This is a genomic window from Mesorhizobium sp. B2-9-1, from assembly GCF_006439455.1.
In the GTDB taxonomy this organism is placed as follows: Bacteria; Pseudomonadota; Alphaproteobacteria; order Rhizobiales; family Rhizobiaceae; genus Mesorhizobium.
In genome coordinates this window covers 56,412-111,272 of sequence record NZ_VFTP01000006.1, presented here as the reverse complement: position 1 = coordinate 111,272, position 54,861 = coordinate 56,412, and the positions used below count along the sequence as shown (strand labels likewise).

Below are 54,861 nucleotides of genomic sequence, written 5' to 3'. Positions count from 1 at the left end.
GCGCCGGCGGGGGAGATATGGGGCGCGCAACACTGATCGGGTTTTCGGCGGTCGCCATGTGGGCGCTGCTGGCGCTGCTCACCAACGCTTCCGGACAGGTGCCGCCCTTCCTGTTGTCGGCCATCACCTTCGCCATCGGCACCTGCGTCGGCCTTGCGGCGCGGCTGGTGATGCCGGCTCCCGACCGGGGCCGGAAGATCCCGCCGCAGGTCTGGGTGATCGGCATAGCCGGGCTGTTCGGCTATCATTTCTTCTACTTCACGGCGCTGCGCAACGCGCCGGCGGTCGAGGCGAGCCTGATCGCCTATCTGTGGCCGCTGCTGATCGTGCTCGGCTCCGCGCTGATGCCGGGCGAGCGGCTTGCCTGGAACCACGTCGTCGGCGCGCTGCTCGGCCTTGCCGGCACCTTCCTGATCGTCACCAAGGGGGGCGGGCTGGCCTTCGACGCGCGCTACGCCTTCGGCTATGCGATGGCGGCCGTCTGCGCGCTGTTGTGGTCGTCCTATTCACTCTTGTCGCGGCGTTTTCCGTCGGTACCGACCTCGATCGTCACTTGGTTCTGCGCGGCGACGTCGGCGCTGTCGCTGGCCTGCCATCTGCTGCTTGAGAAGACGGTGCTGCCGGACAGCCTCGGACAATGGCTGGCCGTCATCGGGCTCGGCCTGATGCCGGTGGGCGCGGCCTTCTATGCCTGGGATATCGGCGTCAAGCGCGGCAACATCCAGGTGCTGGGCGCCGCGAGCTACGCCGCGCCGCTTCTGTCGACGCTGGTGCTGATCGCCGCTGGCGTCGCCGAGCCGTCGCTGCGCATCCTCGCGGCCTGCGTGCTCATCACCGGAGGCGCCGCGCTCGCGGCGAAGTCGCTGCTGATGCGCAAGCCGGCGGCCAAGGAGGTCAACGCATGATGCCGTTTTCCGGCGGCATCGAGGCCAACGCCAACGCGACGCTGCTGTTCTCGTTCGTCGCGGCCGTGATCTACGCCTTTGCGCTCGACATGCCGCCGAAATGGACGCGCACGGCGGCAAAGACGCTTGCCGTGGCTTTGCTGGCCGTGCTTGCCGCCATGCAGGGCGGTCCGCTGCTGCTGGTCGCGGCGCTGGCACTCAGCGCCGTCGGCGACGCCTTCCTGTCGCGCGACGGCGAAAGGGCCTTTCTCGGCGGGCTGGCGAGCTTTCTCGCCGGTCACATCGCCTATGTCGCGCTGTTTTCGCAGGCAGGCGGCGGGCTCAGCCTGTTGAGGGCCGAATCCTGGCGCGGCGCGATCGCCTTAGCCATGGCCGCATTCAGCATCGTCATGCTTGCCGCGCTCTGGCGCCGCGTCGGCCCCCAACTGCGCGCGCCGGTTGCCGTCTATGTCGCGGCGATCCTCGCCATGGGCATTTCGGCGCTCACCACGGACTATCCCTGGGTGATTGCCGGCGCGGTGCTGTTCATCGCCTCGGACGGGCTGCTGGCGGCCGAGCGCTTCCTGCTCGCGGCGATCTCGCCGCATCGCCTGTGGATGCGCCATGCGGTCTGGGTGCTTTACTATGCCGCCCAGTTGGCGATCACGCTGGGGTTTCTACTCGCCTAGTGCGTTTCACCGTTTCACGGAAACGACGAAACGCCCTATCTCCTTGTTTTTTTACGCAATTCCGGACGGAAAACCGCTCACACTTTTCCTGGAATTGCTCTAGACCGGCTGCCAGCCCGGCTCGGCCAGCTCGAAAGCGGCGAAATCGAAACCGGGCGCCACGGTGCAGCCGACCAGCGTCCATTCGCCGAGGCTGCGCGCTGACTGCCACCAGCCGGCCGGCACCACGATCTGCGGCCGCTCGCCGGCGGTAAGGATCGTGCCAAGCACCTGCTCGATGACGGCGCCTGCGCCTTCCTCATGCATCGACAGCGCCAGCGGCGCTCCGGCATAAAAATGCCAGACCTCGGCCGCGTCCTTCACCCGATGCCAGGCCGAAAGCTGGCCTTGCTCGAGCAGGAAGTAGATCGCGGTCGAATGACCGCGCGGGCCACCCGCGGCGTCGCGAAAGGTCTCGGCGTACCAGCCGCCCTCGGGATGCGGCTTGAGGCCTAGCGTTGCGATGATCTCGGCGGCGCTGGTCATTGGCGGTCTTTGCTGCGACGAACGTCGAGCCTTTTGGTCGACAGGCGGTGGAACTAAAAATTGTCCTTGCGCTTGCGGATCTCGGCAAAGACCTCCGCATCCGAGGCTTTCTCCATGCCGAGATGCTTGCGGATCGCCGGGTCGTGCCAACGCAGGAACGGGTTGGTCGACAACTCCTCGCCGATGGTCGTCGGCAATGTCGGCTTGTTGTCGGCGCGCAGCGCTTCGATCCTCGCCGCGCGCTGCTTCAGCGCCGGGTTGCTCGGGTCGACCGTCACCGCGAAACGGGCATTGGCCAAGGTGTATTCGTGACCGCAATAGATGGCGGTTTGCGCCGGCAGCGCCGCCAGCTTCTTCAAAGAGTCATACATAACCGGCGACTTGCATTCGAACAGGCGGCCGCAACCCAGCGCAAACAGCGTGTCGGCGGTGAAGGCCACTTTCGAAGCCGGCAGATAGTAGGAGACGTGGCCGGCGGTATGGCCGGGCGTCTCGATGACCTCGATGCGTTCCTCGCCAAGGAGCACGACCGAGCCTTGGCTGACCGTCTCGTCGATGCCCGGGATCTTCGCCTTCTCGGCTTCCGGGCCGACGATGCGCAATTTGAAGCGTTCCTTCAGCGCCAGATTGGCTTCGACATGGTCGGCATGGTGGTGCGTGGTGAGGATCAATGTCGGCGTCCACCCGGTGCGCTTGATCGCCGCCAGGATCGGCGCTTCTTCCGGCGCGTCGATGATTGCCGTTTGTCCGCTTTTCGGATCGTGGACCAGCACGCCGAAATTGTCGGTGCGGCACATGAACTGCTCGATTTCGACCGGCATCGCATGTCTCCCTTTGTCGTCGCAGACATAGGGCGGCCGGCAGCCGATGTCATCCGGGTTTGTTGCACTCGGCGCCTTTGTTGAACTTTCCGCCTTTGTTGAACTTGGGCCCCTTCGCGGCTACCGTCGCGCGCATGCATTCGGATATCGTCGACCTGCGTTCCTTCTATTCGACCACGCTCGGGCGCCTGGCCGAGCATTCGATCACCATGGCGCTGTCGTCCGTATGGGCGACCGTTCCCAATGAGCGGCTGGTCGGCCTCGGCTATGCGCTGCCATGGCTGGAACGCTTCGGCACCGATGCCGAGCGCGTCTTCGCCTTCATGCCGGCAACGCAAGGCGCGGTGGTGTGGCCGGTGTCGGGGCCGACGGCGACGGCGCTGGTCTTCGACGAGGAGCTGCCGCTGGTCGATTCCTGCATCGACCGCGTGCTGCTGGTGCATTCGCTCGAACATGCCGAAAACCCGCGCGAGACGCTGAACGAGATCTGGCGGGTGCTGTCGCCGGCGGGCAGAGTGGTCATCGTCGTGCCCAACCGGCGCGGCGTCTGGGCGCGGTTCGAGCACACACCCTTCGGCAATGGCCGGCCGTTCTCGCGCGGCCAGTTGACCGAGCTGCTGCGCGAGGCGAATTTCACCCCGGCGACATGGAGCGATGCGCTGTTCTTCCCGCCGTCGCCGCGGCGTTTCATGATGCGCTTCCACAATGTGCTGGAGAAGGCCGGCCGGCGATTCTGGCCGATCTTTTCCGGTGTCATCGTCGTCGAGGCGCAGAAGCGGCTCTACCAAGGTGTGCCGGTCGCGCAGCGCGCCTCTCGCCGCGTCTTCGTGCCGGTCTTCTCGCCGCAGGGCGCAACGCGGCTTGGCCGGCGTGCGGCTGACGCCGCGCCTGGCCAAGTGACGCGTTCGTGATCGCCGCGCCTTGCATCGCGCGGCAATCGTCACCCTATCTGAGGCATGCCCGATCTAAGGCATGCTCGCTCGGCGCGGTATTCATGACCGAAGCGGAAACCAGGAATATCCTTCATGGACGACCAGACCGATAGAAGGCCGGGCCCACAAAAATCCGCCGTCTCGGTGGAGGCGAGCAGCCTCGCCGACCAGGTGGCGACGATCAAGCTGGGGCTGAAGTCCTCGCCGGTGCGCAGGCAACTTGCCTGGGTCTCCATCGGCATTGTCGCAGTCATCGTCGCAACCTCGATCGGACAAGTCCTTCTCAATCGCTGGAACCAGCCTTTCTACGATGCGCTGGCTCGGCGCGACATGACGGCCTTCCTGCACCAGCTTCTGGTCTTTGCGATGATCGCCGGGGGCCTTCTGGTGCTCAATATCGGCCAGACCTGGCTCAACCAGATGATCCGTCTGAGGCTGCGCGAGGCGCTGACGCTCGACCTGATCGATCAATGGATGCGCCCGGCGCGGGCCTTCCGGCTGGCCAATGCCGGCGCCATCGGCGTCAATCCCGACCAGCGCATGCAGCAGGACGCCGCTCACTTGTCGGATCTGTCGACGGATCTTGGCGTCGGCCTGCTGCAGTCCTTCATCCTGCTGGTCTCCTTCATCGGCGTGCTGTGGGAGCTGTCTTCCGGCTTCATGTTCCATGTCGGCGGCTATTCGCTGGAGATACCGGGCTACATGGTCTGGGCCGCGTTCCTCTATGCCGGCATCGCGTCGTGGCTGAGCTGGCTGGTCGGGCGTCCGCTGATCGGCCTCAACAGCGAGCGCTACACCCGCGAGGCGGAGCTGCGCTCCTCCATGGTGCGGGTCAACGAGAATGTCGATGCGATCGCGCTCTATCATGGCGAGCCCGACGCAAGGCGCCGGCTCGAGCTCGATCTCGGCACGGTTCTGGGCGCCATGCGGCGCATCTTCGCCGCGCAGATCAATCTCGCCTGGGTGACCGACACCTATGGCTGGATAACGGTGGTGGCGCCCATCCTGGTGGCGTCGCCGGTCTATTTCTCGGGCGACATCTCGTTCGGCGGGTTGATGATGGCGGTCGGCGCCTTCAACCAGGTTCATTCGTCCCTGCGCTGGTTCATCAACAACATCGGCAGCATAGCCGACTGGCGCGCGACGCTGATGCGCGTGGCCGATTTCCGCATCGCGCTCACCGAAACCGACGCGCTGCATGACACGGAAAAACACATCCAGTTCGGCGAAAACGCCAATGGCAGCCTGACTTTCGACACGCTTCAGGTGGCTTCGCCGGAAGGCTGCACCAAGCTTGCCCAGACGGATGTCGAAATTCACGCCGGCGAGCGCGTCATGATCACCGGCGAGCCGGGCGCCGGCAAGACATTGTTCTTCCGCGCCCTTGCCGGCCTGTGGCCATGGGGGAGCGGGCGGATCGGCCTGCCGGCCGGCGAGACCCCCATCTTCGTGCCGCGCGTGCCCTATTTCCCGGCCGGCACGCTGCGCGAGGTGCTCGATCATCCGAACGGCGAGGCCCCGGCCAGCGATGCCGAGATCGCGGCCGTGCTTGGCGAGGTCGGCCTCGATCCACTGGCAACCACCCTTGACCGTTCCAGGCGGTGGGAACGCGAGCTCGGCGATGACGAACAACGGGCGCTGGCTTTCGCCAGACTTGCCTTGCGCAAGCCAAAATGGGTTATCATCGACGAAGCCCTGGATGCGTTCGACGGGCCGACGTTGCGGCGGGTGCTGGCCATGCTGCAGAAGCGCCTGCCCGAAACCGCGATCATCAATATCGGGCGGGGCCAGCACAACACTCAGTTCTTCCCGCGCGCGCTGAATATCGTGAAGGATACCGGCGCACCGGCTTTGAAGCCGGTCCGTGTCCGCGCCGGCGCGATCGAGCCGCCACCCATCGCTGCCCGTCACGGGAAGAAATAGCTTTATTTTCGCCGCGATCGCCGGGAAAATCCGCCGGGTCGTTCGAGGCTGCCATGCTTGCGATGCTCGGCCTGCTTGTGTGCCTTGCCTGCGCCGAGGCGGCGCCATTGCCCATGCCGGGCAAAGGCGCGCCGGTGGACGTGGAACTTGTGCTTGCCGTCGACATCTCGCAGTCGATGGACCAGCGTGAACTCGCCCTGCAGCGCGCCGGCTATGTCGACGCGCTGCGCCACCCCGACTTCATCAACGCCGTACGCTCGGGTCCACATGGCCGCATTGCGCTCGCCTATTTCGAATGGGCGGGCGTCGTGCGCGAGGACGGGGCCATCGCCTGGCAGATCATCGACGGGGAGGACAGCGCCCATGCCTTCGCCGACAAGATCGCCACGCGGCCGTTCCGCAGCTTCCGCGGCACCTCGATCTCGGGCGCCCTCGGCTTCGGCGCGGGGCTCCTGGAGAGAACCGGCTTTTCGGCGCCACGCCGCGTCATCGACATATCGGGAGACGGGCCCAACAATACCGGGCTGCCCGTCACGGCAGTCCGCGATGCCGCCGTTGCCAGCGGTATCGTCATCAACGGCCTACCCATACTCATCAGTCCGTCGCCGAGTGTCGCCCGTCTCGACCGCTACTACGCCGACTGCGTGACCGGGGGAGCCGGTTCGTTCGTGCTGCCGATCTACGCGGCGTCCGAATTCTCGACCGCCGTCCGCCGCAAGCTGGTCCAGGAAGTCAGCGGCCTGACGGACGCCAGATCCTTCCATGTCGAGGATGCGACGCCGGTCGATTGCCTGCTGGGCGAGCGCTTGCGGCAGCGGTTTTCCGATCCTTATTTTCCGGAACTCGACAGATAGCCGTCTTGCGGTTTTCTCAGACCGCCCGGGCGCCGTATTTGGCACGGAACTCGTCGTAGCAGTCGCGCCGCCAGCGGCGGCCGACGACATAGCCGCGCAAGAGTTCGGCGGACGAGTAGCCGAGCGACTTGGACGATCGGTTGGCATGATAGCCCGAAAACGCCTGCGGCAACCTGCCCTTGAGGATATCGGCGATGATCTGGCGCGCAATCATGTAAGGCGGAACGTCGGGATAGCGGTCGGCGATATAGGGATGCTTGTCGATCAGACTGGCATAGGCCTCGACATAGCCATCGCGGCGGCCGGAGATCGAATTCTCCGAATTGTACTTCTTCCAGTCGATGTCCTCGGACAGCAAGGCGCCGCCGCGTTGGGCAAAGCGCAGCAGCAATTCGCGATCCTGCATGCGCGTGATGTCGCTGTCATAGCCGCCGATCGCGAGCAGCGACTCGTGTCTTGCGGTGATCGCCGAGCCGGCAATGAAGATGGTCTGCGAGACCAGGGCGCGCTGCAGCGTGCTCTTGTCGAGGAAGGCGTCGCGATTGATGCATTTGGTGCTGCGGCCGCCCTTCAGCGATACGAACGAGCTGATGAGGACTTCGAGCGAGGGGTTCCCGTCGAAGCGCGCCAGTGTTCGTTCCAGCCGGTCGGGCAGATAGACGTCGTCCGAATCGAGGAACGTCACGACCGGCGCCCGCGCGCGCTCGATGCCCGCATTGCGCGCGGCATTGGCGCCGCGCCATTTGGCGCCGACATAAATCAGCCTCGGGTCGCGGATTTCGGCGAGCGCGGCGGCCGTCCCGTCGGTCGAACCGTCGTCGACCACAATGTGCTCGAAGCGGGTAAGTGTCTGCGCCAGAACGCTTTCCACCGCGCGCACGACCTGGCTGCGGCGGTTGTGGGTCGGCGTGATCACTGAGATCAGCGGAACCTCTTGGTTCGGCATCGAGCTGCCACCACCGGTCGGATCTGGCGTTTGTCGGATAGGTCTGACGGCTATCTTCGTGTCCACCTCTGATTTGCGGCCGACGCTACAGAAAAGCCACCTTTGTGTCACGCCAGGCCGGCCCAGAAATGCCGAAATTGGCGGTTTTTCCGCAACATTGCGGTCTGATGGCAACACAACTGGGCTTCCTGTTAATTCGGCGGTTCCGCCAACAGGAACCAACGGGCGGCTTTGTCCCGATGACGTCTGAGGTAATCGACCGAACTACCTGGTTCCCGCATGGTGATCTCCAAGAAGCCGACCGATCGGCTTTGTTTCATCAAGGAGCAGGATCATGACCGCTTACGCCGTTGCCCATATGCGCCAAGTCACCCCGGGTCCCTGGATAGTCGAATATCTCGAGAAGATAGACGCCACCCTGGCGCCGTTCGGCGGGCGGTTCGTCGTCCATGGCGGCGACGTCGAGGTCGTCGAGAACAGCTGGCCCGGGCACCTGATCGTCATCGAATTCCCCGGCAGGCGGCATGTGCGGGACTGGTACAATTCACCGGCCTATCAGGCGATCCTTTCGCTGCGCACCGAGAACTCGCAGTCCGACGTGATCTTCGTCGACGGCGTCGAGCATCCGCACAATGCTACGGATGTGCTTGGCCAGCGGGAAAAGATTGACGTTAGCTGTGCCCGATATGGTCCGGCACCATTTCGACCTCGTCGCGAACAAGGCCGGCCGCCAGGCTGAAATGGCCGAAAAACGCCAGCGTATAGAACGCCAGTCCGACAATGACAGCAAACGGGATTTGCCAGAACGGCATGCCGGTCTGCCGCGCATGGCCTGTCACTCGCCGGATCGTGCGCCAAGACATAGTCCCCCAGCGCGTGAAGGATTTGACGATACGCTGAGCTCTGCCAGGTGCATGAAGCTCGACGAATTTTCGATCGGCGTCCCTGCCGGTTACCAGCGCGCGCCAAAAGAAGAACCCCCAGCCCCGCGGCGAGTAGTGGTGAACGCGTGCGTCCACGTTGACTATCTTGTGGCCTTCGCTCCAAAGCTGGTGCATCAGCAACGTGCACGAGACCTTAAAGCCGTTGTGGGCTGGAAATGGGTGACTGGATATCCAGTCGTGCCGGAAGGCGATGTTGTTGGCGTTGAGAGCACGCTTCGAGGCGAATCTCTCGTCTCCCTCAGCCATCGGGAAAAACCAGATCAACGCGAAAGTTCGCGAGAAGAAGTCGTCGTATGAAAGATAGGTGTGTCCATTCACACAGATGGTTTCAGGCTGGTCGACGAAGGGTTTCAGTAGAGTTGAGAGCCAGTTCCTTTCCGGAACTGTATCGGAATCGAGAAAAACAAGGACGCTCCCTTCGCACGAGGGAATGCCGTTGTTCTTGAGGTCGTAATATCTGCCGCCAGGGCACGACGCGAAGGCCAGATCGGCAACCTGCTCCAGTTGTGGCGCTTCAGCTCCAATGCTGCTTCGCAGTGAGACTGCGTCAGTTTCGACGCCGCCATGCGAGATTATGACCTTCGGCTTCGAAAATCCGGTAGCGGAAGCCTGGGCGATCTCGCGCGCCAAGGCCTTCAGGCCAAGGCCAATCTCGTCCCAGTCGATGGATTTGGCATTCTCCATCTCCAAGACGATAGAATAGGTGGGATGTCCAGCCATCGCGGCACACCGGTTAATCAAACCAGTGGCTATAGCCGTGACGGCATGCTGTCAAACGATCGGGATGCAATTATGCGCTGCGAATTTGTCAGTTAAGCTATCTTATCATTCGGTATCGGAAGCTGGACGGGTCGGCATATTCGGACAGGAAACGCTTTCGCCATTCTTTATTGATTGCATCGCGCTGGATTTCGAGACCCGATCGCAGGTCGGTTTCCCAGTTGGGTTCCACATCCACCAGCTGCGCGAGTTTCGTCAGGCTGTCTGCCGGATCGCGCTGAATCTGCTCGTAGGTCAGGGAAAGGCAGAGCAGGCCGTTCTTCGCGAACCAAGCATCCCATGCGAGGTTCTCCATCAGAATTTTATCCAGAGACTCCACGATTGCCCGGCCGTTATAGCGTGGCGGCAGATGACTGATCTCGGTGGATCGGAATTCGCGGGTTTGACGCGCACGTGCCCATGAGATCGCCTGGCCGAGCAGATCGTCACGTGTTAACCGCACATAACTCAAATTCGGAAGGCTGGCTGGCAGCTTCACCTTCTTGGCAAGTTGTGCGAACTGGCTCGCAAAGAGCTTGATTGCGTAGACGCCGGTAGAGGACCGCCCCTGTGTCAGCGCACGCAGAAGCTGGGCGCGGGGATCTCGCGGATAATCCGGCAGCTCCAGCAGACGTCGCCCGCCGAACCATTCCAGCGGATGGCCCAGCCCGGCGGAAGCCATCAAACCTGCAAGATGATTGCTACCGCTGCGCGGCGATGTGCAAACGAGAATTCCCGCCCGTATTTCAGAACGAATGTTCGGAGGGATTTCCACCACTGCCGGCGACCGACGAAAGAAACGCATTTCCGTCATCGCCTCAACAAAAACACCGCTTGCTGACCAAAAAAATTCCAGAACCACCAAGGCATCGACAGGCCGATCTTCTGGCCGTTGGCGTCGAGCGCGGTCGCCTTCTCGACAGTCGCGCCGAGTTCCTCGCACAGGTTGACGAAGTCGCGGATGGTGCAGAAATGGATGTTGGGCGTGTCGTACCAGGAGTAGGGCAGGTCCTTGGTGACCGGCATCCTGCCCTTGACCAGCAGCGAGAAGCGCACGCGCCAGTGGCCGAAATTGGGGAAGGAGACAATGGCGCGGTTGCCGATCCGAAGCAACTCGTCGAGCACCAGCTTCGGGTTGCGGGTCGCCTGCAGGGTCTGTGAGAGCACGACGAAATCGAAGCCCTTGTCGGGATAGAATTCGAGGTCCTTGTCGGCATCGCCCTGGACGACGGAAAGGCCGCGCGCCACGCATTCGTTGACGCCGCGCTGAGACAGTTCCAGCCCGCGGCCGTCGACCTGCTTGGTCTCCTGCAGGAGCTCCAGAAGCAGTCCGTCGCCCGAGCCGACATCGAGGACACGCGAATTGGCCGGGATGAGATCGGTGACGACCTCGAGGTCGACACGCTGGGCGCGATTGACGCTCATGGCTTCGCCTCCTGCATGGCGCATGATCCCGGTCCAAAAGGTCCGCGACTTGTCGGGGTCATAGGCTGAGCCCCCTGGCGCGGGCGGCGGAGGCGATGAAGCCGTTGATGGCCGCGAACAGTTCCGGCTCGTCGAGCAGGAAGGCATCGTGGCCGCGATCGGTCTCGATCTCGACGAAGGAGACGGAAGCGCCCGCCGCGTTCAAGGCATGCACGATCGATCGGCTCTCCTCGGTCGGGAACAGCCAGTCGCTGGTGAAGGAGACCAGGCAAAAACGCGTCTTGGTGCCGGCGAAGGCGTCGGCGAGGCGCCCACCGTGATCGGCGGCAAGGTCGAAATAGTCCATCGCGCGGGTCAGATAGAGGTAGGAATTGGCGTCGAAGCGGTCGACGAAAGTCATGCCCTGATGGCGCAGATAGCTTTCGATCTGGAAATCGGCGTCGAAGCCGAAGGTGAGCGCCTCGCGGTCCTGCAGGTTGCGGCCGAACTTGCGGTGGAGCGCGGCTTCCGAAAGGTAGGTGATGTGAGCGGCCATGCGCGCGACGGCGAGCCCTTTTTCCGGCCGCTTGCCGAAATCGAGATATTTGCCGCCATGCCACTCCGGATCGGCCATGACGGCCTGTCGGCCGACTTCATGGAAGGCGATGTTCTGCGAGGAATGGCGGGCGCCGGTGGCGATAGGCAGGACGCAGAACACGCGCTCCGAATGGCTCGCCGCCCATTCCAGAACCTGCATGCCGCCCATCGAGCCGCCAAGCACGCAAAACAGCTTCTCGATGCCGAAATGATCGATGAGCATCGTCTGCGCGCGCACCATGTCGCGGATGGTGATGATCGGCAGGTCGAGCCCGTAAGGCTTGCCGGTCGTCGGATTGGTGGAGGCCGGACCAGTCGAGCCGAGGCAGCCGCCGACGACGTTGGAGCAGATGACGAAGAAACGGTTGGTGTCGATGATCTTGCCGGGACCGATCAGCACCTCCCACCAGCCCGGCTTGCCTGTCACCGGATTGGTGTTGGCAACATGCTGGTCGCCGGTCAGCGCGTGGCAGACGAGGATGGCGTTGGAGCGCGCGTCGTTGAGCGTGCCGTAGGTCTGGTAGGCGATCTGGAAAGGCGCAAGAAAGGTGCCGGCGTCGAGCTTCAGCGGCTTGTCGGGGCCGAACTGCAGCACTGGGCTCGACGGATGGTCGGCCTCGTCGTTGGTTCTTGCAGCGCGCTGAGCGGCCATGTCCGTCCTCATCCTGTCCCGCATCGGTCTCGTCCCGACGCGGTGTCCGGCCGGCAGCGGACAACAAAAAACCGGCATTGCCGTCGCAAAGCCGGTTACAGGTTGCAAACGGCCCTTTAGCGAGTTGTTTAACGTGGCTGCAAGCCGACCGGCCAAATCACCACGGGAGTCTGGCAATCCTTCTAGGACCAGCGCCGCGCTTCGTCAACGGGTGGCCTCCTCGCGACCGGATGCGGGTGCCGGGCGCCGGTACTCGACATTCCAGCCCGTGGCCTGTATTTCCGCTGCGGCCTTGAAGGCCTTCTCGACGGATTTGTGACATGAAGCAGGATCAGCCCCGTCCGACGCCCCGCGCGGGCATCATGGACATCGAGGCCTATGTGCCGGGAAAAAGCACCGCGCCGGCCGGCGTGACGAAAGTCTACAAGCTGTCGGCGAACGAAAACCCGCTTGGGCCCTCGCCGAAGGCGATCGAGGCGGCACGCGAAGTGGCGGCGAAGCTCGATGCCTATCCGGACGGCTCTGCCCGCCGGCTGCGCGAGGCGATCGCCGAGGTGCATGGGCTGAATCCGGCCAACATCATCTGCTCCAACGGCTCCGACGAGATCCTGGGGCTGCTGGCGCAGAGCTATCTCGCGCCGGGCGACGAGGCCGTGTTCACCGAGCACGCCTTCATGGTCTACAAGATCTATATCCAGGCGGCGGGCGCCAAGCCGGTAGCGGTGAAGGAGACCGACGAGCGCGCCGACATCGACGCGATTTTGGCCGCGGTGACGCCGGCGACGCGGATCGTGTTCCTCGCCAATCCCAACAATCCGACGGGCACCTATGTGCCGTTCCAGGAAGTGCGCCGGCTGCACGCTGCATTGCCGAAGAACGTGCTCCTGGTGCTCGACGCGGCCTATGCCGAATATGTGCGGCGCAACGACTACGAGGCCGGCATCGAGCTCGCAGGCAGTTCTGAAAACGTGGTGATGACCCGCACCTTCTCCAAGCTCGGGCTCGGCGGCGCGCGCGTCGGCTGGATGTACGGGCCGGCGCATATCGTCGATGCGATCAACCGCATTCGCGGCCCCTTCAACGTCAACGCCACCGCGATCGAGGCCGGCATCGCCGCGATCCGCGACCGCGCCCATATCGAGCGCAGCGTGGCGCATAACGAGAAATGGCTGGCCTGGCTCAGCGGGGAGCTGACCGGGCTCGGCCTGCGCGTCACGCCCAGCGTCGGCAATTTCGTGCTGATCCATTTCCCCGACGGTAAGAAACATTCAGCGGCGGCGGCGGACGATTATCTGAGCGCGCGCGGCTACATCCTGCGCCGCGTCACCGGCTACGGCTTCCCCAACGCGCTGCGCATGAGCGTCGGCACCGAGGAAGCCAATCGCGGCGTCATCGATGCGCTCAAGACCTTCCTGAAAAGCTAGAACACCATGGCGTCACCGATGTTCGAGAAAATAGCGCTGGTCGGCATCGGCCTTATCGGCTCGTCGCTCGCCCGCGTCATCCGCCGCGAGGGCCTGGCGCGCCATATCGCCATAGCGACGCGCAGCGCTTCGACGCTCAAACGCGCCGAGGAGCTTGGCCTTGGCGATTCTTACAGCACCGACGCCAGCCAAGCGGTGCGTGACGCCGATCTCGTCATCGTTTCGGTTCCCGTCGGCTCGTCCGGCGAGGTCGCGGCCGAGATCGCGCCAGCGCTGAAGAAGGGCGCCATCCTCACCGATGTCGGCTCGACCAAAGCCTCCGTCATCGCGCAAATGCAGCCGCATGTGCCGGAAGGCGTGCACTTCATCCCCGGACATCCGCTGGCCGGCACGGAAAAGTCCGGACCCGATGCCGGCTTTGCCGATCTCTTCGAGAATCGCTGGTGCATCTTCACGCCGCTGCCGGGCACCGATCCCGCCGCGCTCGATACGCTTTCGGAATTCTGGCGGCGCTGCGGCTCCAACATCGACACGATGGACCCGCAGCACCACGACATGACGCTCGCGATCGTGTCGCATCTGCCGCATATCATCGCCTACAACATCGTCGGCACGGCGGACGATCTGGAAGCGGTGACCAAGAGCGAAGTCATCAAATATTCCGCTTCCGGTTTCCGCGACTTCACCCGTCTTGCCGCCTCCGACCCGACCATGTGGCGCGACGTGTGCCTGCACAACAAGGATGCGATCCTGGAGATGCTGGCGCGGTTCTCGGAGGATCTGGCCTCGCTGCAGCGGGCGATCCGCTGGGGCGACGGCGAGAAGCTGTTCGACCTCTTCACCCGCACCCGCGCCATCCGCCGCTCGATCATCGAGGCCGGCCAGGATATTGATGTGCCGGATTTTGGTCGCCAGGCGGTCGAGCACCCAGCCAAGACCTAGGCTTTTCCCTGGTTCGCCGGCGTGGATTTGACCTGCCGCTCGGCCAGCCTTGGCAGGTGCAGGCGCTGAAGATTGGCCGAAACGCGCATCGCCATCGTCATCCACGGGCGGAGCAAGGAGCGAAGCGACGCGCGCAGACCCGAGGATCCATTCCGTGACTTCCGAGCGCTGCTGCGGTGCAGAATTCTGCTCCGTTGCATCCACGGCTCAGGTCGCGGAATGGATTCCAGGGTCTCCGCGACGCCGCTTCGCGGCTGCTCCGCCCTGGAATGACGAGGTTGAGGGGCTTTAGCCAATCCCCGGCGTTTGTGCCGATTTCGCGGAAATAGTCGAGATAATCTTGCGTTCTAGCCCTGGGCTGGCGGCCAGTGCGCCGCCATCATCGCCAGCGTCTCGGCCCGATCCGGCGCGCCGAGGCGGCCGCCGAAGCGCAGGCATTTGAGCGCCGCGGCGGCGCTGGCAAAGCGCAGGGCCTCTTCCACGGGCATGGCTTCGGCGAGGCCGACGGCGAAGGCGCCGTGGAAGACGTCGCCGGCGGCGAGCGTATCAATCGCCTTGACCTTCGGCGTCTCGACATGGCGCACGCGCCCGGTCGCCCGATCATGCCACCAGGTTCCGGCGGCGCCGCCGGTCACCGCGACAAAGGCGTCGGTGCGCGAGGCGAGGTCGGCGCAGGCGCTTTCGGGGTCGAGCGCGTGGCCGCAGACGATGCGCGCAGCCGGTTCGGAAGCGACGATGTGCGAGGCCAAGGGCAAGAGCCGCTCCAGCACCTCGACCGGCGCGGTGTCGGCATCCAGGATCGCCGGACGGCCGACCGATCTGGCCGCGCCCAAAGCCAGCGCCGCGGCGCCCGGCCAGCGGACATCCACCAGCACGGCGCCAAAGCCGGAGAGGTCGGCAAGCGGCAGGGCCTCGGGATCGGCTTGCGCCTTTTTATCGTAGAAGGGGACGATGACGCGCTCGCCATGCGCATCCACCAGGATCGCGGCCAGCGCCGATCGCGCGCCGGCGACGCGACGGATGAGGCTGCAGTCGATACCTTCGGCCTGAATGTCGGCGATAAGCTGGTCGCCGACCGGATCGTCGCCCGCGCTCGCCCATAGCGAGACTTCGGCGCCCAGACGCCGAGCGGCGCAGGCGGCGCTTGTCGCCATGCCGGAAGCGATCTGGACGCCGTCGCTGGCGATGAACTTGCCTTGATGCGCGGGCAGCGTTTCGACGCGAAGGATCGTGTCGAGGGTGAAGGCGCCGACGCTGAGCAGTCTGACCGGCGGCGGCATCGTTGCGTTACTCGTCTCAGTCAGCATGGTCTCACCCGAAAACCGGTTCCCACCTTTTGCTACGCTGACCTTCGGTTCGGGACCATGCTCTATTCAAGCGGCTTGATCTTGCCGAGCGGGATGAAGCCCAGCGAGGCCTTGCCCTTGACGATCTTGAGCGGCAAGGAGGGTTCCTTGCCAAACATGGCAATGGCAGAAAAACCCTGCTCGATTTCGCTTTTATGCTCGGGAATCGCGCCGGCAAGGATAGATGCCACCGCTTTCGGGTCCTTGAGCTTGATTGTCAGGTCGCCGTTGACCAGCCCTTCCGCGTCGACGGAGACCGGTCCGGACACGGTGATACGCGCCGTACCCGACGACAGGTCGAGCTTAGCGATCTCGATCGACTGGCCGCGCAGGCTCTTCGGGGGCACTGCGATCAGCGCCACGCCGTTCTTCAGCGTCACGTCGCCGCTGCCGTCAAGCGCCGGCAGCACGCGTCCGTCGATGGCATCCGCGTTGATCTCCAGGTCGCCGAAGCCGCCGACATAGTTGATGTCCTGGCCGGCCGGCTGCAATTGGCCGGCCGCCTTGCCGGCGCTGAACAATTGCATCGGATCCGTGTCGTCCTGCGGATCGGTCTGACCGTTCAGGCCTTCAGCCTGCAGGGAAACGCTCCTTGGCAACGGCCACCACACTTTGACATTGGCCTGCAACCGGTCCCAGTCGATCCAGAGCGGCGGCATGCCGGGCGCCATCGTTCTCAGCGGCCCGCGCAGGTCGGCGACCGGCGACAAGGGTCCGGCGATCCCGGCGACGGCGTTGAAGCTTCCGGTGGAGGCGGCGACCTTCCGGGCGTCGTCTTCATAGGCGATGTTGTCGCAGGAGACCGTGAAGCTCATTGGATAGCCACTGACGGCGAGGTTGGCGCAGCCGGCTGCGATCCCTTTGCTGCCCAGTCTCGCCACCGCCTGATCGGCCTCGGTCTTGAGCCTGTCGGCGAGATAGAACCAGCCGCCGCTGTAAATGGCGAACAGCACGAGGATGAACGCCGCAAGCCAGAACAGCCGGCGGCGAAGTTTGGGCGATCGCTCGTCACTTGACGTCATGCTGCGGCTCTCGTTAACCCGGCGAGCGGGCATTTACCAATACGCAAACAGCGGGGGCCAGAAGAAGCACCTTGGCGGTGCGGTGTCGTTCACTCGAATGCGATCAGGCTTGGCGATATGGGCGATTTTTGGGTTTTTGGCTATGGGTCGCTGATCTGGCGGCCCGGATTTGCCCATGTCGAGACGCGCCGCGCCCGGCTTTACGGCTATCGCCGCTCGCTTTGCGTCTATTCCTTCGTGCATCGCGGCACGCGCGGACGGCCGGGCCTGGTGCTCGGCCTCGACCGGGGAGGCTCCTGCGTCGGCCTCGCTTACCGTGTCCCCGGCAATCTGCGCGACGAGGTGCTTTCCTATCTGCGCGAGCGCGAGCTGGTCACCAGCGTCTATCTCGAACGCATTCTCGATGTCCGGCTGGATGGCGGCGGCTCGGTCGAGGCGGTCGCCTACATCGTCGACCGCCGGCACGAGCAATATGCCGGCGCGCTCGATGCCGATCATGCGGCAAGGATCGTTCGCGGCGCGGTCGGCCAATCCGGCCGAAACGAGGACTATGTCTTGAGCACGCTCAAGCACCTCGATGCGCTCGGCATCCGCGATCACTGGCTGGAGGAGGTGGGCCGTCGAGTCGCGTCTTCGTGAAGCGCATTTTCGGCGAAATAATTTCGCCTCCAATGCTCTATCTCACGCAATTCCAGACGCAAAACCGCGACGCACTTTTGCTGGGGCTGCTCTGGTCCGATCAAAAAGCAAAACCGTGCCTTTGACCTCGCCCGGCCGCGACCTAGCTTAGCGGCATCGCATCCTTGGGCGTCAGGCCCATTCCAGCATCACGGAGATCAGTCTTGCAGAAACGTCGTCTCGGTCGCACCGATCTTTCCATCGCGCCGCTGGTCCTGGGCGGCAATGTCTTCGGCTGGACCGCCGACGAGAAGACCTCCTTCGACCTGCTCGACCGGTTCGTCGCTGCCGGCTTCAACGCCATCGATACGGCCGATGCCTATTCGCGCTGGGTGCCGGGCAACAAGGGTGGGGAATCGGAAACGATCATCGGCAATTGGATGAAGAGCCGCGGCAACCGCGATCAGGTCATCGTCATCACCAAGGTCGGTTCGGACATGGGCCAGGGCAAGCGCGACCTCTCCGCTGCCTATATCGAAAAGGCGGTCGACGCTTCACTGAAGCGGCTGCAAACCGATGTCATCGACCTCTATCTGTCGCACTGGCCGGATCCGGCCACGCCTTACGAGGAAACGCTCGGCGCCTATCAGCGGCTGCTCGAAAAGGGCAAGATCCGCTATCCCGGCTGCTCCAATCTCGATGCCGGCCAGCTGCGCGCGGCGCTCGACGTCGCCAGCCTGCGCAGCCTGCCACGTTACGAGGTGCTGCAGCCTGAATACAATTTGTACGACCGCTCGTCGCTCGACGGACCGCTGCTCGACCTCTGCAAGGCAGAGGATGTCGGCGTCATCACCTATTTCAGCCTCGCCAAGGGATTTTTGAGCGGCAAGTACCGCGGCAAGGCCGATCTCGGCCAGAGCGCACGCGGCGAAGACGTCGCCGAATATCTCAACGAGCGCGGCATGCGCATCCTTTCCGCGCTGGATGCCGTGGCCGAGCGCCATTCGGCCAAGCAAGCCGAAATGGCGCTGGCCTGGATCATCGCGCGGCCGGGCGTCACCGCGCCGATCGCCAGCGCCACCACGCCGGCCCAGATGGACAGTCTGATCCGCGCCGCGTCGCTCAAGCTTTCGGCGGACGACATCGCGGCATTGGACCGGGCCAGCGCCTGATACGGGCGCTGCGCACGATCGTTCAAGACGGCCATGACGATCTCTCCTAAGTCCTGCCACATCGCGGCAGGAGGAGGTTCGGCATGGCTGGTGGTGTTCTGGGCGCGGCACAGCCTTGGCAGCAAGTGCTGGCGCTTATCGTGGCCGCGACTGTCGTCATGGGCAGTCCGGGACCGGCGACCATCAGCGTGACCGCCGTCGGCGCGGCTTTCGGTCTGCGCCCTTCCCTGGGTTACACGTCTGGCGTGGCGCTTGGCACGATCGCCGTGCTTCTGGCGGTGGCGGCCGGGATTTTCGGCATGCTGACCTCGGTGCCGGGAGTGGCGCCGGTGCTGGCGGTCGCCTCGGCAGGCTACATCCTTTATCTCGCTTTCAGAATAGCGACAGCGCCGCCGCTGGCGGAGCGCGGGAGCACCGGGACGAAGCCCGATTTTCTCGGCGGCTTCATGCTCGCCGTCGCCAATCCGAAAGCCTATGTGGCGATCGCAGCCGTTTTCGCCGGCGCCGCGGCGCAGGCCGATGCGCTCGGCGTCTCCACCAGGCTGCTGGTGCTTGCCGCGATGATCGTCGCCATCCACGTCGTGTGGCTGCTTGCCGGAACGGCGTTCGCGCGCGTCCTGCGCCATCCGCTGGCCTCGCGGATCATCAACCTGGTGTTTGCCGGCACGCTGGTGCTGACGACCCTGCTGGCGGTGCTGCGGTAGCCGATCAGGTCTTCGCGGTTACGCCGAGTTCCGCCAGCCGCTTTACCGCCGTCGGCGGCATGGGCGGCGGGTTCGGCGCCTGCGCGGCCTCGACGAGCATCTGGTCGCAGGCGGCTTCGGTCTCGCCGATCAGCCGCTGCATGAATTCCTCCTTCTCGAGGCCCGGCGGGATCGGCGGCAGGAAGCGGGCCTTGATGGTGCCCGGATAGCGCAGGAACTTGCGGCGCGGCCAGTAGAGGCCGGCGACATGGGCGACCGGCACGACGGGAACGCCGAGCTGCGTGTAGAGCTCGACGATACCGTATTTGTAGGACGGCTCGGCGCCCGGCGGGCGGCGGGTGCCTTCGGGATAGATGATGAGCTGGCGCGGATTGCGGTCCATCTCCTGCCTGGTCGCGGTGACGACCGCTTTCAGCGCTTTCGAGCGGCTGCCGCGATCGACCGGGATCATACGCATCTTCAAGATGTACCAGCCGAAAAAGGGGATCCAGGTCAGCTCGCGCTTCAGGATGTAGAGCGCATCGTCGAGATAGGGGAAGAAGGCGATCGCGTCCCAGAAGGACTGATGCTTCGGCGCCAGGATGAAGGAGCCTTCGGGCAGGTTCTCGACACCGGTGATCTCGCTCTTCGTCGCGGAGATCTTGTCATAGAGCCACATCGAGGTCCGCGACCAGAATTTCGGCACGAACCAGGCGCGGTGGCGCGGCGACAGGAAATAGAAAGGCGTCCAGAAGATCATCTGGACGATCAGGCTGAGATAGAAGACGAAGTTGAACGCCAGCGAGCGGATGATGAGCATGCAAGGGGCCCGTGAGGAAGTGTGCGTTGGTTACACCAAGCGGCGCCAAAAAGGAAACGCCGCCATTGTCAAATGGTGCCGCTAGAGTGACCGAGCCAGCCGTTCCTTGAGACGCGGCGCGGCGAAATCGAGGAAGGCGCGCAGCTTCACCGGCAGCCGGCCCTGGCCGGCATGGACAAGGCTCACCGGCCAGGGCGGCGGCTCGAACGGCTCCAGCACCACCCGCAACGCGCCGGCGCGCACGGCGGCATCGGCCTGATAGGAGAGCACTTTTGTCAGGCCTAGGCCGGCAATCGCAGCATCGATCGCCGCCTCGGCGGTGTTGACCTGCAGGCGCGAGCGGACCGCGACGGTGGTTTCCGCCTTACCCGCTCCGAAACTCCATGTCGCAGGGGCGGCAAGACCTTCGAAGGTGACACAGTCGTGGCCGGCAAGGTCCTGCGGGGTCGCCGGCGTGCCATGCAAGGCGAGATAGGCGGGGCTTGCGCAAACGATACGGCGGATCGAGCCGACGCGGATTGCAACCATGGCGGAATCCGGCAGCTCGCCGATACGCAGGGCGAGATCGATATGCTCCTCGACCAGTTGGGTGATCCGGTCCGACAGGGTCAGGCGGACATCCACTTGCGGGTAGACGGCGAGAAAGCCGGTGATCACCGGCAGCACGTGCAGGCGGCCGAACACGACCGGCGCCGTGATGACCAGCTCGCCGGTCGGGCTCGAATATTCGCCGGCGGCATCGCGCTCGGCCTCGCTCACCTCGTCGAGGATGCGACGGCAGGCGGCAAGATAGGACTGGCCGGCATCGGTCAGCGTCAGCCGCCGCGTCGAGCGGTTGAGCAGGCGCGTCTTCAAGTGCTTCTCCAGTTCGGAGAGCTTGCGGCTCACCGTCGGCAGCGGCACGCCGGCGCGCTTGGCTGCAGCGGAAAGGCTGCCGGCCTCCACCGTGGCGACGAACAGGGACATAGCGTCGAGGCGGTCCATTATTCTTCCGAAATATGGAAAGATAGATTGCAAACATGCTCTCTACATCCGGTTTTCGGAAGAGCCTAATTGATGTGCGATCCTGTCCGCGGAGCGCCAGCATGAACGAATTCACCAGCGACGTCGCCTTCACGCCGACCGTCAAGGCCATCCAGTCCCGCAAGGGGTCGCGCGATTCCTATGCGCGCGTCGAGCATCGCGGCGGCTGGCGGGCAACCATCACAGCGGATCTAGCCGCCTTCATCGAAGCGCAAACCAGCGTGTTCCTGGCGACGGCCAACGCCGAAGGCCAGCCCTACATCCAGCATCGCGGTGGGCCGGCCGGTTTCCTCAAGGTGCTGGACGAGCACATGATCGGCTTTGCGGATTTTTCCGGCAATCGGCAGTTCATCACCCAGGGCAATCTCGAGGACAATGACCAGGCCTTCCTGTTTCTGATCGATTACATGCTTAGGCAGCGCATCAAGATCTGGGGCAGGGCGCGTGTCGTCGAGAATGACCCGGAGCTGACGGCGAAGCTGATGCCCGCGGACTACAAGGCGCGGCCGGAGCAGGCGATCCTGTTCACGGTCTCCGCCTGGGATGCCAATTGCCCGCAGCACATCCCACAACGCTTCGAGGCGGCGGATGTCGCGGCCGCACTTGCCGAGCGCGACCGGCGCATCGCCGGCCTGGAGCAGGAGATTGCGCGCCTGCGCGGCGGCGCGCCAGGCGAAGTCTAGTTCTTGACCACCGTCGTGGCTTCGGCGAGCGTGACGCCTTCGGGCGTCGCGCGCAGCGGAAGGAAGCCGCGCGCCAGAGACAGCACATATTTGCTGTATTCGGTAAGCAGCACACGCAGGGCCTCCGGCTTGGTCAGCCAGCCGCCGTTGCCAAGATTGGTGTTGACCACCGGATAGGGCTCCAGGCGCGCGCCATGCAGCAGCCGGCCCATCTCGAGCAAGCTGCGCGGCATGTGATAATTATTGGTGACGATGATGATGCTGCCATAGGCGTGGTTCTCCACCCATTTGGCGCTTTCTTCGGCATTGCCGATGGTGTCGAGCGCGGCGCGGTCGATATCGACGCAGCAGGAAAAGAGCTGCTTGTCGCCGCCCATCGCCGCCTGCAGCTGGCGCTTGGTAGCCGACGGATGGACGCCGCTGATCAGCAGTCGTTCGCCCTTGCCGGAGGCCAACAGGTCCATCGCCGCGTCAAGCCGCGACTGCCCGCCGGTGAGCACGATGATGGCGTCGGCCCTGGCCGGATTGGCCGGAGTCGTCATATGGCTGACCTTGTCGGCAAACCAGCCGAAGCCGCCGGCAAAAAGCACCAGCGCGGCGAGAACCACGAAACCGCAGACGCGCAAGGCGAGCCGCAGACGACCAAACCCGGCGGAGGCAGCGCTGCGCATACGCATCGCCGGCATCCGTCCAGCCGTCTCGATCGAATCCCGCGCTTCCATCATCCCCAGGTTAATCCTGAAAGCTTCTAATGGTTAACTCCGAAATGCGGCCGTTGATAGGTGAGACGGCGCACATTGCGTTACGGCAAGTGTCCCGCGTGTGATCGTTGTCTTGCTTGATTATACGCGCTTTGCGCCGGTTTCCGGATTGATCTCATGGGTCAGCCCGCATCCGGCTGACGAACGTCGATGTCGCTGAGATAAGCGACGACGGTCGCATGCGAGGTGGCCGCGGTCAGCGCGCCGATCACCAGCACCATCAGGCCGACGCCGAGATAACCGGCCGAACCGATGGCGAAATTGCCGAACAAAGCGGTCGCCTGGTCGGCCTGGGGCGTCGCCATGTTGCGCGACGACCACCAGGAAAAGACGATGAAGACGGCGATCGCCAGGGCGCCGCCGGCGGCCGCGCCCTTCATGCCGGTGACCAGGAAATGCCAGCGGAATTCGCGCGCGATGAAGCGCGCCTCGGCACCGACGAAGTGCAGCACCTCGATGATGTGGCCGTTTCCGGCCATGGCGCCGCGCGTGGCGAACACCACCGTCAGCACTGTCGCCGACAGCATCAGCACCAGAACGGCAATGCCGATCGTCACGGTCGTGCGCGCCATGGCGACCAGACGGTCGACCCAGGTGCGGTGGTCGTCGAGCGCGGCGGTCGGTATTTTCGGCGTGATGGCGGCGCGCATGGCGGCAAAGTCGGGCGGGCCGGCCTCATCAATGGTGACGATGATGAGGCGCGGCACCGGCAGTTCGTCGATGTTGAGGCCGCTGCCCAGCCACGGTTCCAGAAGACGCGCGGTCGCCTCGCGGTCGATGATCTTGGTGCCCTTCACGCCGGGGAAGTCGCTGGCGATCTGCGAGGCCTGCGCAAGGGCCGCCTCCATGTCCAAACCGTCGGCCGGCTTGATCTGGATCGTCGCCTCGCGCGATATCTGGTTTTCCCAGACGGAGGCGGTATCGCGCACCAGCGTCACGGCGCCGAAGGTGAGGCAGGACAGGAAGGTCATGATGGCGATGACCAGCACCAGCGCCCGTCCAGCGATGTTCTGCGCCGGCACGATCGGCGCCGTCTTGCGCTGGACACGCCGGACCGTCGTCGTCTCGAGCGCTTCGTGCTGGAGGTGATCGGCCGGAAGGTCAGTCATAAACGTCCAACCTTCCACCGGCCAGGATCATGCGGCGCGCATCGACCTGCTCCATCAGGCCGAGGTCGTGGGTGGCGATCACCACGGCGGTGCCCAACCGGTTGAGCTCGATGAACAGCCGGAGCAGCCGGCGCGCCAGCGGCGGGTCGACATTGCCGGTCGGCTCGTCGGCAAGCAGGATCTCCGGTTGCTCGATCAAGGCCCGGGCAATCGCGGCGCGCTGCTTTTCGCCGCCCGACAGCACCGGCGGCAGCACATGCATGCGGTCGCCGAGGCCGACCCATTTCAGCAGCTCGGTGACGTCGGTGCGGTAGGTCGCCTCCTCGCGCCCGCGCACGCGCAGCGGCAGCGCGACATTCTCGTAGGTCGTCATATGGTCGAGCAGGCGGAAATCCTGGAACACCACGCCGATGCGGCGGCGCAGCAGCGGCAGTTCGCCGCGCGAAATGCGCGAGCGGTCCTTGCCGAAGATGGTGATCAGGCCGCGCGTCGGCTTCAGCGACATGAACAAAAGGCGCAGCAGGGTCGTCTTGCCGGCGCCCGAAGGGCCGCTCAGGAACTGGAAGGAGCGCTCCGGAATGTGCAGGGAGATATCGCGGAGGATCTCCGGACCCATGCCATAGCGGAGGCCGACATTTTCGAAGCGGATCACGTTCGGCGACCTGAAACTCTCGGCGGCGACGCGCCACAATCTATCTTAACAGACCATCGGCCGGCATGGTTAACCGGCGGTTAATTTTGCAACGCCCAGCATGCATCAAAGCCATTCCGGTGGGGAAGCGTTAACCAATTGCGTTTACGCAAAAGAAACGAAGACTGCACTGGTGCCGTAATGGCTGACGAGAGAACCGCGCGCCCTGTTTCCGGCGAAATCATGACCGGCACGGCAACAAATGCCGCGCCGGAACGCGTCATGTTCGATGCGGCCGACATCGTCGATGCCGACTATGTGGTGCTGCCGCGTTTTGCCGCTTATCCAGAATCGGCACCGCCGCCGCAGATGCCGTCGACGCCATCGATCGGCGGCATGGGCATGCTGCGCAGACCGGAGGTGGCGCCGTCGCGATCCTCGCGTGGCGGTCCGTTGTTCTGGATAGCCGGCGTCGGCATAGCGCTCGCATCCTTCTGGGTGTCGGGTGGTCATGCGCTGGTCCGGCAAAGCCCCTTTTGGACGACCGCCGCGCCGGCGAGTGCGCTCACCATTTCCGGCGTAACGTCACGCATCGATGCGTCGGGCTTGAAGCCGGTGCTGTTCGTGGATGGCGAGGCCGCGAATGACGGCATGAGGTCGGAAACGCTGCCGCCGCTCGAAATCCGCGTTACCGACAACAATTCCAACATCATCCGCTACAGGCTGGGGACATCCAACCGTTCGTTGAGCCCGGGCGAAAGATTCGGCTTTTCGAGCCGCTTCGATGTGCCTAAAGACGGCGTCAGAACCGTCGCAGTCATTTTCGCCGGCTAGACGGGTCGATATTCAGGTGAGGCCGGCCTGCAAATAGCGGCTTCCCACGCTTCCGGTGCTCACGTACTGAAATGTACGCTCCGCTCCGGTTCTCGGCAGCCGCCATTTTCGGCTCGGCCTGACCTGAATCTCAACCCGTCTATCGACACCGCTGCCGTTTTTTTGAAGGAAGAAGCTATGCCAGTCGTGCGCGGCAAGGACATCGAGGTCCTGTTTTCGGCGTCGGCGATCGCGCGCCGCAATCTCGAGCTCGCCAAGGAAATCGCCGGGCGCGATTACCACGACTTGCTGGTAATCTCGATCCTCAAGGGCTCATTCGTCTTCGCCGCCGATCTCATCCGCGCCATGCATGATGTCGGCCTGTCGCCGGAAGTCGAGTTCATCTTCATCTCCAGTTACGGCGCCGGCACGACCAGCGGCGAGGTCAGGGTGCTGCGCGACATCGACAACGAAGTCGCCGGCCGCGACGTGCTGTTGATCGACGACATACTCGAATCCGGCAAGACGCTTTCCTACACCCGCGACCTGATGCTTTCGCGCGGCGCCAAGAGCTGCGCCGTCGCCGTGCTGCTTGACAAGCGGATGCGCCGCCAGACCTCGCTTAACGCCGACTATGTGGGCTTCGACTGCCCGGACTATTTCGTCGTCGGCTACGGCATGGATGTCGCCCATGCGTTCCGCGAGCTGCCGTTTGTCGGGGTGGTGAAAGGCGACGCCTGAGGAGGCGGGGACCGTTCCGAAAAGCCGCCGATCGTTAGAATTTTCAGAAAACATCAACGTTTCGGCGGCATCAATCTCAGCATGGCAAAGCTTCTGATCGTCGAGGACGATGAGTCCGTCCGCACCCTCGCTGCCCGCGCGCTCGAGCGCGATGGCCATAATGTCACCATCGCCACCGACGGCGCGCAGGGGCTGGACATGATCCGGCAGGCGCGCGGCGGTTTCGATCTGGTGGTGTCCGACATCCGCATGCCGGAGATGGACGGCATCGAGATGGCGACGGCGGCTGCAAAAGAGTTTCCGACCATGCGGATCATGCTGATGACCGGCTATGCCGACCAGCGCGAGCGCGCCGAGGAGCTCAACGGCATCATCCTCGACGTCGTGCAGAAGCCGTTCACGCTTGCCGAGATCCGCGCCCGCGTCGGCAAGGCATTAAGCTGCTTCGCTTGAGACCGCGTCGGTCGTGACAGGGGCGGCCGGCGCTGCACTTCGCCGACGCCCGCCGCTCAGCGCAAGCAGGCCGGCGCCGATGATCAGCGCGGCGCCGAGCACGGTCGTCTCGCGCGGCACCTCGGCGAAGAACAGGAAGCCCCACAGCGGCGACCACAGGATGCCGGTATATTCGAAGGTGGCGACGCGGTTGGCCGGCGCCATCCGGTAGGCCTGCGACAGCAGGATCATGCCGGCCGAAGCGACGAGGCCGCAGGCGGCCATCTTCAGGAAATCCGGCATTGCCGGCCATACCCATGGCCGCACCAGGAATTCGACGCTCGGATGCGCCGCATGGGTGATGCCGGCGAGATGAAAGACGGCCGCAACGGCAACGGCGCCGCTGAGATAGGCGCCGTTCTGGTAGAAGGCCATCACCGTCGACGATTCGGTGTCGCCGATGCGGCGCGCCATCAGTTGCGAAAAGCCGTAGAGGAAGGCCGAGCCCAGCGACAGCAGCGCCGCCCAGTCGAACACGCCGCCGCCGGGCCGCACCATCACAAGCACGCCGACCAGGCCGATCAGCACCGTCGACAGGGTTTTCCATGAGACGCGCTCGCCGAGATAGGGACCGGCCATCGCCATGATGAACAGCGGCGCCATGAAATAGAGCGCCACCGCATCGGCCAGCGGCAAGGCGGCGATCGCCAGATAGTAGACCGTGTAGGACGAGAACTGGATGAAGGCGCGCAGTGTCAGCATGCCGAAGCGCTTCGACAGCACCGCCTTCAGGCCGACATCAGCCTGGACGAGCACGATCAGGATCGGCAGCGCGACGATGGCGCGGATCGCCATCACCTCTGTCACCGGATAGCCGCCCGAAACCGCCTTCACCAGCGGATCCTGCAGCGAAAAGACCAGCACGCCGAGACAGAGACTCAGAATGCCAAGCACCGTCCGGTTCTGCATGATCTATCCAGCGAAAAAGAACCCGCCACCATTTTCAGGCAGCGGGTACGAGTGAGGACTCTTCGATTGGTCCGCGACCGATTTCGCGGCCGCATATCCAATGGGTGTCATGACTATCCTGCGGCGTTTGACATCTGGCAAACGAATTGGAATGATGCCAGCAATCAACTTTGCTTATGGCGACCTCGATGAGACCAGTCCTCGACAGCGACCTCTTGCGCACCTTCGTGGCGGTGGCCGAAACCGGCAATTTCACCCGCGCGGCGGAGAAAGCCGGGCGCACGCAATCGGCCGTGTCCATGCAGATGAAGAAGCTGGAGGACATGGTCGGCGACAATCTGTTCGAGCGCGGCTCGCGCGGCGTGGCGCTGACGCGCCGCGGCGGCGAGCTCATCGCCAACGCGCGCCGGATCGTCTCGCTGCTGGACGAGACCGCTGCCTCGCTGGTGGCGCCTCCGCTCGGCGGGCTGGTGCGCATAGGCATCCCGGCCGAATATGGACGTTCGATCCTGTCGCGGGCGCTGGGCGAATTCGCCAAGCGGCATCCGCGCGTCGAGGTCACGGTGCGCTACGCGCATTCGGATTCGCAGGTGCGGGCGCTCGCGGCCGGCGAGCTCGATCTCGCTGTGGTGTTCGAATGGGAGGGCTCTTCCGGCGGCGAGGTGTTGATGCACGACCCGACGGTCTGGGTGACGTCGACGCTGCACCACATGCACGAGGAACGGCCGGTGCCGATCGCGCTCTACAGCCGCAACGGCTGGTGCCGCGACTTCGCCATCAAGTCGCTGCAGCAGCGCGGCCTCGACTACCGCGTCGCCTACACCAGCGACACCAATGGCGGCCTGACGCTCGCCGTCACGTCCGGCCTGGCAATCGCGCCGATCTCGCGCAGCAACATCCCGCCTGATTGCCGCGAACTGACGGCCGCTGACGGTTTCGGCGACATCGATTCCTCCAACGTCGTCCTGCACCGCAATCCGCTGGCGACCGGCGAAGCGATCGACGGCATGGAGAACGCCATACGCGAGGCGTTCATGCTGACCAGGCAAACCGGCGTGGCGGCCGGCCTTTAGAGCCGGAGTGCGCTCAATCAGGCGGTCATCTGTTCCTGCGGCTTTCGGTGCTCATGAAAAATGCGTCCAGAGCGCCTGGAAGACATAGCCAATGACCAATGATCCGGAAACGGCGAGCGCGACGAACAGGACGATCGTTGCGGGTCTGAGGACCAAAGCGACTGCCATGACGCCCCAAATGCTCACCGCGCCCCCTGAGACGAGGAGCGCCATTGCCGCACCGGGTGACATGCCGAGAGCAAGCAAACCTTGAACCAAAGGCAGTGCCGCAAGACCATCGAGATACATCGGTGCGCCGACCAGCACGGCAAGGGGGATGGCATAATGAGAGTCTGCACCGACATAAGCGGTGAGGGCCTCGGGCGGCAGAAGATCGCGCAGCAGGAATTCAGCCGAAAAGGCAAACGTCAAACAAGTCACGACGGTTCTAGTCGTGGAAACGAGATTTTCTCCAAATACACGCACACGCGCCGGGTCGCGCCAAATTCTGAAAGATAAGCCCGTTGGCATGCATGTGCCACACAGTCCCACCTGGCTGGTGCCCGATGCCCGCAACGGGTTTTGGACCATCTGCGTGCGGGCCAGCAGAGCTGTCATCGCGCCAGAAAAGATTCCTAGCGCAAACGCCGCAAGCAACTTTCCAATGGCAAATCCAGGGCCGAGTAGCGCCCAGGTCGCGGTGAGCATCGTGGGTCCGGTAACAGGCGAGGAAAGCCAAAATGCCATAATGGGCGCAAGCGGAACGCCCGAAGCAAGAAGCCCTGTTGTGAGTGGCAGCACCGTCACGCCGCACACGGGGATCACGGTGCCGATTGCCGATGAGATAAAAACAGTTGCGACCGGGCGCCCTTTGAACCATCGCGCTGTAATGGTCGCCGCTCCACTGGCTGCGATCCATGCCGAGATGATTAGCCCAGCTGCAATCATCAACGCGACGTCCATAAAACTCTGCAGGACGAAATGGAGCGTCCCATATGCCCGTTGCGGCCACGTGAGCGCGACAGCAACTGTCACAGCGGCGGTCGCCCACATGAGTAGCCTTCTTTGAAGCCTCGGGAGCGTGACGATCACGGCATTACTCTCTTTGTGGCATCTATAGATCGCCTGTCTTCCATATGTGAAACGAATAGCTTAAATATCAGCTATGAGCATTGACGATGGGAAAAGCACTCAACTGGACAGCGAATTGCTGCGTACGTTCCTCTCTGTGGCCAAGGCAGGGAGTCTTAGCGGCGGCGCGGCCCGCCTGTTCCGAACGCAGTCCGCTATCAGCCTCCAGGTGCAGAAGCTGGAGAGTGCCATCGGGCAACGCGTATTTGAAAGGCATGGGCGCGGAGTTGCCATGACTGCTGCCGGCGAGCGCTTACTACCCGTCGCCCGCGATGTCGTAGAAATGCTGAACCAGGTGGTGGCCGATCTGCGCGGGTTGCCAGCCGAGGAGGAAGTCCGACTCGGTATACCCGAGGAATATGGCGACACGATTCTACCGTCTATTTTGGCCACCTTCACGGAGGAGGAGCCTGCAGCTCGAATTTTCGTGCGATGCAGTTCGAGCATGGAGTTTCCGCATGCGCTCGCTGCCGGCGAATTGGATATCGCCTTGCACTCGCCTGAGCGTGTCTCGAACGGCGACGTCGTTGTTCATAGTGAGCGAGCCGTGTGGGCCGGCTCCGCTTTCCACAGTGTCGAGACCCGGCGACCTCTGCCCGTGGCGCTGTTCGACAAAGCTTGCTGGTGGAGAGAGCGCTGTCTCGACCTCCTTCGGAAATCCGGACTGGACTATCAGATCGTTTGCACCAGTCAGAGCGTCTCAGGGGTTCGGGCCGCGATTGCTGCGGGAGTCGCGATCGGCGTATTGCCGCAAAGCACCCTGACCGATCGTATCAGGGCGCTGGGCGATGAGAAGCTGCCTCAGCTAGGCGAAACGCATCTGGTGCTCAGCGGCTCATCGAAAGCTCCTCGACACCTAGCCGACAAATTGGCAGCGATCATCTCACGGACATTCGTGGGAAGTTAGCGGTGCGCAACGGAACGGGTGAGCTTTATTTCAGCTCCAGCAGCCGTTCGAGATAGCTGCGCTCGATATCGGGGCTGAGCGCGTTGCCGAGCCGCTTGCGGATCGCGTCGAGGATCTGGCGCGCACGCTGGACGTCGATCTCGTCGGGAACCTTGACGGAGGTGCCGTCATCGGGGCCGTTGGTGGCGCGCGGACGTCCCAGCGGATCGCGATCGGCATTCTGCTCGCGGCCGCCCTGCTCGCTGCCGCCCTGGTCGCCCTGCATGGCCTGCATCTGCTTCATCATTTCCTTGGCGCCGCGGCGCAGCGCTTCCAGCGCGCGGCCCTGATGGCCGACGGCCTGGTCGCCGTCGCCCTGGCCAAGCGATTGTTCGGCATTGCCCATCGACTTGCCGGCCTCGCCAAAGCCCTCATTGGGCTCCATGCCCATGCCTTCGAGGCCTTTCTTCAACTGATCGAGCTCGCTCTGCAACTGGCCCTGGCCTTCCTGCAGCTGCTTCAGCGCATCGGCCAAATCCTTCGGCGACATTTTCGGCCGGCCCAGCGGATCGCGGTCCTGGCCGGGCCCGGGCCGCTGCTGCTGGTCGTCGGACTGGCCCTGTTCGCCATCCTCGCCAAGCTGCTGCTGCTCGCCGCCTTCGCCACGCTGCCCGCGCTGCATCTGGTCCAGCCGGAAGGTGTCGTTCATCATTTCCTGCTGGCGGCGCATGATGTCGCCGAGCTTGTCCATCTGCTGGCGCAGCTCGCTGTCCTGCTCGCCGCCCGGCTGCTGGCGGCCGGCCTGCAGGTTGTTCATCATGTCCTGCAGTTCGGAGAGAAGCTGCTGGGCTTTGTCGCGATCACCCGATTTGGCCAGATTCTCGATCTGGTCCATCATGCGGTCGATATCGCTCTGGCGCAGCTCGCGACCGTTCTGCTGCATCTGCGGCGCGTTCGGGTTCTGCTGCGCGCGCTGGGCGAATTCCTGCAGGAACTGGTTCATCGCCTCGCGCAGTTCCTTCATCGCCTTTTCGATCTCCTGATCGCTGGCGCCGTTCTTGATGGCGTCCTGCAACGCCTGCTGCGCCTGGCGCAGCCGGCGCTCGGCGGCCGACAAATTGCCTTCCTCGATGCCGAGCGCGATCTCCCACAGATAGGACACGACGTTGCGCAACTGATCGTCGCTCTCGGAGAGCTTCAGACGGCTCCTCGCGCTCATGATGGCAAGATAGTTCGACATGTTGTCGAACGTGTCCTCGGGACGCAGCGTGACCGCATCCATCAGGTCGAGAACGCGCGGCTTGGCATTGGTGTCGAGCGCCACCAGCCGGCGCTGTTCGATGACCGCTCTAGCCAGCGGATTGGCGAAGGGCCGCTCGGGCATGACAAGCGTTTTGGTTTCGCTGGTCGCGGTGTGGCCGGCGTCGTCCGTGGCAGTGAGCGTCAGCTTGATGTTGCTGCCGGCCCAGACATGCTCGGTCAGGTCCTTGGTCGTCTTGGCCGCGCTCGGCTTGCCGCCGCGGCGCGGCAACGTCAATGGCATGTCGGGCGCGCCGTAAAGCGGATGCGCGTTGGCGGCGGGTCGATCCGACAGCTCGAAAACAGCCTTGGCGGAGGCTGCACCATAGTCGTCGGCGATCTCGTAATTGAGCTCGATGGCGCCGTTGACGGCGCGCTTCGGCTCGCCGACGAAGCGGATCGTCGGCGGCTTGTCGGGAATGACGGCAAAGGCCCAGTGGCCGAGATCGCCTTCGCCGGATTTCAGCGTCAGCGTGCCGTTGGTGTTCAGCTTGCCGGAGAACTGGCGCACTTTTGGTGCGGTCTGGCCGGCGGCAGGCGCGGGGCCTTTGGGCGCGGCGGGCTCGATGGCGCGGTCATTGCCGCCTTGATCGGCATAGCTCAGCGTCTCCTCGCCCGAACCGCCGGTGACGCGCAGCGAGATGTCGCTGCCTTGCGGAACGGAAAAGGTCTGGACGGCCTGGTTGGCATCGGCCGTCAGGAACACCGGCGCCTTGCCGGTATAGGCAGGCGGCGTCACCCAGGCGTCGATGCGCGGCGGCACGGCATCGTGCGAGGCGCGCGCGACAAAACCGTCGCTGATCCTGCCGCCAAAAGGTCCGAAGGAGAAGGCAAGCGCCGTGACGAACAGCAGCCCCGCCACGGCGCGCAAGCCCCAGCGGTCGTAGTCCGGCACGCCGGTGCGCGGCCGGTCGGCGCCGAGGCTCGAAAGCCGCTCGGCCATGCGCTTCTGGTGCTCGCGCCACAGCGCCTGCGAGAAGATGCTCTCGGCGCCGCTCGGTCGGTCGGTCTGCACCTGCACCGGGCTGTGCAGCAATTCGTTCGCCGCCTCGATGCGCCGGTCGATCTCGGCTGCCGAGGGCATGCGGAAGAAGCGCAGCGGATAGAGCGCTGCGACCGCCGCCAGCCCGAACAGGGTCAGAAGGCCGACGCGCGCCGCGTCCGGCAGGCGCGGGAACAGGCCGAACCACGAAAAGCTGAAGAACAGGCTGGCGACGACCAGCAGCGGCAGCACGAGTGGCCAGGCGCGCTCGAAGGTCATCGAGGCCCGCGTCGCCAACCGGCTGAGCGCCAAGCGCCCTGCAAAGCCGCGTCCATCGCTGGTCCGGCTGCGTTCGCCGCTGGAAATGGGTCGTTCGGTCATCGGCCCTTCCTGCCCGGGCACGATAGCCCGGACGTCATCGCCAGAAGGATACCAGCAAACACGGCAAAGGCGAGGCGGGTTCCAAAAAACGTGAAGCGGTTTGGCCGGGTTATGATCAGAAATTGGCGAGATTCGTGTTCGAGCCGCAGACGAGGACGGCCACGCGCTCGCCGTCTCCGGGCACATAGCGTCCGGAAAGCATGGCCGCGAAGGCGGCGGCGCCACCCGGCTCGGCAATGATTCGCACGCGGTCCCACAGCGCCTTCTGCGCCGCGACGATGTCGTCGTCGCCGACCAGGATCGAGCGCTCGACGAAGGCTTCGGCGATCGGAAACATCATTTCGCCGACGCGCTTCGGCGCCAGCGAATCGGCGGCAATGCCCTCGGCGGGCGCATCGACCGGCTGGCCGGCCTCCAGGGCGCGGTAAAGCGTCGGCGCCCCTTCCGGCTCGATGGCGACGATGCGGATGCGGCCAGCGAACCAGGCGGCGATGCCGCCGATAAGGCCGCCGCCGCCGACCGCGACCAGCAGCGTGTCGATCCCACGCAGATCGGCCTCGATCTCCAGACCGAGCGTGCCCTGGCCGAGCAGCGTTTCCTCCTGGTTGAAGGCGTGGATCTGCAGGGCGCCGGTCCTGGCCGCGAAGTCTTCGCTGGCGGCCAGCGCTTCGGCATAGCGGGCGCCGCCGACGATCAGCTCGGCGCCGTAGCCGCGAATGCGCATGAGCTTCGCCGGCGGGCTGACTTCGGGCACGAAGATGGTCGCCTTGTGCCCGAGCTTCATGGCGGCGTAAGCGACGGCGGCGCCATGATTGCCGCCGGACGCGGCGACCACGCCGGCTTCGGGCACCTGGCGTTCGAGCAGGTTGGCGAAGGCGCCGCGCACCTTGAACGAGCCGGAATGCTGGAGACATTCGAGCTTCAGGTCGACCGGAAAGGCGGGCCGGTCGAAATCCGCCATGTCGACGCGCATGACCGGCGTGTGGCGCACATAGGGCCGGATGCGCGGCTCCACGGCGGCGATGCGTTCGCGCATGATCGTCTTTTTTTCCAGCATGGCCAGCTCCTTAAGGCGCGCCGCTCGGTTACTTCAGCCAGTCGGGGACCGAATCCAATCCAATCAGGTCCTCATAGGTTTGGCGCGGCCGCACGACGTGAAAACGGTCGCCGTCGACCAGCACCTCGGGCACCAGGAGCCTGGTGTTATAGGTGCCGGCCTGCACCGCGCCATAGGCGCCGGCGGTGGAAACCGCGATCAGGTCGCCCGACTTCAATCTCGGAAGATCGCGGTCGAGGCCGATGAAATCGCCGGTCTCGCAGACCGGCCCGACGACGTCGACCTTCATACGCGGCGCCGAAGCAGGCGGCTGCACCACCGGTCTGATGTCGTGGAAGGCGTCATAGAGCGTCGGCCGGATCAGGTCGTTCATGGCGGCGTCGACGACGAGGAAGTTCTTGGCGTCGCCTTCCTTCACATAGATGACCTCGGACACCAGGATGCCGGCATTGCCGACGATCAGGCGGCCGGGCTCGAACATCACTTTCAGGCCGAGCCTGGCGACGTGCTTCCTGACGATCTCGGCATAGGCGTCGGGCAAAGGGGGCGGGCTGTTGTCGACGCGGTAAGGAATGCCGAGGCCGCCGCCGAGATCGACATGCTCGATCGCATGTCCGTCGGCGCGCAGCGCGCCGACCAGCTCGACCAGCAATGCGAAGGCATCGTCGAAAGGCTGCAATTCGGTGATCTGGCTGCCGATATGAGTGTCGATGCCGGTTATCTTGATCCCGGGCAGTTCAGCCGCGCGGGCATAGACCTGCCGCGCGCGCTGCCAGGGAATGCCGAACTTGTTCTCGGCCTTGCCGGTCGAGATCTTCTTGTGCGTCCTGGCATCGACATCCGGATTGATGCGCAGCGAGACGGGCGCCACCTTGCCGAGGACCACGGCGCGCGCCGACAAAAGCTCCAGCTCAGGCTCGGATTCGACGTTGAAGCAGAGAATGCCGGCATTGAGGGCAAAGTCCATTTCCCGCGCGGTCTTGCCTACGCCGGAAAACAGGATCTTGCCGGCAGGGATGCCGGCGGCCAAAGCGCGGCGCAATTCGCCTTCGGAGACCACGTCGGCGCCTGCGCCCTGCCTGGCCAGCGTCCTCAGCACGGCCTGGTTGGAATTCGCCTTCATGGCGTAGCAAACCAGCGCGTCGAGGCCGGAAAAAGCCTCCTTGAAGACGCGGAAATGCCGGGTCAGCGTCGCCGTCGAATAGCAATAGAAGGGCGTGCCGACCTCGGCTGCAATGTCGGGAATGGCGACGTCCTCGGCATGGAGCACGCCGTTGCGGTAGTCGAAATGGTTCACGGGTGTTGGTTCCGGAAAGTTGAAGCTCGATGAGACCGGATCGATCTCACCGGCTCTAGAGCAGGGGATCGAGGATGAATTTCCTGTCCTTTACGGGTTTTTCCGGCTCGGGCGGCACCGGCTGCTTGGCGCGTTCGGCATCCTTGCGTGCCTGTTCCGCCGCCTCATAAGGCGTGTCGAGGCCGGTCTTCCTGCCGCAGGCCGTGACGGTGACAACCGCAGCCAGCAGCGCCAGCGTCACCAAAATCCTGCTACGGGTCATCGATCCATCCGTTCGAAACTGATTGCGTGCTGCGCTTTTAGCCGAGTTTTCAGCGCTTTGCATCCCGGCAATTTAAAGCGCGACGCGCTTTAAATCTTTGTTTTAATGCATGTCGTTGTCCCAGAACCGCTGCACACTTGTGGGCGACATGCATTAAGGCTTGGCAAGCCGCTTTTTCCAGTAGCGGATCTGCTTTCGCACTTCCGACGGCGCGGTGCCGCCGAAGCTCGTGCGGCTCTTGACCGAATTCTGCACGGCAAGCACCGAGAAGATGTCGTCGGTGATGCCCGAATGGATCGAGCGCAGGTCGTCCAGCGAGAGCTTTTCCAGCCCGAGCTTCTTCTCCTCGGCCAGCGCCACGGCGCGGCCGGTGACATGGTGGGCTTCGCGGAAGGGGAGGCCCAGATTGCGCACCAGCCAGTCGGCAAGATCGGTCGCGGTGGCGTGACCGGCGCCTGCCGCCTTCTTCATGGCGGCGGCGTTGACGGTCATGTCGCGCACCATGCCGGCGGTCGCCGCCAGCATCAGGTCGAGTGTCTCGGCGGCGTCGAAGACCGCTTCCTTGTCTTCCTGCATGTCCTTGCCGTAGGTCAGCGGCATGCCCTTCATCACGGTCAGCAGGCCGACGAGATGGCCGTTGACGCGGCCGGTCTTGCCGCGCACCAGCTCGGCAGCGTCCGGGTTCTTCTTCTGCGGCATGATCGAGGAGCCGGTGGAGAAGGAATCCGACAGGCGGATGAAGCCGAATTGCGGCGTCGACCAGATAATGATCTCCTCGGCGAGCCTGGAGAGGTGCGTCGCGCAGATCGCGGCAAGGCTCAGGAACTCGAGCGCGAAATCGCGGTCCGAGACGCTGTCGAGGGAATTGCGCGTCGGCTCGCGGAAACCCAACGCCTTCGCCGTCATGTGTCGGTCGATGCCGAAGCTCGTGCCGGCAAGGGCCGCGGCGCCCAGCGGGCTTTCATCCATGCGCTCGATGGCGTCGCGGACGCGCGAGAGGTCGCGGCCGAACATCTCGATATAGGCCATCAGGTGATGCCCAAAGGTCACCGGCTGCGCCGCCTGCATATGGGTAAAGCCGGGCATGACGGTCGCCGCATGCTCCTCGGCGCGTTCCAGGAACGCGGCGATCAGGTCCTTCAGCGCCCGAGCGATACGCTGGCATTCCTGCTTGACCCAAAGCCGGAGATCGACCGCCACCTGGTCGTTGCGCGAGCGGGCGGTGTGCAGGCGTCCCGCCGCCGGGCCGATCAGGTCGGCAAGGCGGGCCTCGACATTCATGTGGATGTCTTCGAGCTTGGTCGAGAATTCGAACGTGCCGGCCTCGATCTCTTTCAGAATAGTGTTCAGCCCGTGAGCGATTTTTTCTTGATCGGCGGCCGAAATAATGCCCGTTTCAGCCAACATCTCGCTATGGGCGATCGATCCGCTTATGTCCTGCGCATAGAGCTTGCGGTCGAAGCCGATCGACGCGTTGATCGCTTCCATGATCGCGGCCGGACCCGAGGCAAAACGTCCGCCCCACATCTGGTTGCTGGCCTTCTTGTCGCTCATCGCTATAACCCGTGCTCCGGAGCAGTTTGAAAATGGCAGACGGCAAGAGATTCTTTTTTCCGGCTACGCGCCTCATCCTCGCCGCTTTGGTGGCGGGCGTGCTGGCCGGCGCGGTCGCGGTATATGTCAGCGAGAGCGGTTCTGGCAACAACGCTCCCGAGAAGGCCGTCGCGGCCGCCGGCAAGGACGATGCCGCCTGCGAGGCCAAGGCCGGACGGGCCAAGCAGGTCGCCGCCAAGGCCGTCGGCCAGGTCGCGGCGCTGCAGCCGGCCGATCCGCCGCAGTCGCTGAAGAGCTTGGCCTTCAACGGCCCCGACGGCAAGCCAATGACAATCGCCGACCATGCCGGCAAGACCGTGCTGCTCAATCTGTGGGCCACATGGTGCGCGCCGTGCCGCGCCGAGATGCCGGCGCTCGATGCGCTGCAGAAGGAGAAGGGCAGCAAGGAATTCGAGGTGATCGCGGTCAATGTCGATACCGGCGACGACGCGAAGCCGAAGAAGTTCCTCAAGGAGATCGGCGTCGAGACGCTCGGCTTTTACCGGGACCCGACGATCGCCCTGTTCAATGAGGCGAAGACGCGCGGGCTGGCGCTCGGGCTTCCCGTGACCATGCTGATCGACGGCGAAGGCTGCCTGATCGCGCATATGAACGGCCCGGCCGAATGGTCGAGCCCTGATGCCAAGCGGCTGGTGGAAGCGGCGCTCGAACCCGGATCGTGACCGCTATCTTACCCGCACCGTAACCACCAGCGCCTCGTGGTCGGCGCTCGGGCTGCCGTCCGGCAACACCGCCGGCAGTGTCGCCGATGCGCTTGCCGCGAGGCCGCGGGTGAAGAACCAGTCGATATGTCCGGTGGGCGTGGCGTCGCCCGCCGGGCGCCGCTGCGTCGGCTTGTCCAGCGTGTTGGCGTCGCGCCAATCGTAGCCACGCCCGGCCATGATGGCGAAGAGGGGCTCGTGGCGGTCGGGGCACATCAGCCGGTCCGGTTCGGCGTCGATGTGCGCCTGCCATGCGGCCGGATCGGCGTGACGCTCTTCATAGGTGGCGGTCAGCGTGTTGAAATCGCCGCCGATCAGCACCGGCGCTTCCGCGTCATATCTGTCGATGGCGTCGAGCAGATGCCGCGTCTGGTCGGCGCGGCCGGCAGGGGTCGTACGGTTCTCGAGATGCACCGAGACGACGGTGACCCGATGGTCGCCGACCATCACCTGGCCGCCGAGCGCCATGCGGCCGCCGATGCGCGGTTGGCCGTGCTCCGGCAGGAACCAGGCGCCAGCGGCGTCCAGGCGAATGAGAAAGGGCCGCAGCAGCGGAACGGCACTGGTTATGGCGTTGCCGTGGAAGCCCTCGATGTTCTCGGCGCCGCCATTTGCCGCCTGCTCGGTCTCATTGCCGGCGCCGAGTTCGAGGAATTCGACGCCATAGGCGTAGGAATGGCCTAGACGATCGGCAAGCCGGCTCAAAAGATGGCCGTTGCCGGAGCGCGCCATGCCCTTGTCAACTTCCGAAAGCAGCACGACGTGTGGCGCCCGGCCGGCGATCGTTGCGGCGATGGCATCGACATGGCGCAGCCGCTCGACGTTCCAGGCCATGACGGTCAGGCTCTCGCCGGTGCTCTCGCGTGACGCCCGGCCGCCGATCTCGATCTCGCCGAGGGCGCGAACGGCGGCCGCGTGGCGCAGATGAGTAGCGCTGTCGCGCGGTCCGTCCCGCATCGCGTTGCGGGCGGCGACGGGCACGTGCGTGAGCTGCGGGACCAGCATGTCTCTTCTCATCCAGTTAGCCGGTTAATCACGGAGGTCTTTTCGACGCTTCGCAGCGCCCTAGCTTCCTAGAGCGCCGATGTGACGTTTTCATGCCGGCGCAACCGCTGCCGGGGGAGGAGAGACTGGCTGTCCACAGGGCTTCGGGCCCACAACAGAACTGTCACATACCTTCTCTATGAGAGCGGGCAAGGACTTGCGCAAAAACCTTGTCACACTGCCACTCAAGAGGGAAAAACCATGACGATCATCAAGCGGGGCTTTGCCGCCCTTGCCGCCGGCGCGCTCAGCACCGCGCTTGCGATTCCTGCCTTTGCCGAGCCGGTCAAATTCGACTTCTGGTTCGGTCTTTCGGGCGACCTCGCCCGCGTCGTCGACACGCTGTGCAAGAACTTCAACGATTCCCAGAAGGACTACCAGGTCGTCTGCACCAGCCAGGGCAATTACGACGCCACGCTGCAGAACACGATCGCCGCTTTCCGCGCCGGCAAGCAGCCCACCGTCGTCCAGGTCTATGACGTCGGCACCGCCACCATGATGCTGTCGGGCGCCTACAAGCCCGCCGACAAGCTGATGGAAGAGAACGGCTACAAGATCGATTACAGCGACTATTTCCCGGGCATCGCCCGCTACTACGCGACGTCGAAGGGCGAGATGCTGTCGTTCCCGTTCAACTCGTCGACGGCGCTGATGTACTGGAACAAGGACGCCTTCGCCAAGATCGGCAAGACCGAGGCGCCGAAGACCTGGGAAGACGTCGCCGCCGACCTCAAGGCGCTGAAGGACGCCGGCTATGATTGCCCGATGGCGATCAACATCTCGGCCAACGAAAGCTGGCAGCTGATGGAGCAGTTCTCAGCGCTGCACAACCAGCCGATCGCGACCAAGAACAATGGCTATGACGGTCTCGACGCTCGTCTCGAAGTCAACAAGACCAAGTTCGTCCAATACGTCACCGATCTCAAGAAGTGGTATGACGCCGGCCTGGTCAAGATCAAGTCCAAGGACCTCGGCCAGGACATGGTTCAGGCCTTCGCCACCGGCACCTGCCAGCTCATCCTGACCTCGGTCGGCGATCACGGCACGGTCGGCCGCACCCAGAAGGAAGGCATGAAATGGGACGTGGCCGAGCTGCCGGTCTATGCCGGCACCGAGCGCAAGAACTCGCTGGTCGGCGGCGCTTCGCTGTGGGTGCTGTCGGGCAAGTCGGACGCGGAATACAAGGGCGCGGCCGCGTTCCTCAACTTCATCCACGACCCCAAGACCGCTTTGTTCTGGTCGACCAACACCGGCTACATTCCGGTGACGAAGTCGGGCTTCGATTTCATGAAGTCCGACGGCTTTTACGACAAGGCGCCCTATAAGGGCCGCGAAGTGGCGATCGCCAGCCTGACCGCGTCGGAGCCGACCGAGATCACCCGCGGCATCCGCCTCGGCAACTTCACCCAGATCCGCGCCGAATTCGGCACGCAGATGCAGGCGATCTTCGCCAACAAGGTCAGCGTGCAGGAAGGCCTCGACGCGCTGGTCAAGAATGGCGACGCGATCCTCGAGCGCTTCCAGCAGACCTATCCGGGTAAGACCCTGCCCTGATCCCGGATATTGGAACGGCCGCCCGCCGAGCATCGACGGGCGGCCATTTCATAGGGGTTTTTGAGTTGGGCACGTCTTTGTCGCGAAACCGGTTCCCACTTTCGGGAGACATGCCTTAGTCTTGTGCCGCGCGAGCGGGTTGGCGGTTCAACGACATCGGCGGATCGATGGAAAAACGCGTCACTTTCAGCAAATGGACGATCGGCATCCTGTTCGCGGTGCCGCAGCTTATTCTGATCTTCACCTTCTTCTACTGGCCAGCCGGGCAGGCCGTGTACTGGTCGCTGACGCTGCAGCAGCCCTGGGGCGGCGGCAATATCTGGGTCGGGCTCGACAATTTCCGCTCGATCCTGTCCAACGCCAGCTACTGGGACTCGATCACCGCCAGCATGATCTTCGCCGGCATCAGCACGGGACTTGCGATGACAATCGCGCTGGTTCTCGCCGCCTTGACCGACCGCCAACTTGCCGGCTCATGGCTTTATCGCGTGGTGCTGATCTGGCCCTACGGCATCGCGGCACCGGCGCTGGCGCTGGCGTTTCGCTTCATCCTGGCACCGGAAGCCGGCTTCATGGCCGTAGTCAACCAGGTCTGGCCCGGCTTCTGGGACCCTGGCCTTGACGGCACCGACGCCATGGCCTCCATCATCATCGCCTTCTCGTGGAAGTATGTCGGCTACAATTTCATTTTCTTCCTCGCCGCCTTCCAGGCAATTCCGCGCTCGCTGATCGAGGCGGCGGCGATGGATGGCTCCGGCGTCATCAGGCGCTTCTGGGATATCCAGTTCCCGCTGATCACGCCGACCATCTTCTTCCTGCTGGTCATCAACATCACCGAGAGCTTCCAGGATTCCTTCGGCATCGTCGACATCATGACCGCAGGCGGACCGGCCAACGCCACCAATCTGATGGTCTACAAGATCTATTCCGACGGCTTCAAAGGTTTGGATTATTCAGGCGCCGCCGCGCAGAGCATCATACTGATGCTGCTCATCATCGCGCTCACCATCGTCCAGTTCCGCTTCATCGAGCGGCGCGTGCATTATCGTTGAGGCGGGCCATGGTCGAGCGCACCCCGATCCTCAATTTCTTCACGCATCTGATCCTGTTCGTCGGCTTCGTATTCTGCGTGGCGCCGTTCGTGATCGTAGCGATCGCCGCCTCGCACAATCTGAAGGACGTCAACGACGTGCCGATGTCGCTGCTGCCGGGCAGCGACTTCTGGGTCAACATCAAGACGGCCTGGACCACCGCCGATCTCGGCCCGAAGCTGCTCAACTCCTTCATCATGGCGTTCGGCGTCGCCGCCGGCAAAGTCATCATCTCGGCGCTGACCGCCTTCTCGATCGTCTACTTCCGCTATCCCGGCCGCATGCTGATGTTCTGGCTGATCTTCATCACACTGATGCTGCCGCTCGAGGTGCGCATCGTGCCGACCTACGCGGTGGTCGCCAACGTGCTCGAGCCCTATCAGGCGATCATGGACCTGACCGGCCTTTCCTGGCTCATCGAGAGGGTCTCGGGCGTGCAGGTTTCGCTCAGCCTGGGATTGCTCAATTCCTATAGCGGCCTGATCCTGCCGCTGGTCGCCACCGCCACCGGCACCTTCCTCTACCGCCAGTTCTTCCTGACCGTGCCGGACGAATTGACCGAGGCGGCGCGCATGGACGGAGCCGGCGCGCTGCGCTTCTTCGTCGATATCCTGCTGCCGCTGTCGCGCAACAACATGGCGGCGCTCGGCACCATCATGTTCCTGTGGGCCTGGAACCAGTATCTGTGGCCGTTGCTTATCACCACCGACCAGTCGCATGCGATGGCGGTGACAGAGCTGAAGCAGCTGATACCCAATGTCGGCGGCGCGCCGGAATGGCATATCGCCATGGCCGGCACTCTGATCGTCATGCTGCCGCCGCTGATCGTCGTGGTGCTGATGCAGCGCTGGTTCGTGCGCGGCCTGATCGCCACCGAAAAATAAGGAGACGGAAAATGGCCTCCATCACCATTCGCGGCGTCAAGAAGAACTACGCCAAGACGCAGGTCGTGCATGGCGTCGACCTCGACTTCGCGTCGGGCGAATTCGTCGTCATCCTCGGACCCTCCGGTTGCGGCAAGTCCACGCTGCTCAGAATGATCGCCGGGCTGGAAGAGATTTCCGATGGCACGATCGCGATCGACGGCACGGTGGTCAACAAGCTCGAGCCGCGCGAGCGCGGCTGCGCCATGGTGTTCCAGAACTACGCGCTCTACCCGCATATGAGCGTGGCCCAGAACATCGGCTATTCGCTGAAGGTGGCCGGCGTTCCGTCGGCCGAACGCGCCCAGCGCGTCCAGGCGGTGGCGCGCGTCCTGGAGCTGGAGCACCTGCTCGACCGCAAGCCGATGGCGCTCTCCGGCGGCCAGCGCCAGCGCGTCGCCATGGGCCGCGCCATGATCCGCGAGCCGAAGGTGTTCCTCTTCGACGAGCCGCTCTCAAACCTCGACGCCAAGCTGCGGGTGCAGATGCGCTCCGAAATCCGCAAGCTGCACCGGCGCCTCAGCGCCACTTCCGTCTTCGTCACGCACGACCAGGTCGAGGCGATGACGCTGGCCGACCGGCTGGTGGTGATGAATGGCGGCCGCGTCGAGCAGGTGGGCACACCGGCGGAAGTCTACAGCCGGCCGGCGAGCCGCTTCGTGGCCACCTTCGTCGGCGCGCCGGCGATGAACATGCTCGAAGGCACCGTCACGCTCGACGGGCTGTCATTGCTCGGCGGCAGCCGCAAGCTCAACGTGTCGCGCACGGGCCTGCCGGTCGGCGCGAAAGTCGCTGTCGGCGTCCGGCCGGAGGCGGTGCGCATGGTGGCGCCGGGCACGCCCGGAGCGCTCGCGGCGACCGTCGACCTCGTCGAGGAATTGGGCGCCGGCCGCGTCGTCTATGTCGATCTCGACGGCGCGCCGTTCTCCATCGTGACGTCCGAGACCGTCCACCCCGAACCGGGCAGCACGGTCGGCCTGCAGTTCGCCGAAGCGGACCTGCACTTCTTCTCCTCGGAGACGGGCGCCAGGCTCGACGTTTTCAAGGCTTCGGTGCCGGAACCGGTGCTGTAAGGCGGGCCTTGCAAGGCTGACTTTGCAAATTATCTGAGGGTTCACGGAATGAAGATCATCCAGGTCACCGACATCCATCTCGATCGTCGGCGCCAGATGCGCTACGGCGCGGATCTGAATGAGCGGCTCGATCGATGCATAGATCATATCAATGCGCGGCATGGCGATGCGGCGCTCTGCATCTTCACCGGCGATCTGGCCGACGACGGCGAGGCCGAGAGCTATGCCGATTTGAAATCGGCGCTGAGCCGGCTCACTGTGCCTTACCAGCTGCTGCCTGGAAACCATGACCGGCGCGCCAATCTGATCGCCGCCTTTCCGGATAACGGGACGGACGGCAACGGTTTCGTGCAGTCGGTGCTCGACACGCCGGAAGGGCGCCTCGTTTTTGTCGACAGCCTGGCGGAAGGCCGCGTCACCGGCGAGTTGTGCGACAACCGGCTTGCATGGCTCGACGCACGGCTTGGCGAGGCGGCGGGCAAGGCCGCCTATATTTTCCTGCATCATCCACCGGTTGAGCTCGGGCTCACGCTGCTCGACCCGCTCGGCCTCGAACAGCCGCAGCGGCTCATCGACGTGCTGACCCGCCATGGCAATGTCCGCTACATCTTCTTCGGCCATGTCCATCGCGACATCGCCGGCACCGTCGCCGGCATTCCGTTTTCGGTGCAGCGCGGCCTGCATGCCCGCTTCATGCTCGACCTGGTCGGCGACGAAGTGGTCGAGCAGGCGCCGCCCGCCTATTCGATCATCCTGATCGATGGGCAGCGCGTGGTCATCCACAGCGTTGATTTCCTGGAGCAATGGCCGCTTTGGTCGCCGGCGACCGGGCAGCGCGTGCGGTAGAAATCACCCGAGCAACAGCGTGGGCGTTCCCAACCCTTCGACGAGCTTTGCCGCTCTCTTGTCGAAGGACACGAAAGTTTCGCCGCCGAGCCACTGGCCGTCGAACGCGATCACGCCATCCGCGAAATCGCCACCGGCGTCGAGCACGGCCAGGCCCGCTTCGATCGTTGGTCGGTTGGCTACGACGTTGCGCATATCGAGGGTGCGGCGGATCGAGGCGGATATGTCGGGCCGCGCGACCCGGTAACTTCTGTCCAGCACCCAAACAAATTCACAGAGCGCTTGAACGCTGATCGCGACCAGCTCGGCTGCTTCCAGGGTCTCGGCTGCGGTCCGTTGCTGCGCTTCGTCGTCCCCGACGACAAGGCGCAACAGCACGTTGGTGTCGAGGCCGATCTTCACTTGCGCTCGATTCCGCGCATCCCGCTCGAAGCGCCGGCGTCGGCGATCGCATCGTTGATCTCATCGATCGAAAGCCGTGCGCCGTTCGTCTTGGCCTTGAGCATCCCGCTCAGCTCTTGCCAGGAGCCCTTGCCCTGGTCGGCTTTCAGCTCCGCCCGCCCGCCGGGTAGAAGATCAAGCCTGATCTTGTCGCCGGGCTGGATGCCGAGATGCTTGAGCACGTCCTTCCGGAACGTGACCTGACCCCGCGCAGTAACCGTCAGTGTCGTCATAATGGCCTCCTAGCTCAAGAATAATGCAGAATTGCATTATTCTCAAGGTGGGGATCAAGCAAAGACATGCGCCTTGCCGGTGACGGTCAAGCGCACGATCTCACCGATCTCCGGCGCGTCCATGCCTGTCCTGCGCAGGATCAGCGGCGTGTTGCCGATGGCGGCCGCATCGGGCGGGTCGGGGCTGTTGAGCAGCCGCACCGCGACGGTGCAGACCGAGCCCGCGAACTCGCAGTCCGTCACTTCGCCGAACAGCATGTCGGGTGTGCCCGACATGCCTTCGCGCGAGGTCCGTTTGAGCAGGATCTGCTCGGGCCGCAGCATGATGCGGGCGACATCGCGCCGTCCCTTCGTGTCGACGGCGACGCGGCCGAGCCGCGATACGGCGAAGCCGTCCGCGATCCTGGCCGGCACGATGATGGCGTCGCCGAGGAACTCGGCGACCATCCTGTCCCTGGGTTGGAAATAGAGCTCGCGCGGCGTGCCGACTTGCGAGAACAGCCCTTCGCGCATCACCGCCACCTGGCTGGCGAAGGACAGCGCCTCGGCCTGGTCGTGCGTGACCAGTATGGTGGTGATGCCCGCCTCTTCCAGAAGCTCGGCCACCGCCTTGCGCATCGAAGCGCGAAGCCCGGTGTCGAGCGCCGAAAATGGTTCGTCGAGCAGCATCAGCCTGGGCTTCATCGCCATGGCGCGGGCAAGCGCCACGCGCTGCTGCTGGCCACCGGAAAGCTCGTGCGGCCGGCGCTTCAGGATCGCCTTGTCCAGCCCGACGATGTAGGCGAGCTCGACAATATGCTCGGTTCGCTTGTCGGCATTCCGCGGGATGCCGAAGCCGATATTGTCGGCGATGGTGAGATGCGGGAACAGGGCACCGTCCTGGGCCACCACGCCGATGCCGCGGCGATGCGCCGGCACGGCCGCGCCGCCATTGGCGAGCACCTTGCCGTCGAGCGCGATGCGGCCGCGGTCCGGCGCCTCGAAGCCGGCGATCAGCCTGAGCAAGGTGGTCTTGCCGCAGCCGGACGGCCCGACGATCGCGGTGCGGCTGCCGCTTTCGACTTTCAGGTCGACGCCGGCGAGCGCCGTCACCGGGCCGTAGCTTTTCGCGACGCCGCTGAGTTCGAGAAAGCTCATCGTCCGGCCATCCGCTTCGACTGGATGTAGAGCCACCAGGTCATCGGCAACGACATCGCCACCATGATCAGCGCGTAAGGGGCGGCGGAGGCGTAGTCGATCTCGCCGCTATAGGACCAGAACGCCATCGCCAGCGTGCGGGTGCCGTTGGGCGCCAGCATCTGGGTGGCGGTGAGCTCGTTGGTGATGCCGAGCGCCACCATCGCCATGCCGGCCGCGGCGCCCGGCGCCGAAAGGCGGATGGTCGTCGACCACAGCGCATTGACCGGCGGACGGCCGAGGCTGGAGGCCGCGCGCTCCAGCTCCACCGGCGCCTGCGCGATCGAGGCACGCAGGCTTATCAGCGCGCGCGGCAGGAACATCAGCGCGTAACCGAACAGGATGGTGAACAGCGTCTGGTAGAGCGGCAGCGCGACGCGCACGGTGATGGTCACCAGTGCCAGCGCGATGACCACGCCCGGCAACGCGCCGACGATATAGTTGCAGCTCTCGAGCAGGCGCTGCAGCGGCCCCGGCGCGCGGATCGAAATCCAGGCCATGGGCATGGCGGCAACCGTTGCAAGCACCGCGCCAGCGATGGCGAGGAACAGGGTCTGGCCGAGCGCCAGGCCGATCTCGTCCCAGCGCCAGACTTCCGTGCCGCCGGCGAGCAGCCAGCGGCTGACCGTGACAAAGGGCACGCCGAGCGACAGCAACGCGACGCCGGCCGGCAAAAGCAGGCAGGGCAGGGCGGCGCGGCCGAGGCGAGCACGCTGCTGCTTGCGCGCGGCGCCGGAACCGACGCGGGCATAGCGCTCCTCGCCGCGGATCATCACCTCGAGGGCGAGCAGGAAGAGACAGCAGACCACCAGCACGGCGGCCAGCATGTTGGCGGCCGGACCGTTGAAGGTCGACTGGAACTGGTCGACGATCGCGGTGGTGAAGGTGTCGAAACGTATGAAGACATAGAGGCCGTATTCGGCCAAGAGATGCAGGCCGACCAGCAGCGAGCCGCCGCAGATGGCGAGCCTCAGCTGCGGCAGCACGACGCGCGCGAAGACCCGCCACGGGCCAAGACCGAGCGCTGCGGCCGCATCCTCCAGCGCCGGGTCGAGGCGGCGCAGCGCGGCGGCGATCGGCAGGTAAAGGAATGGGAAATAAGCGATGACGGAGACCAGCACGCCGGCCCACAGCCCGTGCAGGCCCGGGACGAAGCTGATCCAGGCATAGGAGTGCACGAAAGCGGGGATGGCGAGCGGCGCGACCGAAAGCCACGACCACCAGCGGTTGCCGGGCAGGTCGCTGCGCTCGGTCAGCCAGGCCAGTGCCACCGACAGCACGATGGCAATCGGCACGGCGATTGCGACAAGGAGCATGGTGTTGACCAGCAATTCGCCGACGCGCGGGCGGAAGATCAGCGCCACCACGGTGCCCCTGCCGGTCTGGATCGCGACCCAGACGATGAAGGCGAGCGGCAGCAGCGCGGTGAGCGAGACAAGGGCTGCGGCGAGCGTGATCCACGACACGGACCGGCGCTTCTTCATCCCGGTCGCCGGCAGCCTTGCCGGCGTCATGTCGATCGCCGGTTGCATCAGGCAGGCCGCTGGGTCGCCTCCGCCTGCCGGCGGAAGCGGTGCGATGTGACACTCAGGCGGGTCGAAGCGCAGTCGATTATCATCGACGAAGCGATCTCCAAACAAAAACGCTCCCGCGGAAGGCAAATTCCCGCGGGAGCACGGTCGTTTGCCCTTTTAGGACGAACGCGAACTAAAGCAAGCCGGCTTGCGTCATCAGGTCGATGACCTTCTTGGAATTCAGCGTCGCCGGATCGACTTTCGGCGCCTGCAGGTCGGTCAGCGGCACCAGCTTAGGGTTGGACTGGACATCCTTGCCGATCGCATATTCATAGGACGTTCCGGTCTTCAGCACATCCTGGCCGCCCTTGCCGGTCACCCACTTCAGGAATGCCTGGGCTTCCTTCGGATGCTTGCTGGAAGCCAGCACGCCGCCGCCCGACACCGAAACGAAGGCGCCCGGATCCTGGTTCTTGAAATAGTGCAGGCCGACATTCCCGCTGTTCTCGCCGGTCTTGGCCTGATCGCCAAAATAGTAATAGTGGTAGATCACGCCGCCATCGATCTCGCCGGCATTGACCGCCTTCATCACCGTTGAGTTGCCCTTGTAGGCGGTGAAATTCTCCTTCATCGCCTTCAGCCAGTCGGCGGTAGCGGCCTCGCCCTTGAGCTCAAGCAGGGCGTTGACAATGGCCTGGAAGTCGGCGCCGGACGGCGAAGCGGCCCAGCGGCCCTTCCAGCTCGGATCGGCAAGGTCGAGCAGCGACTTCGGCAACTGGTCTTCCTTCAGCTTGGCCTTGTTATAGGCAAAGACGGTGCTGCGGGCGGCAACGCCGACCCACTTGCCAGTCGACGGCTGGTATTCCTGCGGCACCTGCGCCAGCGTATCGGCGTCGACCGGCGCGAACAGTCCGGCGGCCTCGACCAGCGCCATTGCCGGCGAATTCTCGGTCAGGAACACGTCGGCCGGCGAGGCCGCTCCCTCGGCGACGATCTGGTTGGAGAAGTCGCTGTCGCCGCCGTTGCGCAGCGTGACCTTGATGCCGGTTTCCTTGGTGAAGCCCGCTGCCCATTCCTTGGCGAGGCTTTCATGCTGGGCATTGTAGACGACGATGCCTTGATCCTTGGCCATGGCGGAGCCTGCGGTCAGGCCGAGCGCCAGCGCGGCGCCGGCGAGCGTGGATAGGGCAATTTTCATGGGCATCGTCCTCAATTCGAGACAGGGGTTTTGGGCACGGCTGCACCTATCAATACATGATTGTAATAGTCAACATTGTGACCCTGCTTCAATCGGTCGCCGTTCCGCAAACTTTCGTGATTTTGCGGCAGTTTGGCTTGGACATTATTTCGCCGGCCACGTAACAAACCAGGGCCGAGACGCGAACATTGGGGGTGAACTCTTGTGACCGGCAAGGACGAGGCCGAGCTTTCCCGGCTGCTCAGGGCCGCGATCGCGGGAGACGAAAGGGCTTATGCCGACTTTCTGCACGGGATCGCCGCCCTCGTTCGCGGCTTTGTCCGGCGCAAGATCGTTCAAGGCGGGGTCGATCCCGAGGATGTCGTGCAGGAAACCTTGCTGGCCATTCATGTAAAACGCCACACCTGGCGGCCTGATGCGCCGGTGCTGCCCTGGGTCTATGCGATCGCCCGTTTCAAGCTGATCGACGCGTTCCGCCGGCGCGGGCGGCGCATCGAGGTCGAGATCGACGAGATCGCCGAAACCTTCGCCGAGCCCGAGGCGGAAACGGTGAGCGAGCGCGACATCAACCGGGCGCTAGACGGCCTGCCGCCGTCGCAACGCTCCGTCGTCTCCTTGATCTCGGTCGACGGGCAGTCGATCGGCGAGACGGCGGCCAAGCTCGGCATCAGCGAGACGGCGGTGCGCGTTTCGCTGCATCGCGGCCTGGCCGCGATCGCTAAAAGATTTGGACGAACAGCGACATGAGGACAGAGGATCTCATCAAGGCGCTCGACGCCGATGCCCGCGACGAGGCGATGCCGATGGGCAAAGCCTGGTGGCTGGCGGTCGGCGTGGCCATGGTGATCGCGGCGGCGGTCTTCTTCGCGACCATCGGGCCGCGTCCCGACATCATGCCGGCCATGCACACGATGCGCTTCATGTCCAAATTTGTGTTCACGCTGACGCTCGCGGTGAGCGCCTTCGCGCTGATCCGCGCGCTATCGATGCCGGGCGCCTCGACCAGGCGCGCAATGGCCTGGATGATTGCCGCGCCGCTTCTGGTGGTGCTGGCGGTGGTTCTTGAGCTTTTCGTCGTGCCCGAGGCCGATTGGAGCAAGCGACTTATCGGCTCGAACATGATGATCTGCATGAGCTTCATTCCGCTGATCGGCATCGGCCCGCTGGCGATCTTCCTCGGCATGCTGCGCTATGGCGCGCCGACGCGGCCGGTGCTGGCGGGCGCGGTGGCGGGCCTGCTCGCGGGCGGGCTCGCGGCTACCTTCTACGCCGCGCATTGCTTCGACGATTCGCCGCTCTTCGTCGCCACCTGGTATACGGTCGCGATCGCCTTCCTCACCGCGCTCGGCGCGCTTGGCGGGCGGTTTTTCGTCCGCTGGTAGGATTACACACCGATCCTTCGGTACAGTTTTGAAACAGTACCTTAATCATACCGGCAATTGTTTGCCGGTTATCGGAGCGGCCGCTGCCGCTCGTGCAACCATTCCTTAAAATCGATCCGCCAGGGTTGTGGCAACGCGCAGTCGCGCATTGGGTGGGATCGCATTGTGGCGTGGTTGAGTTGGAAAGGTCTGCGGGCCGGCAAGCGCGCCGTGCCCGTCTTGATGGCAGCCGGACTCGTTGCCTTGACGGCATCGGTCCTGTTGCCGGCGCTGGAACTCGGCACGGACGCGCTGAAGATCTGCCTGCAGATATCCGTCGCCGTCACGGCCGTCACGCTGTTTGTCTCGGCGCTGTTCATCCGCAAGATCATCGACGACCGCCGGCAGATTGCCGAGAGCGAGCAACGCTTCCGCCGGGCCATGGAGGATTCGGCGATCGGCGTCGCCATTGTCGGCCTCGATGGCCGCATCGTTCAGGCCAACCCCGCCTTCGCCGACATGCTCGGATACACCCGCGCGGAGATCGAGGCGCTGACTTTCTTCCAGATCACGCATCCCGACGACCTGCAGATCGGCCGCGAGACGATGACGAGCCTGAAGGAAGGCAAGATCCACTCCTTCCATTTCGAGAAGCGGTATCTGCGCAAGGACGGCACCCCGGTCTGGGCGCAGCTCGCCGGCTCGGTCATCCGTGAAGAGGAGACAGGTCGTCCGCTCTATCTGGTGTCGCAGATCGAGGACATCGATGCGCGCAAGCAGGCCGAAGCGCGCATCGCCGAGGCGGAGGACCGGTGGAATTTCGCGCTCACCAGTGCCGGACAGGGTATCTGGAGCCTCGACATGCGCAGGGGCGGCACCACCTATTCCGAAACCTGGGTGAAGATGCTGGGCTATGCCGATGGCGAGCTCGACGGCGACCCCGATCGCTGGCTGACCATGATCCATCCCGACGACCAGGAACGCGTTGCCGAGGCGGATCGCGCGCATCTTGCCGGCGAGACGCCCTTTTTCGAGGCCGAGTTCCGGATGCGCCACAAGGACGGCCGCTGGGTCTGGATTCTCGACCGCGGCAAGGCGATCGAGCGCGACGGCGGGGGCCGGCTGATCCGGGCAATCGGCAGCCTGACCGATATCACGGAACGCAAGGAGGCCGAGGCGCGGCTGATGGTTTCGGCGGCTATGCTGGCCGACGAGAAAGAGCGTCTCAGGGTGACGCTGCAGTCGATCGGCGACGCGGTGATCTGCACCGATGCCGCCAACCGCATCACCTTCATGAACCCGGTCGCGGAAAAACTCACCGGCGTCGAAGTCGGCGAGGCCCTGGGCAAGCAGCTCGGCCATGTCTACTGGGCGGTCGACGAGGAAAGCGGACAGAAAATCGCGCTCTCGCGCCCTTCCACGAGCGAGCGGCCGCACTGCGACCAGAACACGCGCGCTGTCCTTGTCCGGCGCGACGACACGCGCTGCAGCATCCGCCAGGTGGTGTCGCCGATCATGAACGACCGCCACGAGTTCTGCGGCCTCGTCATCGTCTTCCAGGATTTCAGCGACGCGCGCGCCCTGCAGCGCCAGCTGGCCTACGCCGCCGCCCACGACGCGCTGACCGGGCTCGCCAATCGCTCGAGCTTCATCCGCATCATGGAGGACCTGGTCGACCAATGCCGCCTCAATGGCGGCGAGCATCAGTTCATGTTCGTCGATCTCGATCACTTCAAGGCGGTCAACGACACCGGCGGCCATGCCGCGGGCGATGCGCTGCTCAAGCGCGTGGCCGACGCCCTGCGCAATGTGCTTGGCCCGGAAGACATCGTTGCGCGGCTTGGCGGCGACGAGTTCGCCGTCGTCCTCAAATCGGGCGCCGCGGCGCACGGGCCGATTGCGGCGCGCTCGATCATCGACGCCATCGGCAACCTCGACTTCAGCTGGGACGGGCGCCCGCATTCGATCGGCGCCAGCATCGGGCTTGCGCCGATCCGCGCCGGTTGCGGCGAAGTGGACGAGATCATCGCCCGCGCCGACGCCGCCTGCTATGCCGCCAAGGCGGCCGGGCGCGGCTGCGTTTCCGCCGCGCCCGACGAAGACGAAATTTCGAAAGTCGGCGTGCCACCTCCGCCGCTCGCCGCGGCGTCCTGAGCCGTTTCGAAAGGGTTCAGCCGGGGAAGATCAGCGCGTCGGCACTGGATGGTCGCCGCGATAGTCGTAGAAGCCGCGGCCGGTCTTGCGGCCGAGCCAGCCGGCCTCGACATATTTCACCAGCAGCGGGCAGGGGCGGTATTTCGAATCCGACAGGCCCTCATGCAGCACCTGCATGATCGACAGGCAGGTGTCGAGGCCGATGAAGTCGGCAAGCTGCAGCGGTCCCATCGGGTGGTTGGCGCCGAGCCGCATGGCGGTATCGATGGCGTCGACCGTGCCGACGCCCTCATAGAGCGTGTAGATCGCCTCGTTGATCATCGGCAAAAGGATGCGGTTGACGATGAAGGCCGGGAAATCCTCGGAAACGGTGATCGTCTTGTCGAGGTGCTTCACATAGCTCTTGGCAGCCTCGAAGGTCTGGTCCTCCGTGGCGATACCGCGCACCAGCTCGACCAGCTTCATCACCGGCACCGGGTTCATGAAATGAATGCCGATGAAGCGTTCCGGCCGGTCGGTCTGCGCGGCAAGCCGGGTGATCGAGATCGACGAGGTGTTTGTCGCCAGGATCGCTTCCGGGTTGAGCTGCGGGCAAAGCTGCGCGTAGATCTTGCGCTTGACCGTCTCGTCCTCGGTCGCCGCTTCGATCACCAGATCGGCGGCCGCTAGATCGGCCATGGTCGGGGCGGCGGAAATACGCGCCATTGCTTCGTTGCGCGCCTTCTCCTCGAGCTTGCCGGAACCGACCTGGCGCGCCATGTTGCCGCTGATGGTGGCGATGCCCTTCTCGATACGGTCGGGCGACACGTCGTGGATCAGGACCTTGTAGCCGCCCAGCGCCGAGACATGGGCGATACCGCCACCCATCTGACCCGCGCCGACAATGCCGATCGTCTCGATCTTGCTCATGACCCCGATCCCGTCCGGAGCATCTTCCGCTTCTTGAAGCGCGGAAACGCTCCTGTTGTTCATTTCCTGCAATCCGGACGCAAAACCGCCGGATTGGCTTCAGGCCTTGATGGCCCGCTTTTTGTGCAGTGCAAACTAAAAGGGCGGGGCGACTTCGTCTACCCCACCCTTCCGATTTTAATATGCCAGAACCGCTGGCGTCAAAGCGCCTTTTGCAGCTCCGGCAGGATGACGAAGAGATCGCCGACCAGGCCGTAATCGGCGACCTGGAAGATCGGGGCTTCCTCGTCCTTGTTGATGGCGACGATCACCTTGGAATCCTTCATGCCGGCCAGGTGCTGGATGGCGCCGGAAATGCCGACGGCGATGTAGAGGTCGGGCGCGACCACCTTGCCGGTCTGGCCGACCTGCCAGTCGTTCGGCGCGTAGCCGGCGTCGACCGCGGCGCGCGAGGCGCCGACCGCGGCGCCGAGCTTGTCGGCGACCGGCAGGATGACTTCCTGGAACTTCTCCGACGAGCCGAGCGCGCGGCCGCCCGAGATGATGATCTTGGCCGAAGTCAGCTCCGGACGATCGTTCTCGGAAAGCTTGTTCTCGATGAAGGAGGAGAGGCCCGGATTGGCGGCGGCGCCGACCGTCTCGACCGAGGCCGAGCCGCCTTCGGGCGCCGCCGCGAAGGACGCGGTGCGCACCGTGATGACCTTCTTGGCGTCGGTCGCCTGCACGGTCTGGATGGCGTTGCCGGCATAGATCGGCCGCTTGAAGGTATCCGGCGAGACAACTTCGATGATCTCGGACACCTGGGCGACGTCGAGGAGTGCCGCCACGCGCGGCGCGATGTTCTTGCCCGACGAGGTCGCGGGCGCGACGATCGCGTCATAGGAGCCGGCGAGCGAGACGACCAGCGCCGCCGTCGGTTCCGCGAGACGCTCGGCAAGCTCGTCGGCCTCGGCGAGCAGCACCTTGCGCACGCCTTTCAACTTGGCAGCGGCATCGGCAGCTGCCTTGGCGCCCTTGCCGGCCACCAGCACGTCGACATCGGAGCCGATCTGGAGGGCGGCCGACAGCGCCTTGGCGGTCTGGTCGGAAAGACTTGCGTTGTCGTGTTCTGCGATGAGGAGAATTGCCATTTTCTTTGTCCTTTTCCGATCGCTTTAAAGCACGCCGGCTTCGTTCTTCAGCTTCTCGACCAGCTCGGCCACGCTCTTGACCTTGACGCCCGCCTTGCGGCCGCCTGGCTCCTCGGTCTTGATCACCTTGAGGCGCGGCTTGACGTCGGCGCCGTAGTCGGCCGGGCTCTTCTCGTCGAGCGGCTTCTTCTTGGCCTTCATGATGTTGGGCAACGAGGCATAGCGCGGCTGGTTGAGGCGAAGGTCGGCGGTGACGATCGCCGGCATCTTCAATTCCACCGTCTGCAGGCCGCCGTCGACCTCGCGCGTCACCTTGGCCTGATCGCCTTCGAGCACGATCTTGGACGCGAAGGTGCCCTGCGACCAACCAAGCAGTGCCGCCAGCATCTGGCCGGTCTGGTTCGAATCGTCGTCGATCGCCTGCTTGCCGAGG

Annotated in this window: 56 protein-coding genes and 1 riboswitch (1 of these 57 cut by a window edge); of the genes, 26 read left to right on the top strand and 30 right to left on the bottom strand. The window is 64.4% G+C overall.

Annotated features, from left to right (window positions below; translation table 11 throughout):
* The first annotated feature begins 17 nt into the window (after window positions 1-17).
* Together FJW05_RS14070 and FJW05_RS14065 are read left to right on the top strand one after the other, a co-directional pair.
* The gene (locus tag FJW05_RS14070; protein ID WP_140632989.1) at window positions 18-905 is read left to right on the top strand and encodes an EamA family transporter; all 888 of its coding nucleotides are present in this window, start codon (window positions 18-20) and stop codon (window positions 903-905) included.
* Window positions 902-1,573, top strand: coding sequence for a lysoplasmalogenase family protein (locus FJW05_RS14065; protein ID WP_140632986.1), 672 nt, complete (start codon window positions 902-904; stop codon window positions 1,571-1,573). The genes FJW05_RS14070 and FJW05_RS14065 overlap by 4 nt, the downstream gene beginning before the upstream one ends.
* Window positions 1,574-1,672: 99 nt before the next feature.
* Here FJW05_RS14065 and FJW05_RS14060 read toward each other — a convergent pair whose 3' ends face one another.
* Entirely contained in the window at window positions 1,673-2,098 is a 426-nt protein-coding gene (locus tag FJW05_RS14060) for a cupin domain-containing protein (RefSeq protein WP_140632983.1), read from the bottom strand.
* Window positions 2,099-2,151: 53 nt separating this feature from the next.
* A complete protein-coding gene (gene gloB, locus FJW05_RS14055) occupies window positions 2,152-2,919 on the bottom strand; it encodes a hydroxyacylglutathione hydrolase (protein ID WP_140632980.1) in 768 nt (255 codons plus the stop codon).
* A gap of 134 nt (window positions 2,920-3,053) precedes the next feature.
* On the opposite strand from gloB, the gene FJW05_RS14050 reads away from it, so the two are divergent.
* The 3 genes from FJW05_RS14050 (at window position 3,054) to FJW05_RS14040 (ending at window position 6,628) form a co-directional block, all read left to right on the top strand.
* A complete protein-coding gene (locus FJW05_RS14050; RefSeq protein ID WP_095767455.1) occupies window positions 3,054-3,830 on the top strand; it encodes a methyltransferase domain-containing protein in 777 nt (258 codons plus the stop codon).
* A gap of 114 nt (window positions 3,831-3,944) precedes the next feature.
* On the top strand, window positions 3,945-5,774 hold the full coding sequence (locus tag FJW05_RS14045; protein WP_140632977.1) for an ABC transporter ATP-binding protein/permease: 1,830 nt from the start codon (window positions 3,945-3,947) through the stop codon (window positions 5,772-5,774).
* Window positions 5,775-5,827: 53 nt separating this feature from the next.
* Window positions 5,828-6,628, top strand: a complete 801-nt coding sequence (locus FJW05_RS14040) for a DUF1194 domain-containing protein (RefSeq protein WP_140632974.1) — start codon at window positions 5,828-5,830, stop codon at window positions 6,626-6,628.
* 16 nt (window positions 6,629-6,644) lie between these two features.
* Here the strand turns inward: FJW05_RS14040 and FJW05_RS14035 are convergent, their stop codons facing one another.
* Entirely contained in the window at window positions 6,645-7,574 is a 930-nt protein-coding gene (locus FJW05_RS14035; RefSeq protein WP_140632971.1) for a glycosyltransferase family A protein, read from the bottom strand.
* Between the two features lie 334 nt (window positions 7,575-7,908).
* Between FJW05_RS14035 and FJW05_RS14030 the strand changes: the two genes are divergently transcribed.
* Entirely contained in the window at window positions 7,909-8,313 is a 405-nt protein-coding gene (locus FJW05_RS14030; protein WP_140632968.1) for a DUF1330 domain-containing protein, read from the top strand.
* Here FJW05_RS14030 and FJW05_RS14025 read toward each other — a convergent pair.
* From FJW05_RS14025 to FJW05_RS14010, 4 genes are all read right to left on the bottom strand, one after another.
* Window positions 8,246-9,238: a glycosyltransferase family A protein gene (locus FJW05_RS14025; protein ID WP_140542565.1), complete on the bottom strand. Its 993-nt coding sequence runs from the start codon at window positions 9,236-9,238 to the stop codon at window positions 8,246-8,248. The genes FJW05_RS14030 and FJW05_RS14025 overlap by 68 nt on opposite strands.
* A 97-nt stretch (window positions 9,239-9,335) precedes the next feature.
* Window positions 9,336-10,139, bottom strand: a complete 804-nt coding sequence (locus tag FJW05_RS14020) for a Stf0 family sulfotransferase (protein ID WP_140632965.1) — start codon at window positions 10,137-10,139, stop codon at window positions 9,336-9,338.
* Window positions 10,088-10,702, bottom strand: coding sequence for a methionine biosynthesis protein MetW (gene metW / locus FJW05_RS14015; RefSeq protein WP_095767561.1), 615 nt, complete (start codon window positions 10,700-10,702; stop codon window positions 10,088-10,090). Before metW ends, FJW05_RS14020 begins: the two co-directional genes overlap by 52 nt.
* 58 nt (window positions 10,703-10,760) lie before the next feature.
* The gene (locus tag FJW05_RS14010; RefSeq protein WP_140632962.1) at window positions 10,761-11,930 is read right to left on the bottom strand and encodes a homoserine O-acetyltransferase; all 1,170 of its coding nucleotides are present in this window, start codon (window positions 11,928-11,930) and stop codon (window positions 10,761-10,763) included.
* Between the two features lie 96 nt (window positions 11,931-12,026).
* Window positions 12,027-12,104, bottom strand: a riboswitch (SAM riboswitch).
* 146 nt (window positions 12,105-12,250) lie between these two features.
* On the opposite strand from FJW05_RS14010, the gene hisC reads away from it, so the two are divergent.
* The gene (gene hisC, locus FJW05_RS14005; RefSeq protein ID WP_140632959.1) at window positions 12,251-13,354 is read left to right on the top strand and encodes a histidinol-phosphate transaminase; all 1,104 of its coding nucleotides are present in this window, start codon (window positions 12,251-12,253) and stop codon (window positions 13,352-13,354) included.
* Between the two features lie 6 nt (window positions 13,355-13,360).
* A complete protein-coding gene (locus FJW05_RS14000) occupies window positions 13,361-14,296 on the top strand; it encodes a prephenate/arogenate dehydrogenase family protein (RefSeq protein WP_181164943.1) in 936 nt (311 codons plus the stop codon).
* Between the two features lie 347 nt (window positions 14,297-14,643).
* Here the strand turns inward: FJW05_RS14000 and FJW05_RS13995 are convergent, their stop codons facing one another.
* Window positions 14,644-15,576: a sugar kinase gene (locus FJW05_RS13995; RefSeq protein WP_140633249.1), complete on the bottom strand. Its 933-nt coding sequence runs from the start codon at window positions 15,574-15,576 to the stop codon at window positions 14,644-14,646.
* An 89-nt stretch (window positions 15,577-15,665) separates the two neighbouring features.
* Window positions 15,666-16,664, bottom strand: coding sequence for a DUF2125 domain-containing protein (locus FJW05_RS13990; protein ID WP_140632953.1), 999 nt, complete (start codon window positions 16,662-16,664; stop codon window positions 15,666-15,668).
* 117 nt (window positions 16,665-16,781) lie between these two features.
* Between FJW05_RS13990 and FJW05_RS13985 the strand changes: the two genes are divergently transcribed.
* From FJW05_RS13985 to FJW05_RS13975, 3 genes are all read left to right on the top strand, one after another.
* The gene (locus FJW05_RS13985; protein WP_140632950.1) at window positions 16,782-17,303 is read left to right on the top strand and encodes a gamma-glutamylcyclotransferase; all 522 of its coding nucleotides are present in this window, start codon (window positions 16,782-16,784) and stop codon (window positions 17,301-17,303) included.
* A gap of 203 nt (window positions 17,304-17,506) precedes the next feature.
* Window positions 17,507-18,454, top strand: a complete 948-nt coding sequence (locus FJW05_RS13980) for an aldo/keto reductase (protein WP_140632947.1) — start codon at window positions 17,507-17,509, stop codon at window positions 18,452-18,454.
* Between the two features lie 83 nt (window positions 18,455-18,537).
* Complete coding sequence (locus FJW05_RS13975) at window positions 18,538-19,158, top strand: LysE family transporter (protein WP_140632944.1); 621 nt, start codon at window positions 18,538-18,540, stop codon at window positions 19,156-19,158.
* Between the two features lie 4 nt (window positions 19,159-19,162).
* On the opposite strand, the gene FJW05_RS13970 is transcribed toward FJW05_RS13975, so the two are convergent.
* Window positions 19,163-19,957, bottom strand: coding sequence for a 1-acyl-sn-glycerol-3-phosphate acyltransferase (locus FJW05_RS13970; RefSeq protein WP_140632941.1), 795 nt, complete (start codon window positions 19,955-19,957; stop codon window positions 19,163-19,165).
* 81 nt (window positions 19,958-20,038) lie between these two features.
* A complete protein-coding gene (locus tag FJW05_RS13965; protein ID WP_140632938.1) occupies window positions 20,039-20,941 on the bottom strand; it encodes a LysR family transcriptional regulator in 903 nt (300 codons plus the stop codon).
* Between the two features lie 101 nt (window positions 20,942-21,042).
* Here FJW05_RS13965 and FJW05_RS13960 point away from each other — a divergent pair, with 101 nt between their 5' ends.
* Complete coding sequence (locus FJW05_RS13960) at window positions 21,043-21,663, top strand: pyridoxamine 5'-phosphate oxidase family protein (protein WP_140632935.1); 621 nt, start codon at window positions 21,043-21,045, stop codon at window positions 21,661-21,663.
* On the opposite strand, the gene FJW05_RS13955 is transcribed toward FJW05_RS13960, so the two are convergent.
* The 3 genes from FJW05_RS13955 to ftsE form a co-directional block, all read right to left on the bottom strand.
* Window positions 21,660-22,334: a YdcF family protein gene (locus tag FJW05_RS13955; RefSeq protein WP_246673439.1), complete on the bottom strand. Its 675-nt coding sequence runs from the start codon at window positions 22,332-22,334 to the stop codon at window positions 21,660-21,662. The two genes, FJW05_RS13960 and FJW05_RS13955, sit on opposite strands and share 4 nt — an antisense overlap.
* Before the next feature lie 212 nt (window positions 22,335-22,546).
* Window positions 22,547-23,533, bottom strand: a complete 987-nt coding sequence (locus tag FJW05_RS13950; RefSeq protein ID WP_140632929.1) for an ABC transporter permease — start codon at window positions 23,531-23,533, stop codon at window positions 22,547-22,549.
* Window positions 23,526-24,185, bottom strand: coding sequence for a cell division ATP-binding protein FtsE (ftsE, locus tag FJW05_RS13945; protein ID WP_140632926.1), 660 nt, complete (start codon window positions 24,183-24,185; stop codon window positions 23,526-23,528). The genes FJW05_RS13950 and ftsE overlap by 8 nt, the downstream gene beginning before the upstream one ends.
* A gap of 180 nt (window positions 24,186-24,365) precedes the next feature.
* Between ftsE and FJW05_RS13940 the strand changes: the two genes are divergently transcribed.
* The 3 genes from FJW05_RS13940 (at window position 24,366) to FJW05_RS13930 (ending at window position 26,171) form a co-directional block, all read left to right on the top strand.
* On the top strand, window positions 24,366-24,998 hold the full coding sequence (locus FJW05_RS13940; RefSeq protein WP_140632923.1) for a hypothetical protein: 633 nt from the start codon (window positions 24,366-24,368) through the stop codon (window positions 24,996-24,998).
* Window positions 24,999-25,175: 177 nt separating this feature from the next.
* Window positions 25,176-25,718: a hypoxanthine phosphoribosyltransferase gene (gene hpt / locus FJW05_RS13935; RefSeq protein WP_140542580.1), complete on the top strand. Its 543-nt coding sequence runs from the start codon at window positions 25,176-25,178 to the stop codon at window positions 25,716-25,718.
* Window positions 25,719-25,799: 81 nt separating this feature from the next.
* Complete coding sequence (locus FJW05_RS13930) at window positions 25,800-26,171, top strand: response regulator (RefSeq protein ID WP_140632920.1); 372 nt, start codon at window positions 25,800-25,802, stop codon at window positions 26,169-26,171.
* Here FJW05_RS13930 and FJW05_RS13925 read toward each other — a convergent pair.
* Complete coding sequence (locus tag FJW05_RS13925) at window positions 26,154-27,119, bottom strand: DMT family transporter (RefSeq protein ID WP_140632918.1); 966 nt, start codon at window positions 27,117-27,119, stop codon at window positions 26,154-26,156. The two genes, FJW05_RS13930 and FJW05_RS13925, sit on opposite strands and share 18 nt — an antisense overlap.
* 188 nt (window positions 27,120-27,307) lie before the next feature.
* On the opposite strand from FJW05_RS13925, the gene FJW05_RS13920 reads away from it, so the two are divergent.
* Window positions 27,308-28,192, top strand: coding sequence for a LysR substrate-binding domain-containing protein (locus FJW05_RS13920; RefSeq protein WP_140632915.1), 885 nt, complete (start codon window positions 27,308-27,310; stop codon window positions 28,190-28,192).
* Between the two features lie 51 nt (window positions 28,193-28,243).
* On the opposite strand, the gene FJW05_RS13915 is transcribed toward FJW05_RS13920, so the two are convergent.
* A complete protein-coding gene (locus tag FJW05_RS13915; protein ID WP_140632912.1) occupies window positions 28,244-29,224 on the bottom strand; it encodes a permease in 981 nt (326 codons plus the stop codon).
* 112 nt (window positions 29,225-29,336) lie between these two features.
* On the opposite strand from FJW05_RS13915, the gene FJW05_RS13910 reads away from it, so the two are divergent.
* On the top strand, window positions 29,337-30,209 hold the full coding sequence (locus FJW05_RS13910; RefSeq protein ID WP_140632909.1) for a LysR family transcriptional regulator: 873 nt from the start codon (window positions 29,337-29,339) through the stop codon (window positions 30,207-30,209).
* A gap of 25 nt (window positions 30,210-30,234) precedes the next feature.
* Here FJW05_RS13910 and FJW05_RS13905 read toward each other — a convergent pair whose 3' ends face one another.
* The 5 genes from FJW05_RS13905 to argH all read right to left on the bottom strand — a co-directional run bounded on the left by FJW05_RS13905 (window position 30,235) and on the right by argH (window position 37,020).
* Window positions 30,235-32,850: a TIGR02302 family protein gene (locus FJW05_RS13905; RefSeq protein WP_140632906.1), complete on the bottom strand. Its 2,616-nt coding sequence runs from the start codon at window positions 32,848-32,850 to the stop codon at window positions 30,235-30,237.
* A 115-nt stretch (window positions 32,851-32,965) separates the two neighbouring features.
* Entirely contained in the window at window positions 32,966-33,907 is a 942-nt protein-coding gene (locus FJW05_RS13900) for a threonine/serine dehydratase (protein WP_140632903.1), read from the bottom strand.
* A 28-nt stretch (window positions 33,908-33,935) separates the two neighbouring features.
* Window positions 33,936-35,204 carry a diaminopimelate decarboxylase gene (gene lysA / locus FJW05_RS13895; RefSeq protein ID WP_140632900.1) on the bottom strand — a complete coding sequence of 423 codons (1,269 nt, stop codon included), beginning with the start codon at window positions 35,202-35,204 and terminating at the stop codon, window positions 33,936-33,938.
* A 55-nt stretch (window positions 35,205-35,259) separates the two neighbouring features.
* Window positions 35,260-35,466: a lipoprotein gene (locus FJW05_RS13890; protein WP_095767477.1), complete on the bottom strand. Its 207-nt coding sequence runs from the start codon at window positions 35,464-35,466 to the stop codon at window positions 35,260-35,262.
* A gap of 153 nt (window positions 35,467-35,619) precedes the next feature.
* Window positions 35,620-37,020 carry an argininosuccinate lyase gene (gene argH / locus FJW05_RS13885; RefSeq protein WP_140632897.1) on the bottom strand — a complete coding sequence of 467 codons (1,401 nt, stop codon included), beginning with the start codon at window positions 37,018-37,020 and terminating at the stop codon, window positions 35,620-35,622.
* Window positions 37,021-37,052: 32 nt separating this feature from the next.
* On the opposite strand from argH, the gene FJW05_RS13880 reads away from it, so the two are divergent.
* Window positions 37,053-37,742, top strand: a complete 690-nt coding sequence (locus FJW05_RS13880) for a TlpA disulfide reductase family protein (RefSeq protein ID WP_140632894.1) — start codon at window positions 37,053-37,055, stop codon at window positions 37,740-37,742.
* 3 nt (window positions 37,743-37,745) lie between these two features.
* On the opposite strand, the gene FJW05_RS13875 is transcribed toward FJW05_RS13880, so the two are convergent.
* Window positions 37,746-38,786, bottom strand: coding sequence for an endonuclease/exonuclease/phosphatase family protein (locus tag FJW05_RS13875; RefSeq protein WP_140542590.1), 1,041 nt, complete (start codon window positions 38,784-38,786; stop codon window positions 37,746-37,748).
* Window positions 38,787-39,026: 240 nt separating this feature from the next.
* Between FJW05_RS13875 and FJW05_RS13870 the strand changes: the two genes are divergently transcribed.
* From FJW05_RS13870 to FJW05_RS13850, 5 genes are all read left to right on the top strand, one after another.
* Entirely contained in the window at window positions 39,027-40,379 is a 1,353-nt protein-coding gene (locus FJW05_RS13870; protein WP_140632891.1) for an extracellular solute-binding protein, read from the top strand.
* 167 nt (window positions 40,380-40,546) lie between these two features.
* Window positions 40,547-41,431 carry an ABC transporter permease subunit gene (locus tag FJW05_RS13865; protein WP_140542592.1) on the top strand — a complete coding sequence of 295 codons (885 nt, stop codon included), beginning with the start codon at window positions 40,547-40,549 and terminating at the stop codon, window positions 41,429-41,431.
* 8 nt (window positions 41,432-41,439) lie between these two features.
* Window positions 41,440-42,354, top strand: coding sequence for an ABC transporter permease subunit (locus FJW05_RS13860; RefSeq protein WP_140632888.1), 915 nt, complete (start codon window positions 41,440-41,442; stop codon window positions 42,352-42,354).
* Window positions 42,355-42,365: 11 nt separating this feature from the next.
* Window positions 42,366-43,466, top strand: a complete 1,101-nt coding sequence (gene ugpC, locus FJW05_RS13855) for a sn-glycerol-3-phosphate ABC transporter ATP-binding protein UgpC (protein WP_140542594.1) — start codon at window positions 42,366-42,368, stop codon at window positions 43,464-43,466.
* Window positions 43,467-43,514: 48 nt separating this feature from the next.
* A complete protein-coding gene (locus tag FJW05_RS13850) occupies window positions 43,515-44,312 on the top strand; it encodes a phosphodiesterase (protein ID WP_140542595.1) in 798 nt (265 codons plus the stop codon).
* 3 nt (window positions 44,313-44,315) lie between these two features.
* Here the strand turns inward: FJW05_RS13850 and FJW05_RS13845 are convergent, their stop codons facing one another.
* From FJW05_RS13845 to FJW05_RS13825, 5 genes are all read right to left on the bottom strand, one after another.
* Complete coding sequence (locus FJW05_RS13845) at window positions 44,316-44,714, bottom strand: type II toxin-antitoxin system VapC family toxin (protein ID WP_140542596.1); 399 nt, start codon at window positions 44,712-44,714, stop codon at window positions 44,316-44,318.
* Entirely contained in the window at window positions 44,711-44,986 is a 276-nt protein-coding gene (locus FJW05_RS13840; RefSeq protein ID WP_140542597.1) for an AbrB/MazE/SpoVT family DNA-binding domain-containing protein, read from the bottom strand. Before FJW05_RS13840 ends, FJW05_RS13845 begins: the two co-directional genes overlap by 4 nt.
* Before the next feature lie 54 nt (window positions 44,987-45,040).
* Window positions 45,041-46,123 (bottom strand): ABC transporter ATP-binding protein, encoded by a 1,083-nt coding sequence (locus FJW05_RS13835; protein ID WP_140632885.1) that lies wholly within the window; start codon window positions 46,121-46,123, stop codon window positions 45,041-45,043.
* A complete protein-coding gene (locus FJW05_RS13830; protein WP_246673437.1) occupies window positions 46,120-47,646 on the bottom strand; it encodes an iron ABC transporter permease in 1,527 nt (508 codons plus the stop codon). The genes FJW05_RS13835 and FJW05_RS13830 overlap by 4 nt, the downstream gene beginning before the upstream one ends.
* A gap of 223 nt (window positions 47,647-47,869) precedes the next feature.
* Window positions 47,870-48,874: an iron ABC transporter substrate-binding protein gene (locus tag FJW05_RS13825; RefSeq protein ID WP_140632880.1), complete on the bottom strand. Its 1,005-nt coding sequence runs from the start codon at window positions 48,872-48,874 to the stop codon at window positions 47,870-47,872.
* Between the two features lie 204 nt (window positions 48,875-49,078).
* On the opposite strand from FJW05_RS13825, the gene FJW05_RS13820 reads away from it, so the two are divergent.
* The 3 genes from FJW05_RS13820 to FJW05_RS13810 all read left to right on the top strand — a co-directional run bounded on the left by FJW05_RS13820 (window position 49,079) and on the right by FJW05_RS13810 (window position 52,389).
* A complete protein-coding gene (locus FJW05_RS13820; protein WP_140632878.1) occupies window positions 49,079-49,621 on the top strand; it encodes a sigma-70 family RNA polymerase sigma factor in 543 nt (180 codons plus the stop codon).
* Window positions 49,618-50,256, top strand: a complete 639-nt coding sequence (locus tag FJW05_RS13815; RefSeq protein WP_140632875.1) for an NrsF family protein — start codon at window positions 49,618-49,620, stop codon at window positions 50,254-50,256. The genes FJW05_RS13820 and FJW05_RS13815 overlap by 4 nt, the downstream gene beginning before the upstream one ends.
* Before the next feature lie 243 nt (window positions 50,257-50,499).
* Window positions 50,500-52,389 (top strand): PAS domain S-box protein, encoded by a 1,890-nt coding sequence (locus FJW05_RS13810; protein ID WP_246673416.1) that lies wholly within the window; start codon window positions 50,500-50,502, stop codon window positions 52,387-52,389.
* 30 nt (window positions 52,390-52,419) lie between these two features.
* Here the strand turns inward: FJW05_RS13810 and FJW05_RS13805 are convergent, their stop codons facing one another.
* The 3 genes from FJW05_RS13805 to FJW05_RS13795 all read right to left on the bottom strand — a co-directional run.
* On the bottom strand, window positions 52,420-53,298 hold the full coding sequence (locus FJW05_RS13805; RefSeq protein ID WP_140632869.1) for a 3-hydroxybutyryl-CoA dehydrogenase: 879 nt from the start codon (window positions 53,296-53,298) through the stop codon (window positions 52,420-52,422).
* Between the two features lie 200 nt (window positions 53,299-53,498).
* The gene (locus tag FJW05_RS13800) at window positions 53,499-54,428 is read right to left on the bottom strand and encodes an electron transfer flavoprotein subunit alpha/FixB family protein (protein WP_140632866.1); all 930 of its coding nucleotides are present in this window, start codon (window positions 54,426-54,428) and stop codon (window positions 53,499-53,501) included.
* A gap of 24 nt (window positions 54,429-54,452) precedes the next feature.
* Window positions 54,453-54,861: the 3' portion of an electron transfer flavoprotein subunit beta/FixA family protein gene (locus tag FJW05_RS13795; RefSeq protein ID WP_140632863.1), read on the bottom strand. 341 nt of this gene lie beyond the right edge of the window; only the last 409 of its 750 coding nucleotides appear in the window; its start codon lies off the right edge, out of view; its stop codon occupies window positions 54,453-54,455.

Bases quoted from the DNA above. Each gene is read 5' to 3' on its own strand.
- FJW05_RS14070 (WP_140632989.1), top strand. From the start codon at position 18: ATGGGGCGCGCAACACTGATCGGGTTTTCGGCGGTCGCCATGTGGGCG.
- FJW05_RS14065 (WP_140632986.1), top strand. From the start codon at position 902: ATGATGCCGTTTTCCGGCGGCATCGAGGCCAACGCCAACGCGACGCTG.
- FJW05_RS14060 (WP_140632983.1), bottom strand. From the start codon at position 2,098: ATGACCAGCGCCGCCGAGATCATCGCAACGCTAGGCCTCAAGCCGCAT.
- gloB (WP_140632980.1), bottom strand. From the start codon at position 2,919: ATGCCGGTCGAAATCGAGCAGTTCATGTGCCGCACCGACAATTTCGGC.
- FJW05_RS14050 (WP_095767455.1), top strand. From the start codon at position 3,054: ATGCATTCGGATATCGTCGACCTGCGTTCCTTCTATTCGACCACGCTC.
- FJW05_RS14045 (WP_140632977.1), top strand. From the start codon at position 3,945: ATGGACGACCAGACCGATAGAAGGCCGGGCCCACAAAAATCCGCCGTC.
- FJW05_RS14040 (WP_140632974.1), top strand. From the start codon at position 5,828: ATGCTTGCGATGCTCGGCCTGCTTGTGTGCCTTGCCTGCGCCGAGGCG.
- FJW05_RS14035 (WP_140632971.1), bottom strand. From the start codon at position 7,574: ATGCCGAACCAAGAGGTTCCGCTGATCTCAGTGATCACGCCGACCCAC.
- FJW05_RS14030 (WP_140632968.1), top strand. From the start codon at position 7,909: ATGACCGCTTACGCCGTTGCCCATATGCGCCAAGTCACCCCGGGTCCC.
- FJW05_RS14025 (WP_140542565.1), bottom strand. From the start codon at position 9,238: ATGGCTGGACATCCCACCTATTCTATCGTCTTGGAGATGGAGAATGCC.
- metW (WP_095767561.1), bottom strand. From the start codon at position 10,702: ATGAGCGTCAATCGCGCCCAGCGTGTCGACCTCGAGGTCGTCACCGAT.
- FJW05_RS14010 (WP_140632962.1), bottom strand. From the start codon at position 11,930: ATGGCCGCTCAGCGCGCTGCAAGAACCAACGACGAGGCCGACCATCCG.
- hisC (WP_140632959.1), top strand. From the start codon at position 12,251: ATGAAGCAGGATCAGCCCCGTCCGACGCCCCGCGCGGGCATCATGGAC.
- FJW05_RS14000 (WP_181164943.1), top strand. From the start codon at position 13,361: ATGGCGTCACCGATGTTCGAGAAAATAGCGCTGGTCGGCATCGGCCTT.
- FJW05_RS13995 (WP_140633249.1), bottom strand. From the start codon at position 15,576: ATGCCGCCGCCGGTCAGACTGCTCAGCGTCGGCGCCTTCACCCTCGAC.
- FJW05_RS13990 (WP_140632953.1), bottom strand. From the start codon at position 16,664: ATGACGTCAAGTGACGAGCGATCGCCCAAACTTCGCCGCCGGCTGTTC.
- FJW05_RS13985 (WP_140632950.1), top strand. From the start codon at position 16,782: ATGGGCGATTTTTGGGTTTTTGGCTATGGGTCGCTGATCTGGCGGCCC.
- FJW05_RS13975 (WP_140632944.1), top strand. From the start codon at position 18,538: ATGGCTGGTGGTGTTCTGGGCGCGGCACAGCCTTGGCAGCAAGTGCTG.
- FJW05_RS13970 (WP_140632941.1), bottom strand. From the start codon at position 19,957: ATGCTCATCATCCGCTCGCTGGCGTTCAACTTCGTCTTCTATCTCAGC.
- FJW05_RS13965 (WP_140632938.1), bottom strand. From the start codon at position 20,941: ATGGACCGCCTCGACGCTATGTCCCTGTTCGTCGCCACGGTGGAGGCC.
- FJW05_RS13960 (WP_140632935.1), top strand. From the start codon at position 21,043: ATGAACGAATTCACCAGCGACGTCGCCTTCACGCCGACCGTCAAGGCC.
- FJW05_RS13955 (WP_246673439.1), bottom strand. From the start codon at position 22,334: ATGCGCAGCGCTGCCTCCGCCGGGTTTGGTCGTCTGCGGCTCGCCTTG.
- FJW05_RS13950 (WP_140632929.1), bottom strand. From the start codon at position 23,533: ATGACTGACCTTCCGGCCGATCACCTCCAGCACGAAGCGCTCGAGACG.
- FJW05_RS13940 (WP_140632923.1), top strand. From the start codon at position 24,366: ATGGCTGACGAGAGAACCGCGCGCCCTGTTTCCGGCGAAATCATGACC.
- hpt (WP_140542580.1), top strand. From the start codon at position 25,176: ATGCCAGTCGTGCGCGGCAAGGACATCGAGGTCCTGTTTTCGGCGTCG.
- FJW05_RS13930 (WP_140632920.1), top strand. From the start codon at position 25,800: ATGGCAAAGCTTCTGATCGTCGAGGACGATGAGTCCGTCCGCACCCTC.
- FJW05_RS13925 (WP_140632918.1), bottom strand. From the start codon at position 27,119: ATGCAGAACCGGACGGTGCTTGGCATTCTGAGTCTCTGTCTCGGCGTG.
- FJW05_RS13920 (WP_140632915.1), top strand. From the start codon at position 27,308: ATGAGACCAGTCCTCGACAGCGACCTCTTGCGCACCTTCGTGGCGGTG.
- FJW05_RS13915 (WP_140632912.1), bottom strand. From the start codon at position 29,224: ATGTGGGCGACCGCCGCTGTGACAGTTGCTGTCGCGCTCACGTGGCCG.
- FJW05_RS13910 (WP_140632909.1), top strand. From the start codon at position 29,337: ATGAGCATTGACGATGGGAAAAGCACTCAACTGGACAGCGAATTGCTG.
- FJW05_RS13905 (WP_140632906.1), bottom strand. From the start codon at position 32,850: ATGACCGAACGACCCATTTCCAGCGGCGAACGCAGCCGGACCAGCGAT.
- FJW05_RS13900 (WP_140632903.1), bottom strand. From the start codon at position 33,907: ATGCTGGAAAAAAAGACGATCATGCGCGAACGCATCGCCGCCGTGGAG.
- FJW05_RS13890 (WP_095767477.1), bottom strand. From the start codon at position 35,466: ATGACCCGTAGCAGGATTTTGGTGACGCTGGCGCTGCTGGCTGCGGTT.
- argH (WP_140632897.1), bottom strand. From the start codon at position 37,020: ATGAGCGACAAGAAGGCCAGCAACCAGATGTGGGGCGGACGTTTTGCC.
- FJW05_RS13880 (WP_140632894.1), top strand. From the start codon at position 37,053: ATGGCAGACGGCAAGAGATTCTTTTTTCCGGCTACGCGCCTCATCCTC.
- FJW05_RS13875 (WP_140542590.1), bottom strand. From the start codon at position 38,786: ATGCTGGTCCCGCAGCTCACGCACGTGCCCGTCGCCGCCCGCAACGCG.
- FJW05_RS13870 (WP_140632891.1), top strand. From the start codon at position 39,027: ATGACGATCATCAAGCGGGGCTTTGCCGCCCTTGCCGCCGGCGCGCTC.
- FJW05_RS13865 (WP_140542592.1), top strand. From the start codon at position 40,547: ATGGAAAAACGCGTCACTTTCAGCAAATGGACGATCGGCATCCTGTTC.
- FJW05_RS13860 (WP_140632888.1), top strand. From the start codon at position 41,440: ATGGTCGAGCGCACCCCGATCCTCAATTTCTTCACGCATCTGATCCTG.
- ugpC (WP_140542594.1), top strand. From the start codon at position 42,366: ATGGCCTCCATCACCATTCGCGGCGTCAAGAAGAACTACGCCAAGACG.
- FJW05_RS13850 (WP_140542595.1), top strand. From the start codon at position 43,515: ATGAAGATCATCCAGGTCACCGACATCCATCTCGATCGTCGGCGCCAG.
- FJW05_RS13840 (WP_140542597.1), bottom strand. From the start codon at position 44,986: ATGACGACACTGACGGTTACTGCGCGGGGTCAGGTCACGTTCCGGAAG.
- FJW05_RS13835 (WP_140632885.1), bottom strand. From the start codon at position 46,123: ATGAGCTTTCTCGAACTCAGCGGCGTCGCGAAAAGCTACGGCCCGGTG.
- FJW05_RS13830 (WP_246673437.1), bottom strand. From the start codon at position 47,646: ATGAAGAAGCGCCGGTCCGTGTCGTGGATCACGCTCGCCGCAGCCCTT.
- FJW05_RS13825 (WP_140632880.1), bottom strand. From the start codon at position 48,874: ATGAAAATTGCCCTATCCACGCTCGCCGGCGCCGCGCTGGCGCTCGGC.
- FJW05_RS13815 (WP_140632875.1), top strand. From the start codon at position 49,618: ATGAGGACAGAGGATCTCATCAAGGCGCTCGACGCCGATGCCCGCGAC.
- FJW05_RS13805 (WP_140632869.1), bottom strand. From the start codon at position 53,298: ATGAGCAAGATCGAGACGATCGGCATTGTCGGCGCGGGTCAGATGGGT.
- FJW05_RS13800 (WP_140632866.1), bottom strand. From the start codon at position 54,428: ATGGCAATTCTCCTCATCGCAGAACACGACAACGCAAGTCTTTCCGAC.